This window comes from Bacillus sp. VA13, from assembly GCF_055710085.1.
Map to the genome: position 1 here is coordinate 1 of NZ_JBVQPP010000008.1, position 55,404 is coordinate 55,404.

At 42.8% G+C, this 55,404-nt stretch carries 59 protein-coding genes, 2 tRNA genes and 1 rRNA gene; 1 reads left to right on the plus strand and 61 read right to left on the minus strand.

From position 1 onward, the window contains the following. Positions 1 to 393 precede the first annotated feature (393 nt). The 47 genes from lysS to metG form a co-directional block, all read right to left on the minus strand. Positions 394 to 1,893, minus strand: coding sequence for a lysine--tRNA ligase (lysS, locus tag AC0C66_RS21025; protein WP_072181785.1), 1,500 nt, complete (start codon positions 1,891 to 1,893; stop codon positions 394 to 396). Positions 1,894 to 1,984: 91 nt separating this feature from the next. Beyond that, the gene (gene dusB / locus AC0C66_RS21030; RefSeq protein ID WP_014112325.1) at positions 1,985 to 2,986 is read right to left on the minus strand and encodes a tRNA dihydrouridine synthase DusB; all 1,002 of its coding nucleotides are present in this window, start codon (positions 2,984 to 2,986) and stop codon (positions 1,985 to 1,987) included. 13 nt (positions 2,987 to 2,999) lie between these two features. Further along, positions 3,000 to 3,218: a helix-turn-helix domain-containing protein gene (locus tag AC0C66_RS21035; protein ID WP_014112324.1), complete on the minus strand. Its 219-nt coding sequence runs from the start codon at positions 3,216 to 3,218 to the stop codon at positions 3,000 to 3,002. Further along, positions 3,170 to 3,673 carry a 2-amino-4-hydroxy-6-hydroxymethyldihydropteridine diphosphokinase gene (gene folK / locus AC0C66_RS21040; RefSeq protein ID WP_014112323.1) on the minus strand — a complete coding sequence of 168 codons (504 nt, stop codon included), beginning with the start codon at positions 3,671 to 3,673 and terminating at the stop codon, positions 3,170 to 3,172. The genes AC0C66_RS21035 and folK overlap by 49 nt, the downstream gene beginning before the upstream one ends. Then, the gene (gene folB / locus AC0C66_RS21045; protein WP_014112322.1) at positions 3,670 to 4,032 is read right to left on the minus strand and encodes a dihydroneopterin aldolase; all 363 of its coding nucleotides are present in this window, start codon (positions 4,030 to 4,032) and stop codon (positions 3,670 to 3,672) included. The genes folK and folB overlap by 4 nt, the downstream gene beginning before the upstream one ends. Further along, the gene (gene folP, locus AC0C66_RS21050) at positions 4,025 to 4,882 is read right to left on the minus strand and encodes a dihydropteroate synthase (RefSeq protein WP_003218403.1); all 858 of its coding nucleotides are present in this window, start codon (positions 4,880 to 4,882) and stop codon (positions 4,025 to 4,027) included. Before folP ends, folB begins: the two co-directional genes overlap by 8 nt. Next, positions 4,864 to 5,745, minus strand: coding sequence for an aminodeoxychorismate lyase (pabC, locus tag AC0C66_RS21055; protein WP_072181786.1), 882 nt, complete (start codon positions 5,743 to 5,745; stop codon positions 4,864 to 4,866). Before pabC ends, folP begins: the two co-directional genes overlap by 19 nt. Further along, complete coding sequence (gene pabA, locus AC0C66_RS21060) at positions 5,745 to 6,329, minus strand: aminodeoxychorismate/anthranilate synthase component II (RefSeq protein ID WP_014112319.1); 585 nt, start codon at positions 6,327 to 6,329, stop codon at positions 5,745 to 5,747. Before pabA ends, pabC begins: the two co-directional genes overlap by 1 nt. 13 nt (positions 6,330 to 6,342) lie before the next feature. Further along, positions 6,343 to 7,752, minus strand: a complete 1,410-nt coding sequence (locus AC0C66_RS21065) for an anthranilate synthase component I family protein (RefSeq protein ID WP_072181787.1) — start codon at positions 7,750 to 7,752, stop codon at positions 6,343 to 6,345. Between the two features lie 163 nt (positions 7,753 to 7,915). Next, the gene (gene cysK / locus AC0C66_RS21070) at positions 7,916 to 8,842 is read right to left on the minus strand and encodes a cysteine synthase A (protein WP_014112318.1); all 927 of its coding nucleotides are present in this window, start codon (positions 8,840 to 8,842) and stop codon (positions 7,916 to 7,918) included. A gap of 75 nt (positions 8,843 to 8,917) precedes the next feature. Continuing rightward, positions 8,918 to 9,811 (minus strand): peptidyl-prolyl cis-trans isomerase, encoded by an 894-nt coding sequence (locus AC0C66_RS21075; RefSeq protein ID WP_072181788.1) that lies wholly within the window; start codon positions 9,809 to 9,811, stop codon positions 8,918 to 8,920. A 47-nt stretch (positions 9,812 to 9,858) separates the two neighbouring features. Further along, positions 9,859 to 10,734, minus strand: a complete 876-nt coding sequence (gene hslO, locus AC0C66_RS21080; RefSeq protein ID WP_041520828.1) for a redox-regulated molecular chaperone HslO — start codon at positions 10,732 to 10,734, stop codon at positions 9,859 to 9,861. 11 nt (positions 10,735 to 10,745) lie between these two features. Beyond that, positions 10,746 to 11,522, minus strand: a complete 777-nt coding sequence (locus AC0C66_RS21085; protein ID WP_003218395.1) for a type III pantothenate kinase — start codon at positions 11,520 to 11,522, stop codon at positions 10,746 to 10,748. Positions 11,523 to 11,715: 193 nt separating this feature from the next. Further along, complete coding sequence (gene ftsH, locus AC0C66_RS21090; RefSeq protein ID WP_003218392.1) at positions 11,716 to 13,629, minus strand: ATP-dependent zinc metalloprotease FtsH; 1,914 nt, start codon at positions 13,627 to 13,629, stop codon at positions 11,716 to 11,718. Positions 13,630 to 13,726: 97 nt separating this feature from the next. Then, positions 13,727 to 14,269 (minus strand): hypoxanthine phosphoribosyltransferase, encoded by a 543-nt coding sequence (gene hpt / locus AC0C66_RS21095; protein ID WP_019713025.1) that lies wholly within the window; start codon positions 14,267 to 14,269, stop codon positions 13,727 to 13,729. Continuing rightward, the gene (tilS, locus tag AC0C66_RS21100) at positions 14,266 to 15,684 is read right to left on the minus strand and encodes a tRNA lysidine(34) synthetase TilS (protein ID WP_472973703.1); all 1,419 of its coding nucleotides are present in this window, start codon (positions 15,682 to 15,684) and stop codon (positions 14,266 to 14,268) included. The genes hpt and tilS overlap by 4 nt, the downstream gene beginning before the upstream one ends. 103 nt (positions 15,685 to 15,787) lie before the next feature. Then, positions 15,788 to 16,804, minus strand: coding sequence for a serine/threonine protein kinase PrkT (gene prkT / locus AC0C66_RS21105; protein WP_072565627.1), 1,017 nt, complete (start codon positions 16,802 to 16,804; stop codon positions 15,788 to 15,790). Next, positions 16,770 to 17,507 carry a vWA domain-containing protein gene (locus AC0C66_RS21110; protein ID WP_061187557.1) on the minus strand — a complete coding sequence of 246 codons (738 nt, stop codon included), beginning with the start codon at positions 17,505 to 17,507 and terminating at the stop codon, positions 16,770 to 16,772. Before AC0C66_RS21110 ends, prkT begins: the two co-directional genes overlap by 35 nt. 84 nt (positions 17,508 to 17,591) lie before the next feature. Then, positions 17,592 to 20,075 (minus strand): stage II sporulation protein E, encoded by a 2,484-nt coding sequence (gene spoIIE, locus AC0C66_RS21115; RefSeq protein WP_061187558.1) that lies wholly within the window; start codon positions 20,073 to 20,075, stop codon positions 17,592 to 17,594. Positions 20,076 to 20,274: 199 nt separating this feature from the next. Beyond that, positions 20,275 to 20,346, minus strand: a tRNA-Glu gene (locus AC0C66_RS21120). A gap of 9 nt (positions 20,347 to 20,355) precedes the next feature. Continuing rightward, positions 20,356 to 20,432: transfer RNA gene (locus tag AC0C66_RS21125), tRNA-Met, on the minus strand. A gap of 168 nt (positions 20,433 to 20,600) precedes the next feature. Further along, on the minus strand, positions 20,601 to 20,987 hold the full coding sequence (locus AC0C66_RS21130; protein ID WP_003218379.1) for a S1 domain-containing RNA-binding protein: 387 nt from the start codon (positions 20,985 to 20,987) through the stop codon (positions 20,601 to 20,603). 80 nt (positions 20,988 to 21,067) lie between these two features. After that, positions 21,068 to 21,445, minus strand: coding sequence for a cell division protein DivIC (gene divIC / locus AC0C66_RS21135; protein WP_003242110.1), 378 nt, complete (start codon positions 21,443 to 21,445; stop codon positions 21,068 to 21,070). Between the two features lie 17 nt (positions 21,446 to 21,462). Then, positions 21,463 to 22,098 carry a spore cortex biosynthesis protein YabQ gene (gene yabQ / locus AC0C66_RS21140; protein ID WP_472973704.1) on the minus strand — a complete coding sequence of 212 codons (636 nt, stop codon included), beginning with the start codon at positions 22,096 to 22,098 and terminating at the stop codon, positions 21,463 to 21,465. Beyond that, positions 22,095 to 22,397 (minus strand): sporulation protein YabP, encoded by a 303-nt coding sequence (yabP, locus tag AC0C66_RS21145; RefSeq protein WP_014112309.1) that lies wholly within the window; start codon positions 22,395 to 22,397, stop codon positions 22,095 to 22,097. Before yabP ends, yabQ begins: the two co-directional genes overlap by 4 nt. Positions 22,398 to 22,475: 78 nt before the next feature. Further along, positions 22,476 to 22,736 carry an RNA-binding S4 domain-containing protein gene (locus AC0C66_RS21150; protein ID WP_003218370.1) on the minus strand — a complete coding sequence of 87 codons (261 nt, stop codon included), beginning with the start codon at positions 22,734 to 22,736 and terminating at the stop codon, positions 22,476 to 22,478. A 2-nt stretch (positions 22,737 to 22,738) separates the two neighbouring features. Continuing rightward, positions 22,739 to 24,208, minus strand: a complete 1,470-nt coding sequence (gene yabN / locus AC0C66_RS21155) for a bifunctional methyltransferase/pyrophosphohydrolase YabN (protein ID WP_461845965.1) — start codon at positions 24,206 to 24,208, stop codon at positions 22,739 to 22,741. Next, positions 24,198 to 25,796, minus strand: a complete 1,599-nt coding sequence (locus AC0C66_RS21160) for a putative polysaccharide biosynthesis protein (RefSeq protein WP_461845966.1) — start codon at positions 25,794 to 25,796, stop codon at positions 24,198 to 24,200. The genes yabN and AC0C66_RS21160 overlap by 11 nt, the downstream gene beginning before the upstream one ends. A gap of 182 nt (positions 25,797 to 25,978) precedes the next feature. Next, positions 25,979 to 26,515 carry a stage V sporulation protein T gene (gene spoVT / locus AC0C66_RS21165; RefSeq protein ID WP_003218365.1) on the minus strand — a complete coding sequence of 179 codons (537 nt, stop codon included), beginning with the start codon at positions 26,513 to 26,515 and terminating at the stop codon, positions 25,979 to 25,981. Between the two features lie 134 nt (positions 26,516 to 26,649). Further along, positions 26,650 to 30,183, minus strand: coding sequence for a transcription-repair coupling factor (gene mfd, locus AC0C66_RS21170; RefSeq protein ID WP_461845967.1), 3,534 nt, complete (start codon positions 30,181 to 30,183; stop codon positions 26,650 to 26,652). Between the two features lie 69 nt (positions 30,184 to 30,252). Beyond that, positions 30,253 to 30,483 carry an anti-sigma-F factor Fin gene (fin, locus tag AC0C66_RS21175; RefSeq protein ID WP_014112305.1) on the minus strand — a complete coding sequence of 77 codons (231 nt, stop codon included), beginning with the start codon at positions 30,481 to 30,483 and terminating at the stop codon, positions 30,253 to 30,255. A 59-nt stretch (positions 30,484 to 30,542) separates the two neighbouring features. Then, positions 30,543 to 31,109, minus strand: a complete 567-nt coding sequence (pth, locus tag AC0C66_RS21180) for an aminoacyl-tRNA hydrolase (protein WP_072183122.1) — start codon at positions 31,107 to 31,109, stop codon at positions 30,543 to 30,545. A 107-nt stretch (positions 31,110 to 31,216) separates the two neighbouring features. Continuing rightward, positions 31,217 to 31,834, minus strand: coding sequence for a 50S ribosomal protein L25/general stress protein Ctc (locus AC0C66_RS21185; protein ID WP_014112303.1), 618 nt, complete (start codon positions 31,832 to 31,834; stop codon positions 31,217 to 31,219). A gap of 84 nt (positions 31,835 to 31,918) precedes the next feature. Continuing rightward, positions 31,919 to 32,872 (minus strand): ribose-phosphate diphosphokinase, encoded by a 954-nt coding sequence (locus AC0C66_RS21190; protein ID WP_003218353.1) that lies wholly within the window; start codon positions 32,870 to 32,872, stop codon positions 31,919 to 31,921. A 22-nt stretch (positions 32,873 to 32,894) separates the two neighbouring features. Then, the gene (glmU, locus tag AC0C66_RS21195) at positions 32,895 to 34,265 is read right to left on the minus strand and encodes a bifunctional UDP-N-acetylglucosamine diphosphorylase/glucosamine-1-phosphate N-acetyltransferase GlmU (RefSeq protein ID WP_053407025.1); all 1,371 of its coding nucleotides are present in this window, start codon (positions 34,263 to 34,265) and stop codon (positions 32,895 to 32,897) included. A 192-nt stretch (positions 34,266 to 34,457) separates the two neighbouring features. Continuing rightward, positions 34,458 to 34,751: a septation regulator SpoVG gene (gene spoVG / locus AC0C66_RS21200; protein ID WP_003218346.1), complete on the minus strand. Its 294-nt coding sequence runs from the start codon at positions 34,749 to 34,751 to the stop codon at positions 34,458 to 34,460. A 195-nt stretch (positions 34,752 to 34,946) separates the two neighbouring features. Beyond that, positions 34,947 to 35,324, minus strand: coding sequence for a 2-iminobutanoate/2-iminopropanoate deaminase (gene ridA / locus AC0C66_RS21205; RefSeq protein WP_003218344.1), 378 nt, complete (start codon positions 35,322 to 35,324; stop codon positions 34,947 to 34,949). Beyond that, positions 35,321 to 36,178 (minus strand): pur operon repressor, encoded by an 858-nt coding sequence (purR, locus tag AC0C66_RS21210; RefSeq protein WP_003218342.1) that lies wholly within the window; start codon positions 36,176 to 36,178, stop codon positions 35,321 to 35,323. Before purR ends, ridA begins: the two co-directional genes overlap by 4 nt. Positions 36,179 to 36,233: 55 nt before the next feature. Further along, positions 36,234 to 37,103, minus strand: coding sequence for a 4-(cytidine 5'-diphospho)-2-C-methyl-D-erythritol kinase (gene ispE, locus AC0C66_RS21215; RefSeq protein WP_003218334.1), 870 nt, complete (start codon positions 37,101 to 37,103; stop codon positions 36,234 to 36,236). Between the two features lie 147 nt (positions 37,104 to 37,250). Beyond that, entirely contained in the window at positions 37,251 to 37,436 is a 186-nt protein-coding gene (locus AC0C66_RS21220) for a small, acid-soluble spore protein, alpha/beta type (protein WP_003218333.1), read from the minus strand. 159 nt (positions 37,437 to 37,595) lie between these two features. After that, a complete protein-coding gene (veg, locus tag AC0C66_RS21225; protein ID WP_003218330.1) occupies positions 37,596 to 37,856 on the minus strand; it encodes a biofilm formation stimulator Veg in 261 nt (86 codons plus the stop codon). Positions 37,857 to 38,066: 210 nt separating this feature from the next. Beyond that, positions 38,067 to 38,939, minus strand: coding sequence for a sporulation-specific protease PrtG (prtG, locus tag AC0C66_RS21230; RefSeq protein WP_014112299.1), 873 nt, complete (start codon positions 38,937 to 38,939; stop codon positions 38,067 to 38,069). Positions 38,940 to 39,099: 160 nt separating this feature from the next. Further along, positions 39,100 to 39,978, minus strand: a complete 879-nt coding sequence (gene rsmA, locus AC0C66_RS21235) for a 16S rRNA (adenine(1518)-N(6)/adenine(1519)-N(6))-dimethyltransferase RsmA (protein ID WP_014112298.1) — start codon at positions 39,976 to 39,978, stop codon at positions 39,100 to 39,102. Next, complete coding sequence (gene rnmV, locus AC0C66_RS21240; protein WP_014112297.1) at positions 39,971 to 40,531, minus strand: ribonuclease M5; 561 nt, start codon at positions 40,529 to 40,531, stop codon at positions 39,971 to 39,973. The genes rsmA and rnmV overlap by 8 nt, the downstream gene beginning before the upstream one ends. Positions 40,532 to 40,675: 144 nt before the next feature. Further along, on the minus strand, positions 40,676 to 41,899 hold the full coding sequence (locus tag AC0C66_RS21245; protein WP_240510062.1) for a ubiquitin-like domain-containing protein: 1,224 nt from the start codon (positions 41,897 to 41,899) through the stop codon (positions 40,676 to 40,678). A gap of 245 nt (positions 41,900 to 42,144) precedes the next feature. Then, positions 42,145 to 42,912: a TatD family hydrolase gene (locus AC0C66_RS21250; RefSeq protein WP_072183193.1), complete on the minus strand. Its 768-nt coding sequence runs from the start codon at positions 42,910 to 42,912 to the stop codon at positions 42,145 to 42,147. 78 nt (positions 42,913 to 42,990) lie between these two features. Continuing rightward, positions 42,991 to 44,985, minus strand: a complete 1,995-nt coding sequence (gene metG, locus AC0C66_RS21255; RefSeq protein WP_087987607.1) for a methionine--tRNA ligase — start codon at positions 44,983 to 44,985, stop codon at positions 42,991 to 42,993. A gap of 500 nt (positions 44,986 to 45,485) precedes the next feature. On the opposite strand from metG, the gene abrB reads away from it, so the two are divergent. Then, positions 45,486 to 45,770 carry a transition state genes transcriptional regulator AbrB gene (abrB, locus tag AC0C66_RS21260; protein WP_003218316.1) on the plus strand — a complete coding sequence of 95 codons (285 nt, stop codon included), beginning with the start codon at positions 45,486 to 45,488 and terminating at the stop codon, positions 45,768 to 45,770. A 49-nt stretch (positions 45,771 to 45,819) separates the two neighbouring features. Here the strand turns inward: abrB and rsmI are convergent, their stop codons facing one another. The 14 genes from rsmI to rrf form a co-directional block, all read right to left on the minus strand. After that, positions 45,820 to 46,698: a 16S rRNA (cytidine(1402)-2'-O)-methyltransferase gene (gene rsmI, locus AC0C66_RS21265; RefSeq protein ID WP_461845968.1), complete on the minus strand. Its 879-nt coding sequence runs from the start codon at positions 46,696 to 46,698 to the stop codon at positions 45,820 to 45,822. Next, a complete protein-coding gene (locus AC0C66_RS21270) occupies positions 46,673 to 46,972 on the minus strand; it encodes a GIY-YIG nuclease family protein (protein ID WP_014112292.1) in 300 nt (99 codons plus the stop codon). Before AC0C66_RS21270 ends, rsmI begins: the two co-directional genes overlap by 26 nt. Beyond that, on the minus strand, positions 46,959 to 47,702 hold the full coding sequence (locus AC0C66_RS21275; RefSeq protein ID WP_014112291.1) for a tRNA1(Val) (adenine(37)-N6)-methyltransferase: 744 nt from the start codon (positions 47,700 to 47,702) through the stop codon (positions 46,959 to 46,961). The genes AC0C66_RS21270 and AC0C66_RS21275 overlap by 14 nt, the downstream gene beginning before the upstream one ends. Before the next feature lie 58 nt (positions 47,703 to 47,760). Further along, a complete protein-coding gene (gene yabA, locus AC0C66_RS21280; protein ID WP_003218308.1) occupies positions 47,761 to 48,120 on the minus strand; it encodes a replication initiation-control protein YabA in 360 nt (119 codons plus the stop codon). A 14-nt stretch (positions 48,121 to 48,134) separates the two neighbouring features. Then, entirely contained in the window at positions 48,135 to 48,962 is an 828-nt protein-coding gene (gene ricT, locus AC0C66_RS21285; RefSeq protein WP_014112290.1) for a competence/sporulation regulator complex protein RicT, read from the minus strand. Between the two features lie 2 nt (positions 48,963 to 48,964). Continuing rightward, positions 48,965 to 49,954: a DNA polymerase III subunit delta' gene (gene holB, locus AC0C66_RS21290; protein ID WP_014112289.1), complete on the minus strand. Its 990-nt coding sequence runs from the start codon at positions 49,952 to 49,954 to the stop codon at positions 48,965 to 48,967. A gap of 11 nt (positions 49,955 to 49,965) precedes the next feature. Next, positions 49,966 to 50,406: a YaaR family protein gene (locus AC0C66_RS21295; protein WP_003218297.1), complete on the minus strand. Its 441-nt coding sequence runs from the start codon at positions 50,404 to 50,406 to the stop codon at positions 49,966 to 49,968. A gap of 12 nt (positions 50,407 to 50,418) precedes the next feature. Next, positions 50,419 to 50,748 (minus strand): cyclic di-AMP receptor DarA, encoded by a 330-nt coding sequence (darA, locus tag AC0C66_RS21300; protein ID WP_003218295.1) that lies wholly within the window; start codon positions 50,746 to 50,748, stop codon positions 50,419 to 50,421. 74 nt (positions 50,749 to 50,822) lie between these two features. Next, on the minus strand, positions 50,823 to 51,461 hold the full coding sequence (tmk, locus tag AC0C66_RS21305) for a dTMP kinase (RefSeq protein WP_472973705.1): 639 nt from the start codon (positions 51,459 to 51,461) through the stop codon (positions 50,823 to 50,825). Then, the gene (locus tag AC0C66_RS21310) at positions 51,458 to 52,900 is read right to left on the minus strand and encodes an aminotransferase class I/II-fold pyridoxal phosphate-dependent enzyme (protein ID WP_072565617.1); all 1,443 of its coding nucleotides are present in this window, start codon (positions 52,898 to 52,900) and stop codon (positions 51,458 to 51,460) included. Before AC0C66_RS21310 ends, tmk begins: the two co-directional genes overlap by 4 nt. An 81-nt stretch (positions 52,901 to 52,981) precedes the next feature. Then, a complete protein-coding gene (locus tag AC0C66_RS21315) occupies positions 52,982 to 54,139 on the minus strand; it encodes a toxic anion resistance protein (protein ID WP_072565616.1) in 1,158 nt (385 codons plus the stop codon). Between the two features lie 18 nt (positions 54,140 to 54,157). Next, positions 54,158 to 54,772: a 5-bromo-4-chloroindolyl phosphate hydrolysis family protein gene (locus tag AC0C66_RS21320; RefSeq protein WP_061187566.1), complete on the minus strand. Its 615-nt coding sequence runs from the start codon at positions 54,770 to 54,772 to the stop codon at positions 54,158 to 54,160. A gap of 132 nt (positions 54,773 to 54,904) precedes the next feature. Beyond that, positions 54,905 to 55,099, minus strand: a complete 195-nt coding sequence (gene csfB, locus AC0C66_RS21325) for an anti-sigma-G factor (RefSeq protein WP_014112284.1) — start codon at positions 55,097 to 55,099, stop codon at positions 54,905 to 54,907. 178 nt (positions 55,100 to 55,277) lie between these two features. Next, positions 55,278 to 55,393 (minus strand): 5S ribosomal RNA (gene rrf, locus AC0C66_RS21330). Positions 55,394 to 55,404: the final 11 nt, after the last annotated feature.

Genomic DNA, 55,404 nt, shown 5'->3' on the forward strand with positions numbered 1-55,404 from the left:
GATCAAACTCTCCGATAAATGGATCACAGGTTAAGTCCACCGCATCCTGCGGCGACACCTGTGTGACCTGCATCGTGCAGGCCCTAGTTTGACTGACTACGCACATCGCTGTGCGATTTTATAAAAAATGAATTAACAGATACGTTTTGTCTTGTTTAGTTTTCAAAGATCATTTTGTCCACTTCGTTCAAGCGACTTTATTATTATAACTCGTTGACTCAGTGAAGTCAATAACTTTTTTTGAAGTTCTTTTTTCGTTATCGCCTTGTTTAGCGGCAACGAATAATAATATACCACCTTGTAAATAATAGTGCAATAGTTTTTTTAAAGAAATACTTAGGAATTTAAAAAGAGCGGCATCCCTTCATATAGAAAGGATGCCGCTCTTCTTTATTAGCGTTGTCTCATCTGCGGGAATAACAGTACATCGCGAATAGAAGGAGCATTCGTCAGCAGCATAACCAGACGGTCGATGCCGATGCCTAAACCTCCTGTTGGCGGCATACCGTATTCCAGAGCTTCAACAAAGTCTTCATCCATTAGATGAGCTTCATCATTACCGGCTTCACGCTCTTTTAATTGCGCTTCAAAGCGTTCTCTTTGATCAATAGGATCATTAAGCTCTGTAAACGCGTTTGCATGCTCACGGCCAACGATAAACAGTTCAAAACGGTCTGTAAAGCGTGGGTCCTCTGGGTTTTTCTTAGCTAGAGGAGAGATTTCTACAGGATGTCCGTAAATAAACGTTGGCTGAATAAGCGTTTCTTCAATTTTTTGTTCGAAGAATTCGTTGATGATATGGCCTACCGTCATAGAATCTTTAATCTCTACGCCATGTTCTTTTGCATATTCACGCGCCTGCTCAACAGTAACCTCTTCCCAGAAATCAACGCCAGTCGCTTCTTTGACCGCGTCAACCATATGGATTCTTTTCCACTCAGGTTTAAGGTCGATTTGTTCTTCGCCGTATTGGATCGTAGTTGTCCCAAGAACTTCTTGGGCGATATGAGCGACAAGGTTTTCAGTTAAGCCCATGATATCTTTATAGTCCGCATATGCTTCATATAACTCAATCATCGTGAATTCAGGGTTATGGCGTGTAGAGACACCTTCATTACGGAAAACACGGCCGATTTCATATACTTTTTCTAAACCGCCGACAATTAGGCGTTTTAGATGCAATTCGATTGCAATACGCATGTAGAGCGGAATATCTAACGCATTGTGGTGAGTGATAAATGGACGTGCAGAAGCTCCCCCAGGAATGCTGTGCATTGTTGGTGTTTCTACTTCTAAGTATCCGTGATCATCAAGGTATCTTCTCATAGCTTGAATGATCTTGCTTCGTGCGATGAACGTATGTTTGCTGTCTGGATTTACGATAAGATCCAAGTAGCGCTGGCGGTAGCGCTGCTCAACATCTTTCAAACCATGGTATTTGTCAGGAAGCGGACGAAGCGCTTTTGTCAGCAATTCAAAAGAAGTTGCTTTAACAGACAATTCGCCTACATTTGTTTTAAAGACTTTTCCGGTTACACCGATAAGATCACCGAGGTCAGAAGACTTGAAGATTTCATATTGGTCGTCACCGACACTGTCTTTTCTTACGTAGATTTGAATTTGGCCTTCTAAGTCCTGAAGATGCGCAAAACCGGCTTTTCCTTTACCGCGTTTTGTCATCATGCGGCCTGCGATTGTGACTTCAATCGCTTTTTCTTCTAACTCTTCTTTGGTTAGATCTTGATATGCTGAAATAACTTCCTGAGACTGATGAGTTCTTTCAAAACGTGCGCCGAATGGATCGATGCCGTTATCTCTCAGCTGATTCATTTTATCGCGTCTGACTTGCAGCTGGTCGTTCAATTCTTCATGGTTATGCTCTTCTTGACTCATTGTTATCACTCCATTACAGATATTGTTTCATGAAAAAAGCAGAAAAACTGCCAGCGCAAAACTGGCAGTGAGCAGCAAATAGAGGTGAGCATTATCCTACTTTTGCGTTTTGAAGCTCTTTTGCCTCAACTTCAACAGTAAATGCATCTAAAAGCTGCACAAACTCTTCTCTTGTCTCGCAATGATTGATTTCATTACGAACATTCGCATTGCCTCTTACACCTTTCAGATACCATGCAGCATGCTTTCTCATTTCTCTTACCGCTACGTTTTCACCTTTTAAGTCAACCAGGCGGTCAAGATGCAGTTTGCATACCGCCATTTTTTCGCGTACTTGCGGCTCTTCTTTTAATTCACCTGTTTCAAGGTACTGAACCGTACGGTAAATCATCCACGGATTGCCCAATGCAGCGCGTCCGATCATGACACCGTCTACTCCTGTTTCATCGAGCATACGCTTAGCATCCTGCGGCGTCTTAACATCGCCGTTTCCGATAACCGGAATCGATACTGATTGTTTTACTTCTTTGATGATGTCCCAGTTTGCCGTTCCTTCGTACATCTGCACTCTCGTACGGCCGTGAAGCGCAACTGCTTTTCCGCCCGCACGTTCTACAGCCTGTGCATTTTTCACTGCGAAAATATGGTCTTCATCCCAGCCCATTCTCATTTTCACTGTAACTGGTTTATCAACGGCATCCACTACTGCAGAAACCATTTCGTAAATCTTATCAGGATCGAGAAGCCATTTGGCTCCTGCATCGCATTTTGTAATCTTTGGCACAGGACACCCCATGTTAATATCAATAATATCAGCAGTTGTGTTTTGGTCTACAAACTTCGCCGCTTCCACAAGGGTTTCCTTTTTTCCTCCGAAAATTTGAAGGCTGAGCGGTTTTTCACGTTCATCAATGTAAAGCATACCCATGGTTTTCGCATTGTTGTAAAGGATCGCTTTGTCACTGACCATTTCAGCACATACCAATCCAGCTCCGAATTCCTTTACAGTCAATCTGAAGGCTGAGTTGCAGACACCAGCCATAGGGGCAAGCACAACCCTGTTTTTCAATTGAATATCACCGATTTTAAACATTTTTGACCTCCCTTCATTTGTTATCTTTTTCTGGCGGCGCTAATTCGTCCGCGCTTATATTTAAAACATCTGCTGCGCCTTGAATGATGGCAGCCGACGGCAATCGGTTTCCGCGTTCAATTTCGCCGAGAATAGAAACTGATATACCTAACGCTTTTGCAAATCCTTCTTGAGTATAACCTTTCAGCTTTCTGAATGCACGAATTCGTCTACCCCAGATTTCTGCTTCCATACTCTTACACCTTCTTGGTCTGTTTCCGCACTTGTTGCCTCTTTTTCAACCTGCGGGCAAATCTCCGCAAGCGGCGCAAGGACAAACAAACGCTCATACATTCTCGGATGCGGAACAATTAGTTGCTCTGTTTCAATATTTTCACGATTAAACAGCAAAATGTCAAGGTCTGCCGTCCGCGGTCCCCATCTTACTTCCCTTGTTCTTCCTAATTCATTTTCTATATGCTGCGTCAGCTCAAGGAGTTCAAAAGGGTTCAGCGACGTCTTGATTTCAACAGCCATATTCAAAAATTCATCTTGGTCTTCGTATCCGACCGGGTCAGTTTCGTAAATGGACGACACTTTAGTGACTGTCACCGCATCATGCTGGTGCAGCAATGCCACTGCTTGCCTTAAATATGTTTCTCTATCTCCAATGTTTGATCCAAGTGCGATATAAGCTATGTTGTTCATGACTTTTTTCTCGTGATTTCAATTGCTACTGATTTATAGTGTCCGGGAATTGGCGGATCTGGCTTAATCACTTTCACAGTACATTGCTGCACCGGCTGAAATTTCTTGAGCACATTGTCGGCAATACGTTCCGCCAGCGTTTCCACCAATTTCACAGGCTCCCCTTCTACGATATCTTTACATACGTGATAGAGCTCAGCATAGTTAATCGTTTGCTCAAGGTCGTCTGTTTGTCCGGCTTTGCTTAAATCCAGCTCAGCGGTTAAATCAACTTTAAATCGCTGTCCAAGCTTGTTTTCTTCTTTGAACACACCGTGGTATCCGTAAAACTCCATTCCTTCTACAAAGACTTTATCCATGGTGCACCCCTCCCTTATTCAGCATCGCGTCCATCATTTTCGCCATTCTGGCAATTTGTTTCACGTCATGGACCCTGACAATGTCACAGCCTTTTTGAATGCCGAGACACACGGTCGCACCTGTGCCCTCAGCCCGCTCCTCAGGCGGAAGATCCAGAACACGTCCGATGAATCTTTTTCGGGAGGTTGCCAGAAGAACCGGATACCCCAGTCCGCTCAAAATCTCGAGTTTGTTCATCACTGCCAAGTTATCATGATAGGTTTTCGCGAAACCGATACCTGGATCAAGGATAATGTTCCTTTCCTCTACTCCGGCCTCAACAGCGATTTTTACACTCTCCATTAAGTCCGACAGCATATCCGGTAATAAGTCATTGTAATTTCTCTCAGGGCGGTTATGCATGAGAACAATCGGAACATTGTGTTCTGCTGCAACGGAAGCCATCTTCGGATCATGTTTCGCTCCCCAAATATCATTGATGATGGATGCGCCTGCTTTAACAGCTTCATCTGCGACAGAAGCCTTGTACGTATCTACAGAAATCGGCACGCCCAGTTCTTTTGTGATCCGCTCAATTACCGGAATCACTCTGGACATCTCCTCATCCTCTGAGACATATTCAGCGCCAGGCCTTGTCGATTCTCCTCCGATGTCAATGATATGGGCACCGTCATCGATCATCTCTTTCGCGTGCAGGAGCGCCTTGTCCAAGCTGTCATATTTTCCGCCGTCCGAGAAAGAGTCAGGCGTTACGTTTAAAATCCCCATCACCAGTGTCTTCTCTTTATATGATAAAGCGCTGGGCTTGGTGTGGATTACTTGTGTTTGGTCTATCGTTTGCTGCGCCATTCTCTTCCTCCCTTTTCATGAATCATGTTCTTTATTTCTTTTTTGTATAGCGCTTGAAGAGCAGAGGCTGCTTCTCCGCTTTGGCCCGCGTAGTTTACTTCTTCTATTTTAGTAAAAGGGATGATCTCAAGAACCGAGTTCGTCATCCACGCTTCGTCAGCTGTCAAAAGAGCTTCCAGCTCATATCGGCCAGTTTTGAGTGCCAGTCCTATTTTGTTCGCATTTTCCATGACAAAACGTCTTGTGACACCGTCCAGAATACCGGTATCAAGAGATGGGGTATAGATGCAGCTGTCTTTTCTCCAGAAAACATTTGATATGATGCCCTCCGCAACAGCTCCATCCTCCGTTAGGAAAATCCCTTCGACACGCGGATCATTTCCGATTTCCCGCTTCGCATACATATTATTTAAATAATGATGAGATTTTAACCGGAACGGCCCCTCTGGTGTGTTTCTCCGTATCGATAAAACCTTTCCTTCTTTTTGCAAAGGAAGACTTTCTGGTTTCAGTTGGTTCACATAGCATAAAACAGTTGGCTTATCGTAAGTCTGGGCAACAAAGCCTTTATCGCTGATGCCGGCTGATATGTCTAGCCTGACACGGGCATTGCCATCCTTGATCTTATTCAGCCGAAGCAGCTTGTCCAGCATCTCAAGGATCTCATGTTTTGAAACAGTATATTCGATTTGCAGATCCTTAAGTGCGCGTTTAAGCCTTTCTATATGCCAATCAAGCAAAAATGGGCAGCCTTCGTAGAGCCTGAAGGTTTCGAAAACACCGATCCCATATAAAAATCCATGGTCAAAAGGAGAAAGAACTGCATCTTTCTCCTCTATATACCGGCCGTTAACATATATCATCACGCAATAACTTCCTTGCGGTATGTCTCAATGAAATTTCTGAGCATTTCTTTCCCAAAGGAAGTCATAATAGACTCTGGGTGAAATTGCACGCCCTCTATCGGGAGGTCATTGTGGCGAATGGCCATGATTTCTCCTTCTTTCGTTTGTGCTGTTACTGTAAAACAGCTTGGCAGCGTCTCAGATTTTACGATCAGCGAGTGATAACGAGTCGCGACAAGGGGATTTTTCAAGCCTTCGAAGATTGTCTTGCCGTCATGCTCAATATCCGAGGTTTTCCCGTGCATAAGCCGTTCAGCCCTAATTACGTCACCGCCAAATACTTGTGCGATGGACTGATGACCGAGGCATACACCAAAAACGGGAATTTTCCCTGCAAAATGTTTAATTGCTTCAAGGCTAATCCCTGCCTCATCAGGACTGCACGGTCCTGGTGAAATCATCAGAAAATCAGGAGACAGCTCTTCGATTTCTTCGATCGTGATGTCGTCATTGCGTTTCACAATCAGTTCTTCCCCAAGCTCGCCCAAATACTGCACCAAGTTGTACGTGAATGAATCGTAGTTATCAATCATTAAAATCATTTCTCCGCTCACCTCATCTAATTTTTGTCTCTTCTTTGCTCAGCTCTAACGCCTTTTGCATTGCAAAAGCTTTTTTGAATGATTCCCTGTACTCGTGCTTTGGAACGGAATCAATCACAACTCCTGCGCCGGACTGCATAAATGCCTGCCCTCCGGTTGCATAAATGGTTCGAATGACGATATTAAACTGCAGATCGTGATTATATCCAAACCATCCTATAGATCCAGTATAAAGCCCGCGGCGTGTCGGCTCAAGTTCTTCTATAATTTCCATCGTTCTTACTTTGGGAGCACCTGTAATGGTTCCTCCGGGAAACACAGCATGAATAATATCTACGGCATCATACCCATCCTGCAGTTCACCTTGGACGTTAGACACAATATGCATCACATGCGAGTATTTTTCAATCGCCATGAATTCGTTCACGCGCACAGATCCGTACCGTGATACTCTTCCCAGATCATTTCGCTCAAGATCAACCAGCATGACATGTTCAGCGCGTTCTTTTTCATTGTCGATCAATTCGTTTGCGAGCGCTTCGTCTTCTTCATCCGTTTTTCCCCTGGAACGGGTGCCCGCAATCGGTCTCGTCTCTAACAGCTTGCCCTTTTTACTGACAAGCAGTTCAGGCGATCCGCAAATGATTTGGAAATCAGGTGTTTCTAAATAAGCCATATACGGCGAAGGATTTACTTCTCTCAGGGTCTTGTAAATTTGATATGGGTGGACAGACAGCGACTGTGACTGCCTTATTGATAGATTGACTTGAAATACATCTCCGCTGGCAATGTATTGTTTGATTTTCTCTACAGCTTGTGAGAATCCATCCTCGGTAAATGGTGCCGCGAAGGAACCGTCTGATTCATGCTTCATCTCTCGCGAAGGGACAGCAGGAAGCTCAGTCAGCCACATCCGCTCCAACTCAGATAGCTTCACGTCAGCAGAATCATCAGTGCCATTAACATGAGTAATCAGCCACAGAGACTCATCTTGATGGTCATAAACTGCTATATCATCAAAAACAAGAAAATAAATATCCGGTGTTTCCAGATCATCTAATGAGAGCATTTTAAAATTTTCAATGTAACGTGCGTAATCATAGCTGAGAAACCCGATTGCCCCGCCTTGAAAATCCGGGAGCTCGTGATCTGTTTCTGTTTCCAGCGTTTTAAACCAGCTGTGGAAGGCACGTAATGGATCACCTTCTTTAAACAGCATCTCATCCCCATGCTTAATGGTTGTAATTCCGTCTTTTCCTTTTACAGTCGCAATCGGATCAAGACCGGCTATACTGTATCTGCCGCCTCTTGCACTTTCAAGAAGTACATGCTGTTTTCTGGATTGCGCAAGTTTCTCAAATTGTTGTAAGAATGAGTCTTTTTGAAAAGGTACTTTTTTGCCTGCCGGTCTGCGTTGTGCCATTTATATCATTCCTCTATTTTCTTTTTTGCTTGTTTTTTATTGTAAAGCAATCTTGTTAGTGAAAAAAGTGAATTTCTCTTCCAAGAATAACATTCGTCGCAGACATGGCATATTTGATGCACAAATATAAAAAAACTCCCGGCGGACCGGGAGTTTGGCTTTTTTAATCGAATTGATACAGCGGCGTGCTCAGATAACGTTCGCCATTACTTGGAATGATGGCCAATACTTTTTTGCCTTTTCCGAGTTTTTTCGCTACTTGAAGAGCAGCATAAATTGCCGCGCCTGATGAGATGCCTCCGAGAATTCCTTCTTCACGTGCAGCTCTGCGTGCATATTCGAATGCTTCTTCATTCTTCACGGGGAAGATTTCATCATATACTTCAGTATTTAAGATGTCCGGTACAAATCCAGCTCCGATTCCCTGAATTTTATGGGGGCCTGGTTTTCCTCCTGATAGCACTGGGGAATCTGACGGTTCAACAGCGTAAATTTTGATGGAAGGGTATGCTTCCTTCAGAACTTCACCCGCTCCTGTAATCGTTCCGCCTGTACCGATTCCGGCTACAAATGCATCAAGCTGATCATCACCGAATTGCTCAACGATTTCTTTACCCGTTGTTTGGCGGTGAATTTCTGGGTTAGAGGGGTTATTAAACTGCTGCGGCACAAAGTATCCGTGCTGCTCAGCAAGCTCTTCAGCCTTCTTAATGGCGCCTTTCATGCCTTCTGCACCAGGAGTCAGCACAAGCTCAGCACCGTATGCGCGAAGAAGGTTGCGACGCTCCATGCTCATTGTATCAGGCATAACCAAAATAGCTTTTAACCCTTTAGCAGCAGCAACCATCGCAAGCCCGATTCCAGTATTTCCGCTTGTCGGTTCAATGATTGTATCACCGGCTTTTAATTTCCCTTCTTTTTCAGCGGCTTCAATCATAGCTAAACCGATACGGTCTTTTACACTGCTTCCAGGGTTCATGTATTCAAGCTTTAGATATACATCCGCACTGTTTTCATCTGCAAGGCGATTTAATTTCACGATTGGCGTATTCCCAATTAATTCAGTAATGGAGTTTGCTACACGTACCATTCTCGACACCTCAATTTCCGACTATTTGTATTGGTATTATGTATATAATCTATCAATTTCAAAATTTTTTGTCAATCACTTAGTACTTTTTTCCCCATAAAACCACGATACATCGGCTTCTTTCCAAAGTGTTTTGACTGTCGCTTTATCGCCTAGCTGATCCATTGCGATTTGCCGTCTGATCTGATCCTTTACTTCATCATACGAGAATGTTCTTGCCTTTAGTTTTTCTTTCAGCTGAATAACGGCATATCCGTTACTGACCTTTATCGGTTCGTCAGACCATTCATCCTCTTTGAGTGTTTTTGCTTCTTCAATGTATGCTGACGGAATGTTGTCTGATGCTTCTGTGACAAAACCTAAATCTCCGCCGTATGGTGATGTATATCTGTCTGTAGACCTTTCCGCCGCGACAGCTTCAAAGCTTGAGCCGCCTTTCAGTTCTTTAAGGACTTCTCTCGCTTCTTCTTCATCTTTTACAACAATGTGCCGAATTCGATACGAATCATCAAACTGATACAGTTCTTTATTTTTATTATAGAATGATTTCAGTTCTTTGTTTGAAATATCAATATCCCTTGTTAACAATTCTTCAAGAAGGATATTATAACGAATTTGATCTTTCCACTCTTTCTCAGTTGTATGTTCGTCTTCGTAAAAGGAATTGTTGACCGCTTTAATCAGCAAAAACTCACGATCAATTTCATTTTTAGACACTTTGAGGTTGTTCTTTTTGGCTAGCTGCTCAACGACTCGGACATTGATCATATCTTCAAGTGTCGACTTTCCATATCGGTCTTCCATTTCTTTCAGCCATTCTTCTCTTGTCACACTTTTGCCTCCGATCGTCGCAATAGACTCATCGGACGACGATGCGCCTGCCTGGGATTTCGTCAGCGTATATGCAACAGCAATACAGCAAACCAACAGCGCCCCTAAAATAATGGTCCAGATTGTTCTTGATTTCAAACCTGTTTTCAGCCCCTTTTCTCAAATTAAAAAACCCGCTAAAGAGCTTAGCGGGTGGTTTGGTCACGAAGCCCTTCCAGCTCTTCTTTTGTAAATAAGTACTTTTCATTACAAAAATGGCATACTGCTTCGGCTTGTCCATCTTCTTCTATCATATCTTGAATTTCTTTTTTGCCTAGTCCTAAAATGGCTGTTTCGAACCGTTCTTTTGAACAAGGGCAATGGAATCTGACAGGCATCGTTTCCAAAATCTCAGGTTTCTCGCCTAGGACTTCTTCTAAAATTTCTTCTGGTGTCAGCCCTTTTTGGATGAGCTTAGAAATCGGCTCTACTTGAGATAGACGCTGTTCAATTTTTGCGATGGTTTCATCATCAGTTCCCGGCATCAGCTGAATAATAAAGCCTCCTGCCGCAAGAATGGTATTGTCAGGATTCACGAGCACACCTACGCCCACTGATGAAGGAACCTGCTCAGATGACACAAGATAGTAAGTGAAATCATCACCCAATTCTCCTGAAACAATTTCTACTTGTCCTGTGAAGAACTCGCGTAAACCTAAATCTTTTACGACACTTAACGTTCCGCTAGTTCCAACTGCACGTCTGACATCAAGCTTGCCTTGTTCATTTAAATCAAAATGAACTTGCGGGTTAGAGACGTATGCTCTGACTTCCCCTTTTGCATTGGCATCAGCTACAATTGCTCCGATTGGACCTCCGCCCTCGATTTTCACCGTCAGCTTATCATCGCCCTTCAGCATAGCGCCGAGCATAAGTGAGGCTGTCATTGTACGGCCCAGTGCAGCGGATGCTGTCGGCCACGTACCATGGCGTCTTTGCCCTTCATTTACCATATCAGTTGTTCTCGCTGCATAAGCGCGAACTTTTCCATCATACGCAAGTGCTTTTACTAAATAATCCATTACAAAACCTCCTATACACTTCCTACGCGGTTTCGTTCATAAATCAATTCCAGCCCTTTTAGGGTTAAGAATGGATCAACGATATCTATACAATCTGATTCGTTTGCAATGAGCGGCGCAAGGCCTCCTGTCGCAATGACCTTTGGTTCCTGTTTTGCCTGCCATTTCATTCGCTTGACGATTCCTTCCACTTGACCGACATAGCCAAATAAAATTCCAGATTGCATCGCGCTTACAGTGTTTTTTCCGATAATATTGTCAGGCCGGGTGATTTCGATACGCGGAAGCTTTGCCGCACGCGAATAAAGCGCCTCTGTCGAAATCGTAATCCCAGGAGCAATCGCCCCGCCCATGTATTGTTTGTTTTCATCAATATAGCAGTACGTTGTGGCAGTTCCGAAATCAACAACAATTAACGGATTGCCGTATAAGTGTATCGCTGCAACAGCATTTACGATTCTGTCTGCTCCCACTTCTTTCGGATTGTCATATTTTATATTTAAACCCGTTTTCATACCCGGACCGACAATTTGCGGTTCGATATGAAAGTATTTTGTGCACATTCTTTCTAACGCAAACATGATTGGCGGCACTACCGATGAAATAATAATGCCATCTATCTGTTCAAACATAAGCCCGGAATGCTCAAATAAGGAGCGTAAAATCATCCCAAACTCATCTTCTGTTTTATGCCTGCTTGTTTCTATACGCCAGTGATATTCTAATTTTCCATCATGATATACACCAAGTACAGTATTGGTGTTCCCCACATCGATAACCAGTAACAACCTCTATCACCACTTTTGAATAGTTTCTCTACTTTACTTTTTACAAACATTCTACAATAACATACACGATCAGCGGCTCATTTGTAAACAAATCGATACCAGAATTGGATGATTGTAAAAGCCGCAGCCGAGCCCCTGATTTACATAAAAAAACTGCCAGCGTCAGCCGGCAGTTTTTTAGAGAGAAAGCGAATTACTCTTTTGTATCGTCTTTCTTTTCTTCTGTTTTTGTCAGAATGTTTACTTTCACATCATCGTTCTTTTCATCATCAGAGAAATTGCGCTCTGGCAATGTTCCATGATCGACGAGATGTTTGATTTGTTCAGCGTCAAGCGTTTCAACTTTCAGAAGCGTTTGAGCAATCAATTCAAGCTTGTCACGATTTTCAGTCAGAATTTGTTTCGCGCGCTCATAACATTCTTTGATGATGCGCTGAATTTCCTGATCAATTTCGTAAGCGATTTGATCACTGTAGTTCTGTTCGTTGTTGAAATCACGGCCTAAGAATACCTGACCGCCCTGAGACTGTCCAAATTGCAACGGTCCCAGTTTTTCTGACATACCGAATTCTGTAACCATTCGTCTTGCAATATTCGTCGCACGCTGGAAGTCATTGTGTGCTCCTGTGCTGACCTCACCGAAGATAATTTCTTCAGCTACACGTCCGCCCAAGAGGCCGACAATTTTATCAAGCAGCTCCGGCTTTGTCTGGAAGTAACGGTCTTCTCTTGGAAGCATAACTGCATAACCGCCAGCCTGACCTCGAGGAACAATCGTTACTTTATGGACCATATCAGCCTCATCTAAAACGAGTCCGATAACAGTGTGTCCGCCTTCGTGATAAGCCACGATATTGCGTTCTTTCTTGGAGATGACGCGGCTCTTCTTAGCAGGTCCGGCAATTACACGGTCCGTCGCTTCGTCAATATCACGCGCATCGATTTTTTTCTTGTTTTGACGAGCCGCCACAAGTGCAGCTTCATTCAATAGATTTTCTAAGTCCGCGCCTGAGAAACCTGGTGTTCTCATAGCAATTGATTTCAGGTTAACCGTTTCATCCAGCGGTTTGTTTCTCGCATGGACTTTCAATACAGCTTCACGGCCAATGACATCTGGGCGGTCCACTGTGATTTGACGGTCAAAACGTCCCGGACGAAGTAAGGCTGGGTCCAAGATGTCCGCACGGTTCGTCGCAGCAATGATGATGATTCCTTCATTGGCGCTGAATCCGTCCATTTCAACAAGCAATTGGTTAAGCGTCTGTTCACGTTCATCGTGTCCTCCGCCGAGACCTGCTCCACGCTGACGTCCGACTGCGTCAATTTCATCGATGAAGATCAAACAAGGCGCATTCTTTTTCGCATTTTCAAACAAGTCACGCACACGGGAAGCACCGACACCTACAAACATTTCAACGAAATCAGATCCGCTGATGCTGAAGAAAGGTACGCCGGCTTCACCTGCACAAGCTTTTGCCAGCAATGTTTTACCGGTTCCCGGAGGTCCGACTAAAAGCACGCCTTTTGGTATTCTCGCACCAAGCTCGGCAAACTTGCGGGGATCTTTCAGAAACTCAACAACTTCAACGAGTTCTTGCTTTTCTTCGTCAGCCCCTGCAACGTCTTTAAATTTGACGCGTTTCTTTTCCTCTGTATACAACTTCGCCTTGCTCTTACCAAAGTTCATGACACGGCTGCCGCCGCCTTGAGCCTGATTGAGCAGGAAGAAAAACAGAATAAAGATAATGACAAACGGGATGATGGTCGTCAGGAATGTCACCCATCCGCTTGTTTCTTGAGCGGGCTCAACCTTTACGTCTGTCTTTTTCAAAGCATTAAATATCTGGTCTGCTCCCTTTCCTTCAGGAACATGAGACAAAAAGTATTGATCTTTGTCGTAGTTTTTCAGCTGCCCTTTTACCTCATAAACTCCTCTGACAGGCTGAACCGATACGCTATCAACTTTCCCGTCATCCAGGTTTTTGATGAACGTACTGTACGACATATTTTCTGTTTTCGGATTTGAGGTCTGGAAGTAGCTCACAACCCCGATTACTACTAATAAAATAAGTAAATAAAAAATGGTATTACGGAAGACCCGATTCATTCCTTACCTCCTCCCACAGTAAGCACAACTATGTTCAATAGTACCATAGAAAATCATTCCAATACAAACAATAACCATCTCGGAAGCAGGCTGCCGATCAGCTTTCATAAACTGCCGGTTTTAACACTCCGATATAAGGCAGATTGCGATAGCGCTCAGCATAATCAAGTCCGTAACCCACTACAAACGCGTCAGGAACTTCAAAGCCTACAAAGTCTGCTTTAATGTCCGCTTTTCTTCCGCTCGGTTTATCCAAAAGGGTAACAATCTTAATTGATTTTGCTTTACGGTATCGGAAGAGCTCTACTAGATAACTTAAGGTTAACCCACTGTCGATGATATCTTCAATAATTAAGATGTCCCGGCCCTCTACAGATGTATCCAAATCTTTAATGATTTTTACTTCTCCAGAAGAAACCGTAGAATTTCCGTAGCTTGATACATCCATGAAATCCATTTCCAAATATGTATCAATATGCTTGATAAGATCCGCCATAAAAGGAAGTGCTCCTTTTAACACACCGATTGCCAACGGAAACGTATCTTGATACTCGCTCGTTAATTCTGCGCCTAACTCTTTTACTTTCTCTTGTATCTCTTCCTCTGAGATCAGTACTTTCTCGATATCATGTTTCATCATGATTTTGCTTGCCCCCTACACTTTTCATGCTGTCTATATTGTAATACAATGCGGTCGCTGTTTGGAATCACAAGATCTTCAAAAATTGATTTTTTCAAGCCCGGTATCCAGATAATTTCACCGCTTGCGTCCGTTACAATCGGCCAGTTGTCTCTTTCTCGGAGAGGCAATTTCTTATCAATAAATATATCCTTTACCTTTTTCGAGCCGTTCATCCCTTTTAGTTTGATCCGGTCTCCAGCTTTTCTCGTCCGGATCGTTAAGGGAAATCGCACCTTTTTTTCACTTGTAATAAAAACAGCATTCCCATGTTCTTCAGGCGAATCCGCATAATGCTTTGCCTCTATCAGAAATCCATTGGGGAGCACTGCCGTTTCATCAGCAGCTCCGCTTATTTGGTATTCATAGGGAACATTTTTGCACTGCCATTGTTCAAATGTAAACAAACATGTCTGATATGATTTGACCACCTTCAGCCCTTTCGGAAAGTCCAATACTCCTGAAGGACCGCCCTTTTCCGCCCAATCGAGAAACTGCTGAATGTGATGAGCTGAAAAGGATGATGGAACGTATTCATAAAGATAGTTTAATATTAGTTGAACTCCTCTTCTTTGTAAAGGCATCGGGAGGGCAAGCAATTGAGAGGAATTGATTTCAACTGATGTATTAGACTGGCTTGTGATTACTTTATTCATTTCATCTTTCGTTAATGACTGTAAGAATTGCTCATCTTCCGTCAGTGCCTCACTCACTTTCTGAAACCTTTTATGCACATCCGGCGACTCCTGTTTCAAAAACGGGAGCACTGTTTTTCTGAATCTGTTTCTTGTGTAGTCATCTTTGGCGTTGCTTTCATCCGTCCGGTAGCTCAAGCCGTTTTCACGGCAATAGTGAAGGATCTCTTCCTTTGTAATGGTTAAGAACGGCCTGATGATCCGCCCCGTCCCAAAACGTCTGACCGGCTGCATTCCCGCAAGTCCCGCTCCAAGCGTACCCTTGGCCAGTCTCATAAGCATCGTTTCAACCTGGTCATCACCATGATGCGCAAGCGCCAGATAGTCCGCTTGATGCTTCAACATGATGTCCTCAAAAAACTGATAGCGGCAATCACGTGCCGCAGCCTGCTTATTGAGACCTTTTTCCTGCGAATATGCTGTTACGTTGATTTGAGCCGTTTCGCACGCGAGCTGTTCAGCTTTACAATAAGCTTGGACAAAACGCATGTCTTCCTCAGATTCCGCGCCCCTGAACCGATGGTCGACATGAGCTGCAATAATATTTGCTGAACGTCCGCATAACGTATGCAGTGCGTGAAGAAGAGCCATTGAGTCCGGACCGCCGGAAACGCCTACAATGATTGTCGCCCCTTTTAACGTAAGATTGTGTTTGTTTAAAAAATCTTTGACACTTTTCACAATGTCCTCCTCACAATGAGCAGGTTTTTTAAAGATATTCATATCCTATCACTTTCAATCCTTCCAAGCAAAGAAGAAGCATAGGCTTTGCAGATTGTGCCATTCAGATTAAGAAGAAGATAATGTAGGCGAAATAAAGCGCCAAAACGCTGATCACGATAAGCGTTGTTTCAAATAATCCCCCCGACTTAGCAGGCTTCTGTTTAGGAGTATAGCGCGTCTTCGTTACTTTTCCTTGGCGCGGTTTTTGCTGTCTTTGTCTTGTGACAGGCTGCGGCGGTGTTTTTACAGCTTGTTTTCTCTGTACTGCTTTTTGCCCCGCGTCGAGCATGTCCTTCTTCATTTCATCTGCGGTTTGATAATCGCCGTTCAATGCTGAAAAAAGCACTTTTTTATACTTTTTCAGCAGAGGGTGCCCTTCGATTAGAGACCTAAGCTGTTCCTTGGGCTGGTTTGTTTTCTTGAATTCTTTTTTATGCACACTGTTGATCATAATCATGGCAACTGCAAACAGATCGTAGGATGGCTCTGCTTTTCTTGTTCCATACCCCCAATACCCTCTGTCATAAAACTCGGTATACTCTTTTATCGCACGGCCTTCCTTTGTTGTGCCGCCTACATCAATGCAGCGGATTCTTGCGGGCGGACCGGTTACAATCAGATTATCAGGTTTAAGATCGCCGAATATCCATCCTTGCTGGTGAAGCACTGATAAGCTGGATAACAATTGAATCATCAACACCGGTATCCATTCCGCTCCTTTATCATTTACATAATTCAAAAGCAGCGGGCCTTTTATGTATTCCATTGCATAAAACGAAACTTTCGTATTGGCACTGGGGATATAGGCATCATCCGTATCAAAAAAAGAAGGCCCCATCGTAACGGACTGGGCCTTTGAGAAAGATTTTAAGACATTCACTTCAGAAGTAATAGACAAGCTGTCATCGCTCACCTTTAAGGCAACATGTCCATCTGATGCTTCTGCCAAATACACAATTCCATTGGCCCCTTTTCCAAGCTGTTTACGCAATGTATAAGAGTTTCCGTTCCACTTGCCTTTGATTGTCGTACCCGGCTTAAGGTTACATGCCAAACTCGTCAAAGCGTCGTTCATCATCTGCCAGCATGCTCCTTCTTGAGCGGATTTTTTCAAATTGCTGCGTCGCTTCACGTATCGCCGGACCTGTCGGCGTGATGCCGCCTGTCGAAAGCTTTGCAAAGAGTGTGGAAAGAGATTGCAGCTTTGGTGTCCAGTTCAGCACAAGCTCGACCTCTTGTTTTTTCCCGGGAAATATACACATCGCAAATTCGTTATTCCCGATTCGGGAATTGAGGCTGACAGACAAATCAATCAGCGCCTCTTTTACTGTAGGAAGCTTAGGCGCCATACTTGCACTTGTATCAACAAGGACCAAAACCTGAAGATGCACCGTTTCTCCAAGCTCGTCTACCACTTCCATGACTTCGCCGCGTTTTTCGGGAGAAAGCTCCTCCATTTCCACATTCTTTCCGAGAATTTGTTTCAGCTCTTGATTGACTACACCTTGTAAGGTTTGCGTCATTGCTTTTTTTGTTACCATTTGAACGGTTTGTGAAAGCTGAGATGCATAAACCACCTGATGCACACCACCTCCGGCAAGCGCAATCCCTTCGACTTCCTTCATTGCTTCAGGGTCAATTTGGTTTTCTTCCATTATACCTATGACATTTACCGTAATCCCCTGCTCTTTAGCAAAAGCAGCCATTGCAAGCGGGTCTTCCCCATGGTTCGAGCAGCCATCCGTTATCAGCAAAATTTGATTTAAATGTCCGTTATTCACATTCATTCCTCCTGGAGAATACGAGGATTCTCAGATTCATATATTCCCATCTTCGCCAGAAGAAATTTGATTTATACGGAAGCGTTATGAAATTTCTTGTTTGTTTTGAAAGATGGCCGGAACAGGGATGGATGCCCACTTCGGTGTATTGTGGTCAATCCGGACGACAACAACTGTCATATCGTCCTCAATTTGGCCGGATCTCGTGCGGATGACTTCCTCCATGAGCAAATCGGCAATCTCCTGCGGGTCATTTGTTTTTAACCCTTTCATTTTGCGTTTCATCCATAAATCATGATTTTCTACATGCTTAGGGCCCTCAAATATGCCGTCACTCATCATAATCAAGAGATCACCCGCTTTCAACTGCTCACTCACAACCTCCACATCGAATTCATTAATAATACCGATTGGCAGATTGCTCGCTTGAACTTTCATTACCTGGTCGCCCCGTTTGATAAAGCTAGGCGTCGATCCAACCTTCAAAAATTTACAGCTTGCATCTTGTAGATCGATAATAGATAGGTCAAGCGTGGAATATATCTCGTCAGTTGTCCTTAGGGACAGTATGCTATTAATCGTTTTAATTGCTATTTTTTCATCAATGCCGGATTCAAGGATTTTCTCAAGAAGCTTGATCGTTTCATTGCTTTCGAAGTGCGCCCTTGCGCCATTGCCCATTCCGTCACTGATTGCCGCAGCATATTTTCTGGCACCTAGCTCCATCATGCTGTAGCTGTCGCCGGAGACAAGGCCGCCGCCCTTCGCAGCGTGAGCCGCACCTGTAGACACCCTGTATGATTTAGTTGATCCAAAGGCGACATGACTGTATCCATTCGGATGTGGAGAGTGTTGTTCGGCTTTCACAAGAATTTGTTCTTCCAGAATATCAGAAAGCATAGGTGCAATGATTTTTTCACTTTCTCCATGTCCGCTGAACGGAATGGTCATTTCAATGTCGATATTTCCTTGTTCAAGACTATATATCTCCACATGCTGAATCTCGATTCCGAAATGCTGAAGTGCCTCTATGATTTGCTCTTCCTGCAGAAAGTGCTGTTCCCGCTCTCTTTTTATTTCCCGAGAAAAGTCTGCCATAACTTCAGAAACACCTAAAAGCTGTTCAGCAACAAGGCGCCTGCTGTCCTGCACTTTTTGCTTAAGCGTCAAATGGGCATGATGATGTGCGAGTTCATCTTCAATCAGCTCTTCAACCTGCTTTGATTTAGAGCAATGCTGATGAAACTCTTTTTTCAGCCTTCGGTTTGATGCATATTCTTTTTCTTCTGTTTCAAGCATAACTTGTTTCATTAAGTCATATGTTTTATCAAAGTTCTGTACCCAGCATCTGTTTTTCTTGTAGCACGTCTGACAGGAATGCTCCGTGATCTTGCTTAAAAACAAATCAACTTCGCTGTCATCTGTCTGTTCGTCAGATGCTTGGTAAAAGGTCGCAAAGCTTTCAGACAGCGCATGGAATACATTAGAGAACTGGTCTACCTTTTGAGCAGTGACATCTCTGATTTTCCTAGCATATTGCTGCTGCTCTTGGAGATGCTCCACAGTTCCCGGAATATATCTCGCCACTTTCTTTGTAATCGATTGAGGTGTAAGCAAAAACAGGCCGACTGCAATTAATGACTCATAGAGCGTTGTCATCAGACCAGCAGAGCCTTCACCATATAAAGAAATAAGAAGTGATCCAACGATCAGCCCGATTGCTGCGCCTGCCTTTTTCCCTTCCTTCAGCAAACCGCCTAATAAACCGGAGAAAGCAAGCAGACTCATTTGATAGAGGTTTCCGATATTCGCCAAGCCAAGAATCAGACCGGTCACGACACCAACCGTACAGCCAATGCTAGCTCCGCCAATAAAGGAAAAACTCAATACGACATAACGAGCCAGTATATGTTCTGCCTGCATCCCTTGGTAGGACAAGCCGGCAAGCCCCGTCAAAACGGAAGCAATGAGTATCATAAAGCAAATGATTTCTTCTATTTTTAATGATTGTTTTACTTTTTTTACAGTGAAAACCGGAAGGCTCTGAAGAAAAATCAGCGTTAAAATAAAGGATAGTCCAGCTTCAACGACAGCCATCACATAATCATAGGTTGTAAACGCGCCATTTTGGGCGTAAACAAACCCGGCTCTTGCTGCAGCCATGGAGAAGAACACGACAATCGGGAGTGCTTTCACGCGATCGTCGGTGATGAAGGAGGCTACTTTAGAAAATACGAAGAATGCCAGCAATGCGGCTAGTATGAGCAATGAGTGCTTCGGAGAAATGGTCAGCGCACCTGTAAGCACAGCCAGCACCGCATAAAGCGCCTTGTCTCTTCTGATAAGAAGCATCGCCCCAAAGAAAGGAAGTGCGAAAGGAAGCACCTCGGATAATATGAAAGCCCGTCCAAGCAAAAATCCGATGACGACATATATGAATCCTTTATAAAAAAACAGTGAATGCAAATGATGAGTCACCAGCTTAGTGCCCCTGTTAAAAAAAGATTGGAGTTTTTCCAAAGCTTGTCCCGCCATTGGCCCGTTCACTCTTCTTTCTGCTTTTTCCATTTCTCTCATCTCCCACCTGTTATATTCGTTGCCTGTCATTATAGCGAAAGCACAGATAGGATTTTGTCAAAAGAAGGTAACAATACCAAAAAAATCTTCGACGGTTTCTGCCTTGATATTCGTTTATCAAAAGAATTTCCGGAATGTTGTCTAAAAATGAAAAAAATCGGCTTCTGCAAGAGAAGCCGATTTTTCAGGATGACCCGTACGGGATTCGAACCCGTGTTACCGCCGTGAAAGGGCGGTGTCTTAACCGCTTGACCAACGGGCCAAACAAATATGGTAGCGGCGGAGGGGATCGAACCCCCGACCTCACGGGTATGAACCGTACGCTCTAGCCAGCTGAGCTACACCGCCATATTGTTTTGTGCTTCTAAGCACAAGTTATATAATACAAAGGTTTGTCCTTTTCGTCAACAGAAACTTTAATGTTATAATTTTCTGACTTTTGAAGCGGGTGAGGATAATAAAAAAAGCATCCGTCGGGATGAACGGATGCTTCATTTATTTATAGAAAGCAGCAAGTTATCCTCTTCTTGCTCCGCGCCCTCCACGTTTTGATTCCGTATTGCGTTTTAAAGATGACAAGCGATCTTCGCTGTCTTTTAAAAACTTATTCATTTTCTGTTCAAAAGATTCTTTCGGACGGAAATCATTTCTAGGTCTGGCTTGCGGACGGTCTTTAGCTTTTTTAATAGATAAACCAATTTTCCCGTCTTTTTCAACGTTGATGACTTTCACTTCAACTTGGTCGCCGACTTTTAAGTGATCGTTAATGTCTTTGACATAGTTATCAGCTACCTCACTGATGTGAACGAGACCGGTTGAGCCTCCAGGCAATTCAACAAATGCTCCAAAATTTGTAATACCTGTTATTTTCCCTTGCAACTTGCTGCCAACTTCAATCGACATAAAAAAAGTGCTCCTCCTTAGGCTTATAAAAAGATCGTTTGCTTAATTATACCTAAATAAAAATTTAAGTGTCAACAAGGCTACTTGCTCTTCTTCTCCACATTGAAGATAATTTCTCCGTCTCCAGACATGAATAAGTCTCTTCTGGCAAGCTCTGTGACGTAATCCTCATCCTTCAATTTGGATATTTCTTCTTTTAAATCCGCTTGTTTTGTCTTTAAACTTTTCAGTTCTTTTTCAAGCTGTTCTTTCTTTTCTTCTTTTGCGCTAAGGGAAGATGTTTGGGACCATACAGAGCTTGCCAGCACAATTGCCGTCAGGAATACTAGGGCGCCGAATACAGTCAACCGTCTGTACAGCCCTTTGCGTCTTCTTTTCTTCAGCTGATTCTGCCGTTCTACTTGTTCTTTATAGTCGTTTTGTATTTCAGTTATCGTTCGTTCTCTGGAAAAATTCAAACCAGACGGTCCTCCTTTCATCTCTTCAAAAAACGTGTAATGGTCGTTCTTATGGTTACCAATAGTTTCTTCTTCTTTTTGAGAAATCCTGCACCTTTTTCAAAATAACGTCTAAAAGTATGACGCATTTTTACAGGAAGAAGTTTCAAACATTGTTTTGCGATAAAACGGATCGGAAAACACAGAACCATGGCTATTTTATATAGACACGACGAGAGAAAAACGATTAGGCGGTATGTTTTCTTTGATAAAAACGCCGCCAGCCAGATGACCGCTCCGCATGTCAACACAATAGGACGAAATAACACGTGCTGAATGAGTTTTTTGAAGAATTGATAAACAGAAACAACAAGGTAAATGACGAATTTCAGTATTTTTATATAGATTCGTTTGCAAAGGCTCTGATACGTCGCAACGCCCAGCAGAACCGCTAAAAAGATATACAGCCTGAATTCTCCCTCATTTACATATAGCAAGACATAAAAGAAAAGCAGCCCTTGCACAATCCAGAAAAGAATATCATGAATAAATAATAGCCATCTGGCTGTTTTGGCACGAATGACAAAGAGCCGGTATGTATCAAGCGACGCCCCAAGCCAGAGGCCCATACCGGACATCGCCAGCATTGTATAGAATTGTGTCGTTAGCGTCATTTAAACAACTTGCTAAAAAACCCTTTAGCTTTATCCCCTTGTTGTTCGTCTAAGTACACTAAATCAAATACCCTGCCTTTAATAGAAACAATCCCTTTTTCAACATCTAGATTTTTCATCTGAAGGTTTTGGCCTCTGACTGAGAGCATTCCCATCACCGTTTCCAGCAGGAATTCTTCGTTATCAAAGCTCTCCACTTGCTTCACCCCAGAAATATCTAAATGCTTCCGGCCTTTCATTGTCACATCATGCTGTTCCGGAACAGACGAAGAATCTTTTTGATCATAATATGAATTCATCTATTCAGCCCCCATATCCTCGATACTTTTAGCATTATTACTGCATTGTATGAGGCGGGGGATTTTTTTAGAACAAGCCTATTCGCCGAGTTTTTCTTCCTTTAGGATCGTATACATGTTTGCAGCTTCTTCTTTTTTCGTCGTGTCTTTTAACTCATTTACTTGAACCGTTACAAGCTTTTGGCCGAAGCGGACCGTTAGTTCATCTCCCGGTTTTACGTCAGAGCTTGCTTTGGCCTGGTTTCCGTTAATAGCGATGCGTCCCTGGTCAGCTACTTCCTTTGCTAGTGTACGTCGTTTGATCAGCCGTGATACTTTTAAAAATTTATCTAATCTCATATTTACGATCTCCTCTCAGTTTCTTTTGCTTCATTCCACAGTTTGTCCATGTCCTCAAGAGACATATCAGCCAGCTCGATTCCCTTTTCCTTCGCTGTTTCCTCAATATACGAGAACCGTCTCCGGAATTTGTCATTGGTCATGGCCAGCGCTTCCTCCGGTTCTATTTTGTAAAAGCGGGCTACATTCACAAGTGCAAACAAAATGTCGCCAAACTCAGCCTTGAGATTGTGTTCATGAGGATCTTCAGAAACCTCAGAAGAAAATTCCTTCATTTCCTCGCTTACCTTTTCCCAAATATCGCTGACGTCTTCCCAATCAAAACCAACCTTTGCTGCTTTTTTCTGAAGTTTAGCAGCTTTCGAAAGAGCTGGTAGGGTTTTCGGCACACTGTCTAATAACGATGCTCCGGATGTGTTTTTTTCGGTTTTTTTTATGTCTTCCCAATTTGCCAATACATCGTGTTCATCCTGAACCTTAACATCTTTAAACACATGGGGATGTCTTCGGACCATTTTTTCACTGATTCCTTTTATGACATCATCAATTGTGAAATAACCTTCATCTTCACCAATTTGCGCGTGAAGTAAGACCTGAAGCAAAACGTCGCCAAGCTCTTCGATCATATGGTCTGTGTCTTCTTCATCGATTGCTTCGAGAAGTTCATAACATTCTTCAATCATGTACTGTTTTAATGACTGATGTGTCTGCTTTTTATCCCACGGACATCCATTAGGCCCGCGAAGCTCTCTGATGATGCTTCGGAATGCAGAGAATTCGTGATAAAGCAACTTCTCTTCTTTAATCGGCGGAATATACACACTTGTTAAGTTATTCAAGGCGACATTACGGTCCAGCTCAAATAAAGGCACTGTCTGGATCTCCTCGTCACGGCTCCCAGCCGCTGTCACGATCACAACCTCATAATCATCAGGCAGCTTCTCCATCAATGTCAGCTTGACTTCAGAAGCGGTCATTTGGTCGTAAACCTGACAAATGATCAGGTGATGTCTGAGCTCAAGCTCATCCGCGGACAACGTGCCGGCATCCACAAATTGAAAACCTTCAATCGGGTCGATTTGCAAGGCATTGAATGTGGCATCAAGAAAACTTTGTCCTCCCGCAACTTTCACTTGAACATTTTCCTCTTCCTGCCGCTCCGTCAGCAGCTGTACTGTTTTTTCTGCGACAAAAGGGTGTCCCGGTACAGCATAAACCACGTCCTCACGCTGCGCCTTCTCAAAGAGGATATCTGCAATTTCCTCATATACTGCATCGAACTGGTCATGTTTCTCATATATATCGTCAAAAAAACGGATGTTCTTCGTTTCTTTTTCAAGCTCCTGAATTAAAGGGTGATCCTTGGTTCTGACATACAGCGTATCTGCCTTCGTCAGCAGCTTATGTATACCAATTGTCAATTGGTCCATGTCTCCGGCACCAAGTCCGACGACTGTAATATTACCCGCCATTTTGTTCTCTCCTTTTTATGATTTTGCTTAACCTGCTGCCAAAAGGCACACTGTTCAGCTCTTCATCTGTAAATATTCCCAATTTCATCATACAATAAATAAACACCGCGCCACCAATGGCAACAGCAGAAAGACTTTCAATCACAGCCGCTCCTCGTCCTGCTGCAGGAATCAAGAAAGTCCAGAGGCGCATATACGCAAGCAAGACAGCCGACATCAAAAGGGCAGATCCAATGAGCGGAATCATAATGCCTCTGATCTTATCGAGCCATTCCTTTTGCCGAAGCTGATACAAGTTAAAGCCGGCGACAGCTGCAAAGGAAGCCGCTGTTGCAAGTGATGCACCTTCAATCCCGTAGCGCGGAACCAAAAGGGTGTTTAACACCCATTTCACTGCAACACCTGTGCCTACCGCTATCGCAGGAAAAACTGTGTATCCAGCGCCCTGCAAAACTGCGGCTGCTGTAACTGCCAAGGATGCAAACAAAATGGAGCAGCTGAATACTTGTAACGCAGCTGTCCCTTCTCCATTTTGAAATAACATGATATTGACCGGCTCAAGAATGCAGATCAATCCAGCCGACGCTCCTGTACCCAGCACAAGACATAGTTTTAAAGAAGACGTGGCTTTTTCTTTCATGATCTTCAACTCTTTGTTCTTTACGGCCTTAGAAATATACGGAACGAGTGACGTCGCAATGCTCACCGCGAAAACTGAACCGAGCTGCAGCAAGGGCTGCCCCCGATCATAAATCCCCTTTAGGCGTTTCGCCTCTTCGCTTGCCTCACCGTCCGAAAGCAAAGCATATAAATTCAAAGCATCGACAAGCTGGATAAACAAAAGAAGCAAACTGCTTACACAAATTGTAACCGAATATAAAAGCAGTTTTTTCGTCAATTCTTTTGTTGTTATGACGTTTTCATTTTGCCTATCCGTTTGGTTATCTCTGTTCGCTTTGAACCAAAAAAATCCGAGTATCATCAACGCAACGAAACTTCCGGCAAGAGACCCGGAAGCGGCTGCCGCCCCTGCAGTATAGAGCGAGGCCCCCTGTTTGACGAGCCAAAATGATAAGCCCAAGAGCACCACAACCCGCAGAAACTGCTCTGTCATCTGCGATAAGGCTGACGGGAGCATATCTTGCCGCCCTTGAAAACCGCCTCTAAGCAACGCGACAAACGGGAACAGCAGAAATGCAAACGCAGTTACTTGAATTAACACGGCAAGATGTGAATCTCCCATAAAAAGTGCGATTGGAACAGCACCCATATATAAGCAAAGAAATAATAAAACACCGATGATAGACAAAAACAACGCTGATATTTTTAATATGGTGTGATGGCTTTTTTCACTATAATCATTCATCAGTTTCGAAATAATGACCGGAAATCCTGATGTGGACAGCATGACCGCAATACCAAGAAAGGGATATACCTGCTGATATATATAAAATCCAACATCGCCGACAATGTTTTGAAACGGGACTCTGTAAACGGCGCTTAGTATTTTTGAGATGACGCCTGCCAGAATTAAAACAAAAGCCCCCTGCCAAATCCAATGCCGTTTAACGCCTATTGAATCATCCATCCAAAAGCTCCTTCCCAACGTCAGGGGCAATACGGTTCACGTATTACCGCGGCACAAATAAAAACGAGGTTATTATACCACATCCCAACCCTTGGAATCCTTTTTGGGCATGCATGAAAAAAGAACAGCTTCCCAAGGAGAGCTGTTCTTTTCATACCTATTTTCGATAAAAGGAATAAGACCTACTGTTCCATTTGACGAGCCAAAAATCCAGCTGCTGTCTCAACGGCTTTATGCTCTACTTCGCCCATTGTCTGATCCTTTGAAAAAATCACCACGGCGCCTATCGGATCGCCATTCGCCACAATTGGGCCGACAGTATATGAATTCATGTCCTCATCTATGCCATTAACAAGCTGTACTGATTTTGCATCACTCTCAAGCACGGAACTGCGCTGATCCATTGTTCTTTCCAGCATTTCGCTGATCGACTTGTTCAAGTAGTCTTTTTTCGAACTGCCCGACACGGCAATATATACATCACGGTCACAAATCAGCACTGAATGGCCGAGACTGTCGTAAAGCGCGTCTGCATACTCCTTTGCAAAGTCTCCAAGCTCACTGATCGGAGAGTACTTTTTCAAAATCACTTCTCCGTCACGATCTACAAAAATCTCAAGCGGATCGCCTTCCCTGATTCTCAGAGTTCTGCGAATTTCTTTAGGAATTACGACCCGACCTAAGTCATCAATACGACGTACGATACCGGTTGCTTTCATCTCTGGTGCCTCTCTTTCATTTGATGGTTATACATGTGGGAAAGACCTAAAGCAGTTACTTTATGTACCTTCCGCCTCGCTTGAAATTAGTATCCGTCACATCAAATGTAATATACACCAGAGAGTAACAAAATTTACGTTGATGAAATGGTTTGCTTTTTCACATCTTTTAAGCCCTTCAGCATGCCCAGCACGGTTTCGAGCCATTCATCGGCACTGCGGCCTTTTGTCTGTATGGAGATTTTGAGTTTTTTGCCTTCCATTCCCAGTCCGATTTGTCTGCCATATTTATTGCCGAGCTCAAACAGCTTCTGACCGTCAATTTCCGCACTTGCTTCTTCAGAAATCGTCAATCTGACCGCATCTTTATCCTGCTTAATCAGCTCAACACGTTCATGTTTCGCATAAACCTTCATTTCCGCAACAGTAAACAAGTATTCGACTTCTTTTGGATAGTTTCCAAACCGGTCGATCATTTCGTCTTGAAGTTCATTCTTCTCTTCGATTGTAGCCACAGACCTGAAGCGTTTATACATATCTATTTTCTGTTTGCCATCTTGAATATAGGTTTCAGGAATATACGCATCAAGCTCGACATCAATTTCTGTTTCAAACTGCACCGACTTCACTGTATCTCCTTTACGCTCTTCAATGGCCTCCTTCAGCATTTGTGAATAGAGGTCAAATCCGACCGAATCGATAAAGCCGTGCTGCTGAGCACCAAGAAGATTCCCGGCTCCGCGAATCGTTAAGTCACGCATTGCAATTTTAAAACCGGAACCAAGCTCTGTGAACTCTTTAATAGCCTGCAGCCTTTTTTCAGCCACTTCTGTCAGCACTTTATCCCGGCGGTACGTGAAGTACGCATACGCCACACGGTTAGAACGGCCGACGCGTCCCCGCAGCTGATAAAGCTGAGAAAGACCCATCTTGTCTGCGTCAAATACGATCAGCGTATTGACGTTCGGGATGTCTACGCCTGTTTCAATAATGGTTGTGCTGACGAGAACGTCTGATTCTCCTTCAAGGAAATTCAGCATAACGGTTTCTAGTTCGTTTTCTGTCATTTTCCCGTGCGCATAAGCCACCTTCGCGTCAGGGACAAGCATTGAGATCTCATCCGCTTTCCGCTCAATATCCTCTACCCGGTTGTACAAGAAATAGACCTGTCCTCCGCGTGCAAGCTCACGTTCAATCGCCTCTCTGACAAGGGCGCCGTTGTATTCCACAACATATGTCTGTACGGGGAAGCGGTTTTCCGGCGGAGTCTCGATGACTGAAAGATCCCTTACGCCAAGCATAGACATATGCAGCGTACGCGGAATCGGCGTTGCTGTTAATGTTAATACATCAACATTGGCTTTGATCTGCTTGATCTTTTCTTTATGGGTTACACCGAAACGCTGCTCTTCATCAATGATAAGGAGCCCTAAGTCTTTATACACGACATCTTTTGATAGCAGCCGGTGCGTCCCGATAACGATATCAACAGTACCGTTTTTCAATCCTTTGATCGTTTCGTTCGCTTCTTTTCTCGTTCTGAATCTGCTGAGAAGGCCAATATTAATCGGATAGTCCTGGAAGCGCTCAGTAATGGTTTCATAGTGCTGCTGTGCCAAAATCGTTGTCGGAACGAGCAGAGCTACCTGCTTTCCGTCACCGATCGCCTTAAACGCGGCACGTATGGCAACCTCTGTTTTCCCGTAACCTACGTCTCCGCACAGCAAGCGGTCCATCGGACGTTCTCTTTCCATATCCTTTTTGATTTCATGAATGGAACGTAGCTGATCCTCAGTCTCTTGATAAGGGAACGCTGATTCGAATTCACGCTGCATTTCATGGTCAGGAGAAAACGCATAGCCCTTGCTCGCTTCCCTTTCGGCATACAGCTTAATTAAATCATCAGCAATATCCTGAACGGATGTCTCTACTTTTTTCTTGACACGTTTCCATTCGCTTCCGCCTAATTTATACAGCTTCGGCTCTTTTCCTTCAGATCCGACATATTTTTGCACCTGGTCAATTTGTTCTACAGGGACGTAAAGCTTGTCGCTTCCCTGATAATGAATATTTAAATAGTCTTTATGGATTCCATTGATTTCAAGAGTTTCAATCCCTAAGTACTTTCCGATCCCGTGATTAATATGAACGACATAATCACCGATTTGGAGCTCGGAATAGCTCTTAATGCGCTCAGCATTGGTAAGCTTCTGTTTTCGAGGCTTCTTTTTCACACGGTTTTTGAACAGTTCTTCTTCCGTAATAACAGCAAGCTTCATCAACGGCAGCTCAAATCCCGATTGGAGCTCGCCTTCCATGATATAGACCTGTCCCTGAACAAGCGCTTTTTTGCTGTCTGTCATAGCGGCTTCGATCTCATAATCAGCCAGAACAGATGATAATCTCTGTGTGCGTTCCTTGTTTGCTCCTAAGAATACAACGGTGAAGTTGGATTTTTTAAAGCGCTCCATTTCACCCGCAAGTACGTTCATTTGGCCATGGAAACTCTGCATTTGTCTGCTTGATACATTGACGATATTCTGCGGACTCGTATGGTGTACATGCCGCAAAAATAAAGAATAGTACAGCAGAGGCCGTTTTTGCTCAGCTACTATTTTTTGGAAGCTAAATGACAAACTGATGTCATGCAAAATCTTCCCTTCTTCAAGAAGGTTTGTTATAAACTCCGCTTCTTCTTTTTGAAGCTGCTCTTCCATCTCATGAATCCGGCTGACTTCATCCAAAATCAGAAGTGTGTTTTCAGGTGTATAATCTAGTAAACTAGCAGGCTTTTCATAGAAATATGAGAGATACTTCACCAGCTCCTGATCTGTCTGGCCTTCAGACAAGCGTTCTTTATCGTGAGAAATATTCGCATGAAGAATTTCTTTTTGCTTGTCGACCTTTAATTTTTTCAGGCTTGCGGCAAGACCTTTATCGATTTTCTCCATCGCCCGCGCTTTTTCTTCAGGTCTGATAATCAATTCCTTTGCAGGACCGATATTGATCGAGGTAAGGGTCTCAATTGACCGCTGATCATCTGAGTTAAAGCTGCGGATTGAATCCACTTCGGTGTCAAAAAGTTCAATTCTCACCGGATGCTCTGAAGTCAGCGGGTAAATGTCAATGATTCCTCCGCGAATACTGAATTCCCCAGGTGCTGAAACCATATCAGAACGCTCATATCCTACCTCTACCAGCCGTGATGCAAGCTGGTCGGGTTCGATGTCATGGCCCACTTGAATGAGCATTTGGCTGTTCTTCCAGACCTCTACAGGTGGCAGCATTCTTCTGATTGCAGCTACCGGAGCAACAACAATTGGCGCTTCTCCATTCGTTAATCTATTAATGACATCTAATCGCTGCGCACGCAATTCAGGGCTTGCGACTGCGATTTCAGATGAAATGAGTTCATTGACGGGGTACAAAAGGACAGACCGATCCTCTAGAAGTGAAGTCAGATCATCCGTTACTTTCTGGGCTTGATATAAGTTATGGGTGATTAGAAAGATAGGCTTATTCGTTTCATTAGCCAGGGCAGAAGTAAAAACAGAACGCGCGGAACCCGACAGACCCGCGAGCAGCTGTTCCTTCAGCCCCTCGTGTAAACCGTTGATGATGGATTTAAAATCATCGCTTTCTTTTATAAAGGTTTGAATGTTGTCCATATGGCCCCTCCTCTCTGTTTCCTGTGAGAACAGAAAAACGCTTTGGTCTAGTGTCTACACCAAAGCTTTTTATTGAATAAATGTGTGATGTTCGTGGTACTGCGGATTTCGGTCAAGCGCCTCTTGGCAATCTTCACATATCGTCGAAACATGGACATCTCCATTTTCTTTATAAGAAATCATATCGTTTCTTTCCTCGTTTGTTAAGTGCTGAAATCCAAGTGAGTCAGTCGATACCATGGAAGATTCGAGACTGCCTACTTTCACTCCGCAATGACGACAATAATAATGCAAAGCCATACAAGGGACCTCCTGATGAAAAAGTCATTTTGGTGTAGTATGGACTTTGTTGATTCATTTTATACCTTTGCGTTAAATTCGTTCATGACTTCTAAAAACGGTTTGCTCAGAGAAGCTTCACAAGCCTTCACAGACTTATCGATCGCTCCATCAATGTCAGGTGCCTCCTCCTTGGTGAAGGAGCCTAACACATAATCAACGACCTTCATGCCGTTTACAGGCCTGCCGATTCCGATGCGGATGCGGTCAAACTCAGATGTTCCAAGATGCTGGATCAGTGATTTGATGCCATTGTGCCCTCCGGCGCTTCCTTTCGTTCTTAAACGGATCTTGCCAGTCGGAAGATCGAGGTCATCGTAAATGACTGTCAATTCTTCGTTATCGACATCATAATAGTCCATTAAAGGCCGCAAACATTCTCCTGATAAATTCATATATGTAAGCGGTTTAACAAGTAGAACCTTTTTGCCGGAAACAAATCCGGTTCCGTATAATCCATTAAATTTATTTTGATTCAGCTCAATATTCCATTCCTTTGCAAGCTGATCTATCACCATAAACCCGACATTATGCCGTGTATTTTCATAGTTCTTCCCCGGGTTTCCGAGACCGGCTATCACAAGCATGGCGAATCCTCCCTTAGTCACATAAACTCCCGTCTGCATAAGCGGGCTATAATTCTTCTCATTCTAGCACAAAAGACGTAACCACGGGAGGGTTACGCCTTAAGCTATTATTGTTCTTTGTTTTCACCTTCAGGCTGAGCATCGGCAGATTCCTCTTCATCTATCTCAGCTGCTTCCTGTTGCTGTGGAGGAAGGATAGAAGCCACGACCTCATCTGATTCATGATTAAAGGAGTAGTCACCGCCAGCAGGCAAATCCGCAATAGTCAGTACTTCATTTACATCGAGGTTTGAAATATCAGCCTCAATCGTTTGCGGAATGGCTTTTGGCTTAGCCTTTACAGTGAGTGCATATAGCGGCTGCTGCAACACTCCTCCGTTTTTCACTCCAATGGCTTCTCCAGTCAGGTGAATCGGAACTTCCACCTCAATGTCTTCACTCATATTGACCACTTGAAAGTCTGCATGAGTGATTTCATTTTTCAGCGGGTCCGTTTGCAGATCTGTTACCATGACAGAATGTTTTTCTCCGCTGACGTCAAGCGTGATGACTGTATTTTTACCTTCGTCCCTCAGCGTTTTGATCAGCTCCACACTGTCTAATGATACAGGTTTGTTTCCCGTGTCTTTCCCATATATGATACCTGGAACATGTCCTGATGTACGGATATTCCGAAGAGACGAACGAGTAAAGTCCGTTCTTTCTTTTGCCGTTAACGTTGCCATATTCAGCACCATCCTATTATCGTTTTATTGTCCTATTACAAACAATACCCATAACGATAAGGATTTAAACCTCAAAAAATCGGTTTAGCTGAACAGATAGCTGACTGATTGCTGCTCATGAACACGAATAATCGCTTCAGCCAGAAGTGGTCCGACAGAAAGCTGCTTAAACCGTTCAATTTTCTTTTCTTCAGGAAGCTTGATGCTGTTTGTCACAACAAGCTCTTTAATTGTTGAATTATTAATCCGTTCAACAGCTGGGCCTGATAGTACAGGGTGTGTACAGCATGCATATACTTCTTTCGCTCCGTTTTCAACGAGCGCATTAGCAGCAAGTGTAATGGTACCTGCAGTATCGATAATGTCATCGATAAGGATAGCGGTCTTCCCTTCGATATTACCTACAATATTCATGACTTCCGCCACATTTGGACGCGGACGGCGTTTATCGATAATCGCAATCGGTGCTTTTAGTCGGTCAGCCAGTTTGCGGGCGCGTGTCACACCGCCGTGGTCTGGTGAAACAATGACGATATCTTCAAGGTTTTTGCCTTCAAAATATTCTCCTAAAATCGGTACACCCATTAAGTGGTCAATCGGTATATCAAAGAATCCTTGAATTTGCGGCGCATGCAGGTCAAGTGCAATCACACGAGTCGCACCGGCTGTTTCAAGCAGGTTAGCAAAAAGTTTTGCTGTGATTGGCTCACGCGATCTTGCTTTTCTGTCTTGACGTGCATAACCGTAATAAGGAATCACAATGTTAATCGTTTTTGCTGAAGCGCGTTTTAACGCATCTACCATAATCAGCAGTTCCATAATATGCTCGTTAACGGGGTCACTTGTAGACTGGATGATATAACAGTCACATCCGCGAATACTTTCTTCGATATTAATTTGGACTTCCCCGTCACTAAATCTTGTGACAGAACATTTCCCTAATTGAACTCCAACTATATCTGCGATTTCTTTTGCAAGCTCTGGATTCGAATTCAAAGAAAAGATCTTTAAATTCTTATCTCCGTATTGATTAGACATGGATAAACCTCCGAATTTAGGATTATTTTTTATGAATATTTTTCACATAATCGTCTTTATTTACTTGTCTCGCTCTGGCAATAGCAAGCGCTTTTCCAGGTACATCTTCCGTAACAGTTGAACCTGCTGCAACATAAGCGCCTTCTCCGACTGTGACAGGGGCAACCAAGTTGGAATTGCAGCCGATAAACGCGCCATCTTCAATTTTCGTCAAATATTTATTCTTTCCATCATAATTGACAGTTATTGAACCGCAGCCCAAGTTTACATCTGTGCCTACCTCAGCATCACCGACATAGCTTAAATGCGAAGCCTTGCTTCGGTCTCCGAATTGAGTCTTTTTGATTTCAACAAAATTTCCGATCTTCACTTCATTCCCGATGACAGAATCAGGTCTGATGTGAGCAAAAGGTCCTATGTTTACATCATTCCCCACTTTACTGTGATTGACTACCGATTGTTTAATAACCGTACGGCTGCCAATGGAGCTATTCATAATCTCCGTATGAGGTCCGATAATCGTATCTTCTCCGATTTGCACCTCACCTTTAATCACAGTCCCGGGATAAATTACAGTATCGCTTCCGATGACAGCGTCAGGAGAAATATACGTATTCATCGGGTCAATCAGCGTTACGCCATTTTGCATATGCCGTTTATTAATACGCTCTTTCATAAATTGTTCTGCCTGAGAAAGAGCAACTCTATCATTAACTCCGAGCGTTTCTTGGAAATTATCAGTCTGGTAAGCGGCAACAGTTTCGCCTTCGTTTTTAAGAATCTCTATGACATCCGGCAAATAGTACTCGCCTTGAGCATTATCATTAGACACCAGATCAATGGCCCGGAATAGCGCTTCATTATCAAAACAATACGTACCGGTATTGATCTCAGTCACAAGACGTTCTTCTTCAGAGGCGTCCTTATGCTCAACGATTTTTTGAACCGCTCCGTTTTCGCCGCGAATAATGCGGCCGTATCCGGTTGGATCTTCTGCAACCGCAGTTAAAATCGTAGCTTTCGCTTCTCTTTGTGTATGTTCTTTCAGCATCTGTTCCATTGTCTCTGCTGTTAAAAGCGGCGTATCTCCGCAAATGACAATCGTGACGCCTTTTTCGTCAGCAAGAAATGGCTGTGCCTGTTTTACAGCATGAGCAGTGCCAAGCTGTTCTGCTTGAAGCGCGTACTCGCTTTTTTCACCAAGCTGCTTTTTCACTTCTTCCGCACCATGTCCGACAATCGTGACAAGCTTCGATAAAGATAACTTTAAGGCTTCGTCCACGACGTGCTCTACCATAGGCTTACCGCAAACTGGATGAAGGACTTTATAAAGCTTTGATTTCATTCTCGTTCCTTGTCCAGCCGCTAAAACAACTGCAAACCGCTTATCCATTTATTGGCCTCCAATATCCCTTTTATCCATAGAAAAATATATCCTAAATATCTTCTGATTTCAAGGAGACTTCATGAAGTGCAAGAATTTTCTATTGAGTGCAATTAAGTTTGAAAAATCAGAATTAAAAAAGGACCGCCGGCAAAAGGCTTTTGTCAGCCCTTTCAGCAGTCCTTGCTTTTTGGTTATTTTTTAAGAAGCTCCAGCTTCTTCGAATTCTAATGCTTCAGTGTCACCCAGACGATGATACTCATTTAACACGGCATCTTGAATCTTTCCTCGCGTGCTTGAATTAATAGGATGAGCGATATCGCGGAACTCTCCATCAGGGGTGCGTTTACTCGGCATCGCAACGAAAAGACCATTGTTTCCATCAATCACACGAATATCATGAACAACAAATTCGTGATCCAGCGTGATGGATGCAATCGCTCTCATGCGACCATCGGTATTCACGCGGCGTAATCTTACGTCAGTAACTTCCACAGTAGTTCACCACCTTTTCCCTATATAAAAGCATTAGTGTATCAATTCCACGATTTTTTCTGAAATCCTGCATGTTTTTAAAATATTTTTTGAAAAAATAGGATATAGTTACACAATTAGGTCATAAAGCTTTCATTTCGGGCATAAGGTAAATAAAAAAGTGATTCCGAGCTCACCCAGAATCACTTTTTCTTATTATTTTACTAATGCAATAACTTCGATCTCGACCAGTGCGTCCTTCGGGAGCCTCGCGACTTCAACACAAGATCTCGCCGGTTTGTGAGTGTCAAAATATTGTCCGTACACTTCGTTTACTTCCGCAAACTGTTCCATATCCGCGATAAATACAGTTGCTTTTACAACTGTTTCTAAAGAAGCACCTGCTTCTTCCAGCACTGCTTTTAAGTTGCTGAATACTTGATGAGTCTGCTCCTTAATATCACCGTTCACCATTTCGCCTGAAGGAGTCAAAGGAATTTGCCCTGAGCTGTAAAACATATTATTTACGATAATCCCTTGTGAGTAAGGCCCGATTGCCGCTGGGGCATGTTTTGTGTGGACTGCTTTTGTCATGATTCCGTCTCTCCATTCTTTAAAAGATTGTCTTTAAAAAAACGCAGAAAATTGCCATTCTGAATTTCAATGGACTTCTCTTTCATGTTGATGGTTGAAAGAGTAAGCAGTGACATATATTCATCAACAAGACGTTCATCTACTCCTTCGGCTTCAACTAGGACGCCGATCCCCGCCACATTCGCGTTAAACTCATCCAACAGGTTAATCATACCATTAATTGTGCCGCCTGCTTTCATAAAGTCATCAATAATGAGTACGTTTGAACCCGTTTTCATGCTTCTTTTCGCAAGTGACATCGTTTGAATGCGGTTTGAGGAGCCTGAGACGTAATTAATGCTGACTGTGGAGCCTTCTGTTACCTTGTTGTCTTTGCGAACGATGACGACAGGCACATTCAGATAGCTCGCAGCTGCGTACGCCAGAGGGATGCCTTTCGTGGCAACGGTCATGACAACATCAATTTCGCGCTCTGCAAACACAGAAGCAAACAGCTTCCCTACCTTGGAGAGTACAGATGGCTTTCCTAAGATATCCGTTAAATATACATAACCGCCCGGAAGGATACGCTCAGGATTTGCCAGCGACTGTCCAAGTGTCTGCACAAACTCTTCAGCTTCAGCCTGCTTCATTTTCGGAATATATTTGACGCCTCCGGCAGCTCCGGGAACAGTAAGCAAAGTACCGATCCCCTGCTGCTCGAAGGTTTGCTTAATAATTGTTAAATCTTCACTGATCGATGATTTTGCAGATTCATACCGCTCAGAAAAAAAGGTTAGCGGTATTAACTCGTGCGGATGGGTTAACAAGTAATTTGTTAAGTCCACCAATCTGCCGCTGCGACGAAACTTCATGAACTTACCCCCAAAATCCGAATATTTTAAGATCAATATAACTTAACATACGGATTTAATCAAGAGCGTTCTGTTCGCCGATCATTCTCACCGCATAAACCTGATCGCAGAAGCCTCTTAACCCGTTATAAATTCTCTGCACCTTCGACTCATACTGAACCAGTCCAAACACTGTCGGGCCGCTCCCGCTCATTAACACGGCATCTGCGCCAAAGCGTTTCATCTGGTTTTTGATCATCGCGACTTCAGGGTGCATATCAAGCGTTACAGATTCAAGCACATTGCCTAAACGGCTGCACATCTTTTGAAAACTCTTTTCCTCTATAGCCTCAATCATGCCATGTACATCGGGATGCTCTACATCATCCACCTTTAGCTGTCTGTACACTTCAGCAGTTGAAACACCGATTGTCGGCTTCGCTAAAATGACCCAGCAATGCGGAGGCGTGCTGATGTGTTTAATTTTCTCGCCGCGTCCTGTTGCTAGTGCAGTTCCGCCATAGACACAAAATGAAACGTCGGAGCCAATTTCCGCTCCAAGCTCAGCAAGCGTTTCTGCTGAAAGATTTAAATTCCACAGCCTGTTCAGCCCTCTAAGGGTTGCCGCCGCATCACTGCTTCCGCCGGCAAGACCGGCAGCCACCGGAATCACCTTCGTAATCATGATGGAAACTCCCTTTTTCACGTTGTATCTGTCCTTGATCAGCTTGGCAGCCTGATAAGCTAAGTTTCTTTGGTCATCAGGCACAAAACGGTTGTGGGAGGAAACCCTCACTTCATCCTCTGCCAGCTCCGTCAATTCAATCCGATCCGCTAAATCAATCGTCGTCATGATCATTTCGACTTCATGATAGCCATCCGGGCGTTTTCGGGTGACGTCAAGTGACAGATTGATCTTTGCTGGCGCTTTTTCTAAAATACGCATAGCTTTCACCTACTTCTCCATCTAAACATAAGTATGAACATTGTATCACATTTGAAGTACAGGATGAACATATCCATATTGCAGCCAATTATGTATTTATATCCAACACAAAAAACCGGGGAACGGCACGTCCCCCGGGTCACATCCTTATCGGTTATTCTGGTTCTGAGCCATTTGCTGTTCGGCGATTTCAATGGCGCGCTTTACCATGTTACCGGCATCGCGGGCCCGAATTTCGCCCCAGCCGCCATTTTTGACTGTGTCATAAAAACCAAGGTCTTTAGCCAGCTCATATTTAAACTCATCTGACATAACTCCACGACGTCTGCCCAAACGAAACAACCCCTTTTTTAGAAGTGATAGCCATTCGTGCACGTCACGATAATGTGTGACCGTTTTATCTTTTGCTAAATCAGATGGAACTTTCGTTAAAATTACTGGAAACCAAAAAAGGGCAAAACAAAAAGCAGTAAACAAAAGGTTCACTGCCCGTTAAAATGCCACTGAGCTTGCGGCGTCATCATTAAAAGTCAGCTCAACAGTCTCAGTCAAAATATCAGCATAACTGTATGAAACTCTTTCAAACGAGTTCTCGTCTTGATCTAGTTGTATCACAAAAACAGAAGGGTACGTCTCAGCTAAAATGCCCGAACGCTCAATCGTTTTTCGGCGGCCACCGTTTGCTTTTAACGTCAGCCTTTTACCTAAATTCCCATCAAGCGATCTTTTAATATCGGACAACGTCTTCGCCATTGCATCCACCTCACTATATTTATTGTACAACACGAGCCCATTTTTGTCAAATAAAATTTAAATTATATCAACGTTAATAAGACGTTGTCAATAAAATTATTTTGACAAAATTCTATGATTCCTCAATTATTTTCCGCAAGTTTCGGTAAATTATGTATCATTATGTAAAATAAAAAACCCGCATAGATCTCCTATACAGGTTTTCAGCTGTTAATTAGACTTATAAGGCATTCCAATTCTCAGCACTCCTCTTGTTTCAATACCTCCAAGCCCTTTCTCTCTTGTCAGCGTATTTCGGAGCACCTCCCATACATTGATTCGTTCCATAAACGGCGTAAAGCTGATTTTCGCGACGATATATACCGGATCAAGCGCATGAATGTTGACTCTTGATGGTGAACTCGCGAAATTTGCCCCCGCTCTTATGAGTGATTCAAAATGGGATTGGCAGGCCCCCGCAAAAATAACAAGCTGATCTAAGTGAGGGGTCTTTTTTCGGGCGTTTTGCACCGTTTCAACAAAGTGCTTTGAATGTCTGTACGCGTTCAAATCATCAATGCTGCCCTTTTGCTTCGAGTACGCATCATGTCCTGTTATCACCAGAATGTCAGGTCGATATTTGTCGAGCAATTCTTCAATAGAAGCAGACATTTTCTTTTCATGGCAATGGATGCCGTAGACCGGCACTCCAATTTTTTTATAGACATTCAAGCATTTTTTCAGATATGCTTCATCACCGTCCAGATGAAGCACCTTGCCCGGCATATGAAAATAATGCTCCTGATGCTGATATTGGCTTGTCGCGTAGTACTCCTGCTTTTCTCTGAGCAGCTTATAATCCTGGCGGAGCAATTCGAGCGATTCATTCATTCTGCTCTCATCTTTCTTTTTCCGCATCATCTGCTCATCTTTTTTCACTGCTACCAGATCAGAAAAATCCGAATCAGCAATCAGCCTGACTTCATCACCATGCAAAATAGCGATTGAATTTCCTTTGCTTGTTTGCTCTATTCCTATAATGCGAAACAAAACATCCATTTGATAGGATTTTCTGGCTACCATATCCCCTATTTGAAATTGCACGTTCCTCACTCCACACATAGACTAAGCCTCATCATGAAAGAAAGAGCCTTGAGAAAGCGCCTTTTTTCGCTGAGTCCAAGTTTTTCTTATCATTGAATGAAAGGTCCTTCTCTAGCCTATGTAGCGGCAGTCCATGTGGTGCGCAAAACAAAAAGCCCTTTTAGAAAAGGGCTTTATACAATCCGTTAGACAGCGCTGCGAACTCCTCGATAGACAGGGATTCACCTCGGCGCTTGCCGTCAATATTTGTTTCTTCCAGCACTTGCTCAATCGTTGATTTTCGTGCTTTTCCTTCAGGCAAGTTGTTGACTAAGTTATTGAGCAGCGTTTTACGGCGCTGAGCAAAGCTTGCCTTGATTAACTGAAAGAAAAAGGCTTCGTTTTCCACGTCCACTGCCGGGCCGTCGCGGAGAATCAGCCGAATGACTGCGGAATCAACGTTAGGCTGAGGAACAAACACAGTTTTCGGAACTGTCATCACCGTTTTGGCTTCTGTATAAAATTGCACCGCGATTGAAAGCGAGCCGTATTCCTTAGATGAAGGGTCCGCCGCCATGCGCTCTGCCACTTCTTTTTGCAGCATGACCACAATCCCTTTCAGCGGAAGATGTTCTTCAAGCAGTTTCATGATAATCGGCGTTGTCACGTAATAAGGAAGATTGGCTACAACCATGATCTCATCACAGTCTTGAAATTGTTCTTCAATGACCGATTTGACATCCGCCTTTAATACGTCCTGATGAATGACAGTGACATTGTCGTAAGGAGACAGCGTATCCTTCAGGATCGGCAATAATCGTTGGTCAATCTCAAATGCCACGACCTTTTTCGCCCGCTTGGCAATCTGTTCGGTCAATGCCCCGATTCCCGGGCCGATTTCTATGACACCTGTTTTCTCCGTCACTTCCGCGTGATCGACAATTCTGTCTAAAATGTTCGTATCAATTAAGAAATTCTGTCCTAAGCTCTTTTTAAATGAAAAACCGTATTTTTTCAGTATTTCTTTCGTTCTAATCGGTGTCGCAATATCTTTATTCATTCTGTTCCTCCCGCTTAACGGTATCGAGCGCACTCATAAAATCACTTTTTTTAATTTGAAACATTTGCAGCCGTTTTTGAAGCTGTTTGCCATTTGTATAACCGATTTTCAACAGTTCACCCAGTCGTTCGCGCCGGCGTTTGGCCGCAGATCCGCCAATCAGCCCAGCATGAATCAAATCTTCAGCTGAAATGTCACTCGGCTTCGCTTCCATCTCTTCGTGCACGTTTTCTAAACATGCCCTAATACTTTCAATCGATGCGTGCTCCACACCAATTCCCCGCTTGTTTTTAGGTTTGGCAAGATGCTTTGGCAAAAATGCATGCTTACAGCCGGGTACAGCCTCTGAAATGGTTTTGCGGATCTTCTCTCCCGGGAAGTCCGGATCCGTTAAAATGATGACGCCTCTGGTCTTCTGAGCCAAACGGATTTGGTCAATCACTTGATCATCGATGGCTGAACCATTTGTTTCAATTGTGTCTGCATCAACAGCCAATTTGATGCGGGCCGTATCGTCACGCCCCTCGACCACAATGATCTCTTTTATTTTCATTATTTCCTCCAAAACAAAATAAAAACTTTTGTATATTCATGAAACTTTTTCTTATGTCGAGCGTCTAATAAGCAGAAAATACACTTTGTCTATTATAACGAAAAAAACAGAGGGCGCAAAACCCTCTGAATACATAAGTATATATTAATTTAAGATTTTAATTTTGACTGTTTTATTTCCCCATCGGTACGCCGATGATTTCTCCGGGAAAAAGACGTCTATTTTGTTCCCTTTAATTGCTGAACCAGTATCTGCAGCAATGGCATATCCATAGCCCTCAACATGGACTTTCGAGCCTAACGGAATGACATTTGGATCTACGGCGATAACTTTGGCATTCGGATTATTTTTTAAATTGACGCCTGTAGCTGTATGTCCTGAACAACCGCTGCAGCTAGCCGTATAAGCCGTAGATGATACAGTCATGACTTTGCCTGTTGATTCATTGCTGCGGGACACAACTGTTTTTGAATCACCGGAAGCACTGACCTTTTCAATCTTTGGACTGCTTTGCTTTGTTCCGACAGCAATCACCTTATCTTTGCTTTGTTCAGCTGTTTCTTCTTTTACAAGCTCTCTGGACACTTCTTTGCCGTTTTCTTTAACGACTTCGAAATGTTTTTTAAGCTTGCCTTCTTTTCCTTTTTGGACGACCTTTTCTTTCCCTTTTTCAAGAGAAGCGTCTTCTTGCTTTTTCACATCGAACGCGATTTTCTCTTCAACTACATCGGTGACCTTTTCGATACGAGTAATTGTAATATCAGCCTTTCCTTTCGTCAGCTTTGCATCTAACGCAGGCTTGATTTTATCTTCGTCTTTTATGTTCATCTTTTGCTGTTTTAAAAAGTCAGCGACCGTAGTCGAAGTCGTCCAGATCTTCTTTTGTTTTCCTGCATCATTCACAGTAACTTGGAACGCGGGTTCTATGTTAATCTTCATGTCTTTCGAAATATCTGTATCTATTGCGGGATCAATTTGATCTTGTTCTTTCACATCAACATCTTGTTCGTCCAGTAATGCACCGACCGTTTTTGCTGTTGACCATAATGTCTTTTCTTCCCCGTTTATTGTAAGCTTCACAGGTTTTGCAGCCTCATACACAACGTCCAGATCTGCTGTTATCTTTGTCTGTTTAGCAGGTGTGATCTTGTCTTCGTCTCTTGTCTCTATATCAAGCGTCTCTAAAAGATCACCGACTGTTTTTGCATGTGTGCGTATATGTTTCTTTTTGCCATTGATAGAAACTGAGACTGATTGTTTTGTCAGCTCATGAGCCGCGTACGCAGTCCCGCTTCCTGCCAAAAGCAAACAAGCAGCAACCAGAATGACTTTGCTTTTGCTAAGCTTTACGGAAAACAGCTTTTTCATTTTTTGTGTGATGAAAAACGCCTCCTTCTCCTCGGAGAGATTATATAGAGTATCTAAAAGGCTGTCAACCCTCCCCTCTCTTTCTCCAAAAAGCTCAGTGTCTTCTTCATTATCCTGAATTACACTGAGAAACGGAAGAAAGACTTGTCGACAAACCTATCCTATGAGGAGAAGAAAGCATGTAGAACTTTTATAGAAAAACGCTGTAGGGGACAAGCTCTTACAAAACCTGCTAGCGTTTTTTGTCAGTTTATACGGAAAAGTCTTTTTGCATTTTCAGTCGTGATTGATGCAATCTCTTCAAAGGTCATTCCTTTTAATTCAGCGATTTGCTCTGCCACATATTTCACATAGCTTGGCTCATTTCTTTTCCCGCGGAAAGGATGAGGTGTGAGAAACGGGCAGTCAGTTTCAATCAGCAACCGTTCATTCGGGATTTCCTTCACAACTTCCTTCGGCTTCTTCGCATTTTTGAATGTCACCGGTCCCCCAAATGATAAATAAAAATTCATTTTCATGCATTCTCTCGCCACTTCCGCACTTCCTGTAAAGCAGTGCATAATTCCACCCACAGCTTCTGCGCCTTCCTCTTTCAAAATTGTCACGACATCCTCCGTTGCATCACGGTTGTGAATGATAATAGGAAGGTTGACCTCTTTTGCTAAGGCGATTTGTTTTCTGAACACCTCTTTTTGAACATCTTTAGGAGATTTATCCCAATGATAATCCAGTCCCATTTCACCTATTGCTACCACTTTCTCATGAGCAGTCAGCTCTTTAATCCACGCTAAATCTTCCTCTGTCATATCAATCGCGTCAACCGGATGCCAGCCAATGGCTGCATAAATAAAATCATATTCTTCAATCATTTCCATCGCACGAGTAATCGTCGGACGGTCAAAACCAACTACAACAATTCGTTCTACTTTTTCAGCTTTTGCCCGTTCAATAACCTCTTCCAGATCAGTATCATATTGTTCTGCATTTAAATGTGCGTGTGTGTCAAACAACATAAGTCAAAAACTCCTTTCTTGTCGAAACACAAAAGGTGTTCGACGAATTGTTACACGTGAAACACCTTTTGTTTATCATTATTTAATTCTTGTGCCTTTTGGTAACGACTGATCGATAGACACGACTTTTAATACGCCGTCTGCTTCCCCTGCAAGGATCATACCTTGAGAAAGCTCTCCTCTCAGTTTAACCGGTTTTAAATTTGTTACACAAACGAGTTTTTTCCCAACAAGCTCTTCAGGCGTATAATGCTTCGCAATGCCGGATACGACTTGGCGTTTTTCAAAACCAAGATCCAGCTGCAACTTCAATAAACGGTCCGCTTTTTTCACCGGCTCTGCCTGAATGACCTCAGCCACGCGAAGTTCTACATCCATAAATTGATCAATTGTAATTTCAGGTAGACGATCAACCTCTTGCGGCTCTTCTTCTTTTGTTTCTTCTTTAGCTGGCGCTGAGCCCTGCATTTTCCCTTTGATGTAAGCAATTTCTTCTTCTGCCTCTAAACGAGGGAACAACGGCTCGCCTTTTTGTACTTTTGTATCTTTCAGCTGGCCGAAAGCTGTAATGCTGTCCCAAGCTTTTAAAGCTTCATCAGTAATGCCCAGCTGCTCGAACATTTTTTGTGGTGTCTTTGTTAAGAATGGCTGAAGCAGCACAGCTGAAATACGCAATGATTCAGCAAGGTGATACATCACTGATTGCAGTTCTTCTTCTTTTGCCGGATCTTTGGCAAGCACCCATGGAGCTGTCTCATCAATGTATTTGTTGGTACGGCTGATTAGCTGCCATAATGTCGAAAGAGCTACCGAGAATTCCATGTTTTCCATTGCTTTCTCGTAAGCCTTTACTGTTTCTTCAGCGACTGAAGTGAGCGTTTGGTCAAATTCTGTCACGGCACCCTTGTAAGAACCGATTTGTCCGTCAAAATACTTATTGATCATCGCAACCGTACGGTTCAATAGGTTTCCTAAATCATTCGCTAGATCATAGTTAATCCGCTCAACAAAACCTTCCGGCGTGAATACACCGTCTGATCCGAATGGCACTTCGCGAAGCAGGTAATAGCGAAGCTCATCTAAACCGTAGCGTTCAATTAATGTAACCGGATCTACAACGTTCCCTTTTGATTTCGACATTTTTCCGTCTTTCATCAAAAGCCAGCCATGCGCAAATACTTGCTTCGGCAGCGGCAGATCCAGAGCCATCAGCATAATTGGCCAGTAAATGGTATGGAATCGCACAATCTCCTTACCGACTAAATGCACATCGGCAGGCCAATATTTTTGATAAAGCTCATCATTTTCTGTATCATAACCGAGTGCTGTTAAATAGTTAAATAGCGCGTCGATCCAAACATATACAACGTGCTTTGGATTTTCCGGCACCTTCACACCCCAGTCAAAAGTGGTACGTGATACAGCCAAATCCTCAAGTCCAGGCTTGATAAAGTTGTTAATCATCTCGTTTTTGCGTGATTCCGGCTGAATGAATGTCGGGTTTTCTTCATAGTATTTCAGAAGACGATCCGCATATTTACCCATACGGAAGAAATAAGATTCCTCTTTGATTAATTCAACTGGGTGTCCGCTGTCAGGGCTTTTACCGCCGATGACCTCTCCCTTTTCATTTCGCTCGATATCAACCAGCTGAGTTTCCGTGTAGAACGTTTCATCCGGGATACTGTACCAGCCTTCATATTCATCAAGATAGATGTCCCCGTTATCAAGAAGCTTTTGAAACACCTTTTCAATCACAACTTTATGCCGTTTTTCTGTCGTACGGATAAAGTCGTCGTTTGAGATTTCAAGCTGCTTCCACAGTTTCTGAATATCTGCCGCTGCACGGTCTACATACTCCTGAGGTGTAATGTTTTCCTGTTCAGCTTTTTGCTGGATTTTTTGTCCATGCTCGTCCGTTCCTGTTAAATAGCGAACATCGAACCCTTTTAATCTTTTGTAGCGTGCCATTGCATCTCCCGCGACTGTCGTATATGCATGGCCGATATGTAATTTCCCGCTCGGATAATAAATCGGTGTTGTAATGTAAAATGTATTGTTTTCTTGCGGCATCTTGAAACCTCCCAATCAGAATGTCAAAAAGCTCCCGCCCAAAGGACGAGAGCGGCGATAAGTGCAAATCATATATGATTATTATTTATATTTATCCTTTATCTATGATACCATCTTAGCCTTTAAGATCAAGAATATATACGTATGCCCTGAAAAAGAATAATTAAAATTAAAAATCTTTAATGAAAGTAAAAAAAGTCTGTTCATGTCGAATTTTGTCGTATATAATCAAATGAAATAAAAAACCTTGGTTCGAAAGTCTTGATTTAAAAGGATTTTTAGTAGGATAATAGCTTTATTAAAAATTTATAAAAGGCTGTTATTTCAGTAGTTTCTGATACATTACTGACTATAAGAACTAATTCTTACAATCAATAGCAAACAAAATGATTGACGATTATTGGAAACCTTGTTATGCTATGAAGGTAAGGATTTTGTCGAATAATGACGAAGAAAAATATAATTTAAACAAATAATCATCTCTTGGGAGGAGAAAGTTTATGAAATCTACTGGTATTGTACGTAAAGTTGATGAATTAGGACGTGTAGTTATTCCTATCGAATTGCGTCGTACTCTTGGAATCGCAGAAAAAGATGCTCTTGAAATTTATGTTGATGACGAAAAAATCATCCTTAAAAAATATAAACCAAACATGACTTGCCAAGTAACTGGTGAAGTTTCTGATGATAACCTTAAACTTGCAGGCGGTAAATTGGTTCTTAGTAAAGAAGGCGCTGAGCAAATCATCAGCGAAATCCAAAACCAGCTTCAAAACCTTAAATAATCATTTCTTATACAAAAAACGTTCTTGTTATGACACAAGAACGTTTTTTTTATTGCTGAATATGGTAAGCATCGTACACTTCACGCTTTGGAACATTGCGATCGACTGCTGCTTTTTTAATAGCTTCTTTAGAAGTAGCGCCTTTCGAGATGTAATGTTCGACATGTTCTTTCAACGTGAGGGTTTCCCACCATTGTGTTTCCTCATCTGATTCTTCATTTTTACTGCCTTCTACGACGAGACAAAACTCACCACGTATTTGATCCTCGTTTGCCCATTCAATGACCTCAGTTATCGTGCCTCTGATAAACTCTTCATATTTCTTTGTGAGTTCGCGCGTTACAGCCATTTCCCGATCGCCTAATATCTCTGCCATCACTGATAAAGTTTCCTTCAATCTATGAGGCGCTTCATAAAAGATGATTGTTTCCTTCCGTTTTTTAAGACCTTCAAGCTCCTTCTTCTTTTCTTTTTTCTGTCTGTTGAGAAAACCGTAAAAGAAGAAAGGCTGCGGTACAATACCTGAAGCGATTAGAGCCGTTAATGCAGCATTTGCTCCCGGCAGCGGAACAACATAGCCGCCTATCTCCGTAAAATCCTTCACGATTTCCGCCCCTGGGTCAGAAATCGTCGGCAACCCGGCATCACTGACAAGAGCAATGTTTTTTCCCGACTTCAGCCATTCTATAATTTTGTGGCCGCTGCTCTCTTTATTATGTTCGTGATAACTAACGAGCGGTATTTCAATTTCATATACATGACAAAGTTTTTTCGTTTGTCTCGTATCTTCCGCAGCAATCGCATCCACTGATTTCAGCGTGTCAATCGCCCGGAATGTCATATCCTCTAAATTTCCAATTGGGGTTGGGACCAAATAAAGAATCCCCATGTTCGACTTTCCATTAAAGCTCATTTGGCGCCTTAACATATACAGCCTCCTTGCTGTTCCGCTTTTCTTCTATATAAAGCTCTTTTTTCTTTCGAGTCAGTTTTTTGAAATAATATTCCGCCTGCATGGCTTCCCGCTTTGTTGTGAAAGCTTCGGCAAAAATCAATTCAACCGGACGTCTTACTTTTGTATACTTTGCGCCCTTTCCATCATTGTGTGTTTTTACCCGTTTCTGCAGATCGTTGGTATACCCAGCATACCAGCTGTTGTCCCTGCACTGTACGACGTAGAAGAAATGGTTATTTGTCTCCATATAAAATGGACCTGATTTCTTTTGTATATTCATTTTGTTCGTCATAAACGAACAGAGGAGGAAGAATTTTCAAATCCGGACGCCCGCCTTTAATACCCTCTACCAAAATGGTATTGGCTTCTTTCCCTTGCTTCGGATAAACAAATTGCACACGCTTTGGCTCGATTTGGTAAGCCTTCATCAGTTCAAAAATCTCCAGAAGCCGTCCCGGCCTGTGAACAAGTGCTGCCTTTCCTCCTTGTTTGAGCAGCTTGCTGCTGACTGAAATGACATCCTCCAGTGTGCAGTGGATTTCATGTCTGGCGATTCGGAGATGCTCATTCATGTTTTGTTCAGTTTGTTTCGGTGTTTTAAAATACGGGGGATTGCAGGTGACAACATCATATCGATTATGCCCCAACTTCTCCGGCATGTTTTTCAGATCATCATGTATGATCTGAATCTGATCCTGCAGCTTATTATACTCCACACTGCGAACAGCCATATCATGGAGTCTTTCTTGAATTTCAACTCCAAGAATGTCTGCTTTTGATCTTGTACTGAGCAGCAGCGGCACAATGCCATTGCCGGTGCATAGATCAACGATTTTTCCTTTTTGAATCGGAACGTAGGCAAACTTGGACAGAAGCACAGCGTCCAATGAAAATGCAAACACCGTTGGACTTTGTATGATTTTCATGTCCTCTGCCAGCAAATAATCTAATCTTTCATCATCACGTAATGAAACCATCTTCTTATCCTTTCAGTACCTTTGAAAAAGGCTTCCGTCTTATGCGGAAGCCTTTTCCTTATTTTTTATTTAAGAATGACAGACAGAAAAGACAATCTTCTTTTCGAACACTTCCGTAGTGAACATTGCAGATATGAAATCCTTCTTGATACAGACGTGCCAGATTATCATATCCTTCCCCTATATCAGTTTGCTCTGTCTTCTGTGTTTTTGATTCTTTTTTATCAGCTTTGAACTTTTCAATCTGCTGCGTCGTATCGTCCAGCCGTTTGCGCAAATGCTTGTTTTCAAGCTGTAAATGATGATTTTCTTCAATCATCTCACCGATATGCTGCTTCAAATCCCCCAGCTGCCGGTACAGTGAGCCAATTTGTTCTTCTAAGTTAATGACTGTATCAAATAACTCTTTTTTATCCAAGGTTCCACACCTCGTTAATCTGTGGTTTGTGCGGATACGACGCCCTCTTCCAAGAGCTCTTCCCAAGTATATTCTATCACTTTTTCACGGTTTATCAGTTCCACCTGAAGCACCCGTTCCAGAATATTAAGTCCAACGACCTTTGCGGGGCCGTTTGCTGTCGTAATCATTTCTCCAATATCCGGAAGCTGTTCTTTGGCCGTCTCATACTCATCGTTCTCATATTTTAAACAGCACATCAAACGTCCACAAAGACCTGAAATCTTCGTAGGATTTAAAGACAAGTTCTGATCCTTGGCCATTTTAATGGAAACGGGTTCAAAATCTCCAAGGAACGTTGAACAGCAAAGCATTCTTCCGCAAGGACCGATTCCTCCGAGCATTTTCGCCTCATCCCTTACTCCGATTTGGCGCAGCTCAATTCTTGTTTTAAAGATAGAAGCCAAATCTTTTACAAGCTCTCTAAAGTCTACTCGGCCGTCAGCAGTGAAGTAAAAAATGACTTTATTGCGGTCAAACGTAAATTCGACATCGACCAGCTTCATATCCAAGCCATGTTCAACCACTTTCTTTTGGCAGATGTCAAATGCTGATAAAGCTTCCTGTTTATTTTCTTCTACGATGAGAAGATCGCGTTCGTCAGCCACACGTATCACTTTTCGAAGGGGCAGCACAACATCATGCTCATCCACCTGTTTATTCGCAATCACGACCTGGCCGTACTCAACGCCTCTGACAGTTTCTACAATTACGCAGCTGTCTTGTTCTATATGAAATCCATTTGGATCAAAATAATATATTTTACCCGCTTTCTTAAAGCGGACTCCAATTACATTGTACAAGCTTATCCCTCCTGCAACATTAACACCAAGTGCTCCATTAATCCTTGTACATTCACATTGGAATGAAGCCGTTTCTTTGCTTCTAAAACAGCAAGTATCTGATTCGTAACGCTTTGTTGTGTTGATTGTAGCGCATGCTGTTTTATTGATTGGAATAAGTCTTGATAAATCAATTTATCTTCATTTCCTATTTGGATGGACAACACATCACGATATATCAATAAGAGCATATCAAGACCCATTTCTTGATGGGTTTTTTCTTTGAAAAAGGGCATCCATTGATCTTGAATAAAGAAAAAAGCATGTCCTTTCCGCTGGTGTAGGACTTCATACAATTTTATCACTTTCGCTCTAGACTCTGCAAACTCATCATTTCGACTTAATTCGACTGCTTCTGCTACATTGTTGGTCATGTTGGCCAGAAGCCTTGCCATATGAGGCGAAACGTCCTGTTCGATCAGTCTGTCTTCAATTGCTTTCGGCTGCAAAGGTTGAAAAGGAAGGGTTTGACATCTTGAAATGATAGTGTCCAATAACCTTTGGGGCTGCTCAGTGATGAGGATGGCCATTGTGTCTTTATTGGGTTCTTCTAAAAATTTCAGCAGGCTGTTTGCCGCATTTGCTGTCATTTGATCTGCGTGCGAAATAATATACAGCTTTTTATGCGATTCAAGCCCTGTCTTAGAAAACTCTTCTTGCAGCGCTTGAATTTGCGCCTTTTTGATCGATAAACCATCAGGCTGAACAAGATGGAGATCAGGATGGTTGCCTGACTCTATCCGTTTACAGTTTCGGCAGTTTTCGCAAGGCTCCGCGCCGTCCTCTAGGCAAAAAAAACTTTTCGCAAGAAGCAGCGCGGCATCAAGCTTGCCTGTTCCTTTTTTCCCCTCAAACAAATAAGCGTGTGATAGTCTGTCCTTCTCAATACTATTATATAAAAGCTTCATCACTCTGGGCTGAAGCTCGTTCATTTCCTTCCAGGATATTGCCATTGTATCACTCTCTATGTGTAAAGGTTAATCAATAAACCTTTTATTTCGCCAATACGATCCAGCAAATCAATTGCCGGTTTTTCCTGATCCATCATCTCTTCCGTAAGCTGTATCAATTTGTCATCTATTTCCTTCACAAGTCCCAGCGTTCTGCTGTTTCCATACAGGTCAAAGCTTTTCGACGTTTCGTGTGAAAGGCCGCTGTCTACAGCTTCTTTGACAAAACGCTTCACAAGCCCTTTAAATCTCGCTAAGTCTTTAAAATTCCGGGATTTCGTCAGTCTTTTTCCAAACGCTTCTATATCCGATAACAGCCTGGTAAGCTGATCAAATTTCAATTTGCTGCTTTGGTTTTCCATCGATGTTTTAAACGACGCTGTGATCTCAGATGTTTTCACAGAAGGAAGCTGCTTATTATCTATAAATGTACGTATATCTTTATTAATTTTCACAGTTTCAAATCCTTAAAATTGATGAAATTCATCGACTGGAAGGACAAATACTGTCGCTCCGCCAACTTCAACTTCTACTGGATAAGGGACATATGAATCAGCATTTCCGCCCATTGGAGATACAGGGGCAATCATCTGGTCACGTTTCTGTCCGTTTTCTTTAATGAGACTCAATGCTTTATCGACGCGTATATCCTCGACACCAATCATAAACGTTGTGTTGCCTGATTTAAGAAATCCTCCCGTCGTTGCAAGCTTTGTAACTCTAAAGTTGTGATCCGTTAAGGTTTTCAAAAGTCGGTTGCTGTCCTGATCTTGTACAACTGCCACTATCAATTTCATCTGTGAAGGCCTCCTTTAGATTGGAAACAACAATGATCTCGTTTACATTATTATATCAACTATTGGGAAACAGGTCACAATTGAATTTTTTTCAACGCTTCATTGATCGCTTTTAGGACGTCCTGAACGACGAGGTCTTTGGATTGGCTGGCATCAACTGAGTGAAATCTTTTCGGGAATCGCTTCATCAGCTCTTGGTAACCTTCCCGTACCTTTGTATGGAAGCTTAAGTTTTCTAAATCGAGCCTGTTTTTCTCCCGCGAGCCGTTTGCGTGAATACGTTTCAGGCCTTCTTCCGGATCAATTGAAAAATACACCGTTACATGGGGCATCATATCTCCGATGGCAAACTCATTAATTGACAGAACCTCATCAATCCCAAGTCCTCTTGCGTATCCTTGGTACGCGAGCGAACTGTCTATGAATCTGTCACAAAGAACAACATGCCCCTGTTCTAAAGCAGGTTTTACTTTTTCAACTAAATGCTGGCGTCTTGCAGCCGCATATAAGAGAGCTTCTGTTCTTGGATCCATTAATGTGTTGTTCTCATTCAGAATAACCTCTCGAATTTGTTCTGCAATGTCTATGCCACCTGGCTCTCGAGTTGCTGTAACCTGAAGGCCCTCTGCTATCAGTATGTTTTTGATTTCCTGCAGAACAGTCGTTTTCCCCGCACCTTCAGGACCTTCGAATGTAATAAATAAACCGCTCATGATTTCTCCTCTTCTATATAAACAAGTAGTTGTTTCTCTTTGATTTTCATATTCCCTTGAATATGCGTTTTCATGCTGATCAAGCGGCTGAGCTTTTGCACACTTTCTTTTGTAATTCTTTCTCCCGCCATGATCATCGGGATACCCGGAGGATAAGGGATGACATCCTCTGCATTCAGCCGGCCTGCTGCTTCATCAAAGTCCACATATTCTTTCTTGAACGTTTGTAAGACCTTTTTTTGATAAGGCAAGACAGTCACAGGCTGCGCTCCCCATTCTACAGAAACAAACATCTGATCCGGAGGCGTTTTTTCAATCTCTTCATCAATGCTTTTAATCGTTTCAGCGTTTATTCTGCGCTTTCCTCCCAATGGAAGAACGAGCAGTACTTGATTTTCATCAGCAAGCTCAGTGAATATGTTGGCACGCTCTAATATGTTTTGCAGCGTATACCCCGAATGGCCCCGTTTTGAGCGAATTGTGAGCTTCAGCGGATCCGTTATCATCCGTGGATCAGCCGGTTTGACAGCTTCTGCATTTGAAAGTGAATCAAACGTTTGTTTAAGTGATTGTATGCGGTGCAGAATGTCAGAAAGCTTTTGTTCTTCTATAATATGCTGTACATAAGCGCGGGCAATGTCTAACGAAGCCATAATCGGATAAGACGGGCTGCTGCTTTGTAATCGATTTAAATACTCTGCCAGCCGATTCCGATCAATTCTGCAGCTGCTGTTGAGATGCAAATAAGAACCCATCGTCATGGCAGGCAGCGTTTTGTGAGCCGACTGAACAACAACATCTGCCCCCATTTTTAAAGCGGAGACTGGAAAAGGCTCCCCCAAAACAAAATGTGCGCCATGCGCTTCATCCACCAAAACAGGAATCCCGTAATGATGGGCCTCTGAAATGATTTCGGTTAAATCAGCACTATGTCCGTAATATGTCGGATTGGTCAGCACCAAGCCTTTTGCATCTGGATATGCTGCCAAGGCTTTTTTAATTGTATCAAGCGGAACATGCGTAGGCACATGCATCGCTTCATCAATGTCAGGTGCGAGATAAACCGGCTCAGCACCAGCCAAATCAACAGCATGAAATACAGATTTATGACAGTTTCTTTGAACCAGAATTGTTTCACCCGGTTCACAAACAGATAAAATCATCGCTAAATTCCCGACAGTCGTACCATTCACCAGGAAAAAACTTTCCGCCGATCCATATAATTGACTGACAAGCTCTTGAGCTTCCTTAATCACCCCAGAAGGATGATGGAGATCGTCCAGTCCTGCCAGCTCAGTTACATCAATGGTGAGAAGCGGATCGAATATCGACTTAGCATCATCAAAAAAGACATCTCCATTGTGATGTCCCGGAACATGAAATGAATGAGAATTTCTTCTCGCATGTTGAATCAATGCTTTATATAAAGGTGTGTTCATTAAAACAATCCTTTGAATGTGTCTTCTTACACTTTATTATATCGTGCCTCTGACAGAACTTAAAGCTAGACTTACTGGTAACTACCTTTCCTTCATCATAAGCAGCTTGTGCTTCAGATCGCCTTCCATCATCATAAGCTCTTCTTCTGCCTGACGGCGTTTGATTCGGCCTTCTTCTTGTATGGTCAGCGTTTCTTCAAGCGTGCTGATTAAGCTTTCCTGCACCTTCTTTAAAGTATCGATATCAACAAGACCTCGTTCATTTGCCCGCACGGTTTCAATTGTATTGGTTTTCAAAAGCTCCGCATTTTTCAGCAAAAGCTCGTTGGTTGTATCAGATACTTTTTGTTGTGCATCCACTGCATTGCGCTGCCTTAAAAGCGTCAGTGCAATTGCTACTTGGTTTTTCCAAAGCGGAATCGCCGTCACAATGGATGACTGGATTTTTTCAGCTAATGCTTGATTTGTATTCTGAATCAGCCTGATTTGTGGAGCACTTTGGATTGTGATTTGCCTGCTCAGCAGCAAATCGTGCACCCTTTTATCTAACCGGTCAGCAAATTGAACCAAATCGTTTACTTCTTGAACGGCCATTTGGTTATGCTCACTTGATTCGGCCTGTTGCTTCAGTTCAGGAATCGTTTTTGTTTTTAATTCCTCCAGCTTCAGTTCCCCTGCAGCGATATAAACATTCAGCGCGGTGAAGTACTCTTTGTTTTTTTCATATAACTGCTCTAACAGCTTATTGTCACTGATTAAAGCATTTTTAGAGTGCTCCAGCTTCAAACTGATTCTGTCTATCTGTACGCTGGTCTTTTGATATTTAGACAGCACCTCCTGAAGAGAATTCGATACTCTTCCAAACATGCGTGCCAAAAAACCCTTTTTCTTAGACTGAAGATCATCAGGATTTACTTGATCCAGCTTTTGCATCAGTTCTCCAAGAATTTCGCCGATCTCTCCGACATCCTTCTTTTGAACATGATCAATCATAGTATGAGAAAAATTCAGCAGTTTAGACTGAGCTTGTGAACCGTATAAAACAATACTTTGCATATTCTTATGATCGATCTGCCCAGCGAGCTGAATTGCTTTTTCCTTGTTTTCCTCGGGAAGAACATCAACAAGGCGTACTTGCTGCTTCTCTGCTTTTACAGTCTCCGCCCTAGGCATCTCTATATCACCAAAAGGATCCGCCAATAATTCATCTATATGAAGGTCGCTTTGATCTCGGTTCATCGCTCTTACCCTCTTCCATTATTTCTTCAATGAATGCTTTGCTGCATCTAATTCAAATTGCAGTTCGTCAATTTCATCACCCATTACTTGAGTTAAATCTTCCTCTAAACGCTTGGTCAATTCAGCAAGAGTGATACGAGCCTCACTCAACGACATCGACAGTTCTTTGCTTTTTTTCGGATGAGATGATAGAAAGGCATACTTCTCTGTCAATTCAACAACCGAATCGAGAGTTTGATAAAAAAAGCGCTCAGCCTGATAAAACCGCTTTGGCTCTTTTTTGGTGAGGATATAAATCCTTCTGACAAGTCTCAGCATTTCTGCATTTTGTTTAAACATTTGAATGCTTTTTGCCTGAAACAAAGCTTTCCGAAGGCGTATGATCTTCTGCCTTGCTTCCTCGAGATTTTTCTTAATGTAGGCATATTCTCTTCCTGTCAGTGCATGCTTTTTAAGAAATAAGCGTCTCACATTCCAAATGCCAGCTGTATATACAAATGCTCCCGAAGCGAGCCCATAAACAAAAGATAGGAAAAGCGACTGATTTAAACCGAAAAAGCACAAAATCCCTATGAAAACAAAAGTCGCACTGCCTGTTAAACTCCATATCAAAAAGTGAAGAAATCTCTGCATGAGATAATCGACTCCTGTGTATATACTCAGTTTTAATATTATTATCTACTACGTTCTATCCCTAAACAAGTTTCATCTTCTTTTTATTAACCCATTCCTTATGAAAGAATACAAAAAAAGACCTTTTCAGGTCTAAGAATATAATGGCGGTGTATGAATGCTCTTTAATTTTTTCACGTAAAAGGCATAGTCAGGATCGGAAGTTGATGTAGAAATTACTTTTCTCTCACAATCTAAGCATATGAATTTCGTATAAAGATGAATGCCTCTATTCTTCTCTTGATCACAAATCACACATGTATGATTAGGTTTAACAGTTTTGTCCATCGTCCCCACCTCCGTACAATTAGCCTTCCCTTAAACCAGATATTGTATACACTATTTAGATCTTTTTGAAACTTGAAATCAGTATATGGACTATATAAGCTGTCGGTGTTTGTATTTGTTTGATTTTATTGATCTTAAATAAACAAAAAACCCAGCTCAATGAGCTGGGTTTTACCTTGCTTGGCGGCGTCCTACTCTCACAGGGGGAAACCCCCGACTACCATCGGCGCTGAAGAGCTTAACTTCCGTGTTCGGTATGGGAACGGGTGTGACCTCTTCGCTATCGCCACCAAACAAATGCCTTC

Coding starts and splice junctions, on each gene's coding strand:
- lysS (WP_072181785.1), bottom strand. CDS start 1,893: ATGAGTCAAGAAGAGCATAACCATGAAGAATTGAACGACCAGCTGCAA.
- dusB (WP_014112325.1), bottom strand. CDS start 2,986: ATGTTTAAAATCGGTGATATTCAATTGAAAAACAGGGTTGTGCTTGCC.
- AC0C66_RS21035 (WP_014112324.1), bottom strand. CDS start 3,218: ATGGAAGCAGAAATCTGGGGTAGACGAATTCGTGCATTCAGAAAGCTG.
- folK (WP_014112323.1), bottom strand. CDS start 3,673: ATGAACAACATAGCTTATATCGCACTTGGATCAAACATTGGAGATAGA.
- folB (WP_014112322.1), bottom strand. CDS start 4,032: ATGGATAAAGTCTTTGTAGAAGGAATGGAGTTTTACGGATACCACGGT.
- folP (WP_003218403.1), bottom strand. CDS start 4,882: ATGGCGCAGCAAACGATAGACCAAACACAAGTAATCCACACCAAGCCC.
- pabC (WP_072181786.1), bottom strand. CDS start 5,745: ATGATATATGTTAACGGCCGGTATATAGAGGAGAAAGATGCAGTTCTT.
- pabA (WP_014112319.1), bottom strand. CDS start 6,329: ATGATTTTAATGATTGATAACTACGATTCATTCACGTACAACTTGGTG.
- AC0C66_RS21065 (WP_072181787.1), bottom strand. CDS start 7,752: ATGGCACAACGCAGACCGGCAGGCAAAAAAGTACCTTTTCAAAAAGAC.
- cysK (WP_014112318.1), bottom strand. CDS start 8,842: ATGGTACGTGTAGCAAACTCCATTACTGAATTAATTGGGAATACGCCA.
- hslO (WP_041520828.1), bottom strand. CDS start 10,734: ATGGATTATTTAGTAAAAGCACTTGCGTATGATGGAAAAGTTCGCGCT.
- ftsH (WP_003218392.1), bottom strand. CDS start 13,629: ATGAATCGGGTCTTCCGTAATACCATTTTTTATTTACTTATTTTATTA.
- hpt (WP_019713025.1), bottom strand. CDS start 14,269: ATGATGAAACATGATATCGAGAAAGTACTGATCTCAGAGGAAGAGATA.
- prkT (WP_072565627.1), bottom strand. CDS start 16,804: ATGATGAACGACGCTTTGACGAGTTTGGCATGTAACCTTAAGCCGGGT.
- spoIIE (WP_061187558.1), bottom strand. CDS start 20,075: ATGGAAAAAGCAGAAAGAAGAGTGAACGGGCCAATGGCGGGACAAGCT.
- AC0C66_RS21130 (WP_003218379.1), bottom strand. CDS start 20,987: ATGTCGATTGAAGTTGGCAGCAAGTTGCAAGGGAAAATAACAGGTATT.
- yabQ (WP_472973704.1), bottom strand. CDS start 22,098: ATGACGCTAACGACACAATTCTATACAATGCTGGCGATGTCCGGTATG.
- yabP (WP_014112309.1), bottom strand. CDS start 22,397: ATGAATTCATATTATGATCAAAAAGATTCTTCGTCTGTTCCGGAACAG.
- AC0C66_RS21150 (WP_003218370.1), bottom strand. CDS start 22,736: ATGAGATTAGATAAATTTTTAAAAGTATCACGGCTGATCAAACGACGT.
- yabN (WP_461845965.1), bottom strand. CDS start 24,208: ATGGCGGGTAATATTACAGTCGTCGGACTTGGTGCCGGAGACATGGAC.
- AC0C66_RS21160 (WP_461845966.1), bottom strand. CDS start 25,796: ATGGATGATTCAATAGGCGTTAAACGGCATTGGATTTGGCAGGGGGCT.
- spoVT (WP_003218365.1), bottom strand. CDS start 26,515: ATGAAAGCAACCGGTATCGTACGTCGTATTGATGACTTAGGTCGGGTC.
- mfd (WP_461845967.1), bottom strand. CDS start 30,183: ATGGACAACATTCAAACCTTTATAAAAGAAAGCGATGATTTTAAATCC.
- fin (WP_014112305.1), bottom strand. CDS start 30,483: ATGGCTTTGCATTATTATTGTCGTCATTGCGGAGTGAAAGTAGGCAGT.
- pth (WP_072183122.1), bottom strand. CDS start 31,109: ATGCTTGTGATAGCCGGTCTCGGAAACCCGGGGAAGAACTATGAAAAT.
- AC0C66_RS21185 (WP_014112303.1), bottom strand. CDS start 31,834: ATGGCAACGTTAACGGCAAAAGAAAGAACGGACTTTACTCGTTCGTCT.
- AC0C66_RS21190 (WP_003218353.1), bottom strand. CDS start 32,872: ATGTCTAATCAATACGGAGATAAGAATTTAAAGATCTTTTCTTTGAAT.
- glmU (WP_053407025.1), bottom strand. CDS start 34,265: ATGGATAAGCGGTTTGCAGTTGTTTTAGCGGCTGGACAAGGAACGAGA.
- ridA (WP_003218344.1), bottom strand. CDS start 35,324: ATGACAAAAGCAGTCCACACAAAACATGCCCCAGCGGCAATCGGGCCT.
- purR (WP_003218342.1), bottom strand. CDS start 36,178: ATGAAGTTTCGTCGCAGCGGCAGATTGGTGGACTTAACAAATTACTTG.
- ispE (WP_003218334.1), bottom strand. CDS start 37,103: ATGCGTATTTTAGAAAAAGCGCCAGCAAAGATCAATCTGTCACTTGAC.
- veg (WP_003218330.1), bottom strand. CDS start 37,856: ATGGCGAAGACGTTGTCCGATATTAAAAGATCGCTTGATGGGAATTTA.
- rsmA (WP_014112298.1), bottom strand. CDS start 39,978: ATGAATAAAGATATTGCGACACCGATTAGAACGAAAGAAATACTGAAA.
- rnmV (WP_014112297.1), bottom strand. CDS start 40,531: ATGAAAATAAAAGAGATCATTGTGGTCGAGGGGCGTGACGATACGGCC.
- AC0C66_RS21245 (WP_240510062.1), bottom strand. CDS start 41,899: ATGAAAAAGCTGTTTTCCGTAAAGCTTAGCAAAAGCAAAGTCATTCTG.
- AC0C66_RS21250 (WP_072183193.1), bottom strand. CDS start 42,912: ATGTTGTTTGACACACACGCACATTTAAATGCAGAACAATATGATACT.
- metG (WP_087987607.1), bottom strand. CDS start 44,985: ATGCCGCAAGAAAACAATACATTTTACATTACAACACCGATTTATTAT.
- abrB (WP_003218316.1), top strand. CDS start 45,486: ATGAAATCTACTGGTATTGTACGTAAAGTTGATGAATTAGGACGTGTA.
- rsmI (WP_461845968.1), bottom strand. CDS start 46,698: ATGTTAAGGCGCCAAATGAGCTTTAATGGAAAGTCGAACATGGGGATT.
- AC0C66_RS21270 (WP_014112292.1), bottom strand. CDS start 46,972: ATGGAGACAAATAACCATTTCTTCTACGTCGTACAGTGCAGGGACAAC.
- AC0C66_RS21275 (WP_014112291.1), bottom strand. CDS start 47,702: ATGGTTTCATTACGTGATGATGAAAGATTAGATTATTTGCTGGCAGAG.
- holB (WP_014112289.1), bottom strand. CDS start 49,954: ATGGCAATATCCTGGAAGGAAATGAACGAGCTTCAGCCCAGAGTGATG.
- darA (WP_003218295.1), bottom strand. CDS start 50,748: ATGAAATTGATAGTGGCAGTTGTACAAGATCAGGACAGCAACCGACTT.
- tmk (WP_472973705.1), bottom strand. CDS start 51,461: ATGAGCGGTTTATTTATTACATTCGAAGGTCCTGAAGGTGCGGGGAAA.
- AC0C66_RS21310 (WP_072565617.1), bottom strand. CDS start 52,900: ATGAACACACCTTTATATAAAGCATTGATTCAACATGCGAGAAGAAAT.
- AC0C66_RS21315 (WP_072565616.1), bottom strand. CDS start 54,139: ATGAACCGAGATCAAAGCGACCTTCATATAGATGAATTATTGGCGGAT.
- AC0C66_RS21320 (WP_061187566.1), bottom strand. CDS start 54,772: ATGCAGAGATTTCTTCACTTTTTGATATGGAGTTTAACAGGCAGTGCG.
- csfB (WP_014112284.1), bottom strand. CDS start 55,099: ATGGACAAAACTGTTAAACCTAATCATACATGTGTGATTTGTGATCAA.